This is a genomic window from Trichocoleus sp. FACHB-46, from assembly GCF_014695385.1.
Classification (GTDB): domain Bacteria; phylum Cyanobacteriota; class Cyanobacteriia; order FACHB-46; family FACHB-46; genus Trichocoleus.
In genome coordinates this window covers 115,344-173,014 of record NZ_JACJOD010000007.1, presented here as the reverse complement: position 1 = coordinate 173,014, position 57,671 = coordinate 115,344, and the positions used below count along the sequence as shown (strand labels likewise).

At 49.7% G+C, this 57,671-nt stretch carries 48 protein-coding genes (1 of these 48 only partly in view); 24 read left to right on the top strand and 24 right to left on the bottom strand.

Translation table 11 applies throughout. The features are described 5' to 3' along the window. From H6F72_RS04590 to purF, 4 genes are all read left to right on the top strand, one after another. Positions 1-800, top strand: the 3' portion of a protein-coding gene (locus H6F72_RS04590) for an alpha/beta fold hydrolase (protein ID WP_190432268.1). The gene continues 85 nt to the left of window position 1, outside the view; the window shows 800 of its 885 coding nt (coding positions 86-885); its start codon lies beyond the left edge, outside the window; its stop codon occupies positions 798-800. 99 nt (positions 801-899) lie between these two features. Continuing rightward, positions 900-1,553, top strand: coding sequence for a Uma2 family endonuclease (locus H6F72_RS04585; RefSeq protein ID WP_206755417.1), 654 nt, complete (start codon positions 900-902; stop codon positions 1,551-1,553). A 75-nt stretch (positions 1,554-1,628) separates the two neighbouring features. Continuing rightward, entirely contained in the window at positions 1,629-3,983 is a 2,355-nt protein-coding gene (purL, locus tag H6F72_RS04580) for a phosphoribosylformylglycinamidine synthase subunit PurL (protein WP_190432264.1), read from the top strand. Positions 3,984-4,168: 185 nt separating this feature from the next. Continuing rightward, positions 4,169-5,704, top strand: a complete 1,536-nt coding sequence (gene purF, locus H6F72_RS04575) for an amidophosphoribosyltransferase (RefSeq protein WP_190432262.1) — start codon at positions 4,169-4,171, stop codon at positions 5,702-5,704. Positions 5,705-5,826: 122 nt separating this feature from the next. Here purF and H6F72_RS04570 read toward each other — a convergent pair whose 3' ends face one another. From H6F72_RS04570 to cysS, 3 genes are all read right to left on the bottom strand, one after another. Next, positions 5,827-7,209, bottom strand: a complete 1,383-nt coding sequence (locus H6F72_RS04570; RefSeq protein WP_348252358.1) for a TldD/PmbA family protein — start codon at positions 7,207-7,209, stop codon at positions 5,827-5,829. Next, positions 7,206-8,645, bottom strand: a complete 1,440-nt coding sequence (locus tag H6F72_RS04565) for a TldD/PmbA family protein (protein ID WP_190432260.1) — start codon at positions 8,643-8,645, stop codon at positions 7,206-7,208. Before H6F72_RS04565 ends, H6F72_RS04570 begins: the two co-directional genes overlap by 4 nt. A gap of 149 nt (positions 8,646-8,794) precedes the next feature. Next, positions 8,795-10,270 (bottom strand): cysteine--tRNA ligase, encoded by a 1,476-nt coding sequence (gene cysS, locus H6F72_RS04560; RefSeq protein ID WP_190432258.1) that lies wholly within the window; start codon positions 10,268-10,270, stop codon positions 8,795-8,797. Between the two features lie 377 nt (positions 10,271-10,647). Here cysS and H6F72_RS04555 point away from each other — a divergent pair, with 377 nt between their 5' ends. From H6F72_RS04555 to H6F72_RS04545, 3 genes are all read left to right on the top strand, one after another. After that, a complete protein-coding gene (locus H6F72_RS04555) occupies positions 10,648-11,817 on the top strand; it encodes a GTP-binding protein (RefSeq protein WP_190432256.1) in 1,170 nt (389 codons plus the stop codon). Positions 11,818-11,933: 116 nt separating this feature from the next. Beyond that, on the top strand, positions 11,934-12,233 hold the full coding sequence (locus tag H6F72_RS04550) for a ferredoxin (protein WP_190432254.1): 300 nt from the start codon (positions 11,934-11,936) through the stop codon (positions 12,231-12,233). Positions 12,234-12,428: 195 nt separating this feature from the next. Then, complete coding sequence (locus H6F72_RS04545; RefSeq protein WP_190432253.1) at positions 12,429-13,034, top strand: hypothetical protein; 606 nt, start codon at positions 12,429-12,431, stop codon at positions 13,032-13,034. Here H6F72_RS04545 and H6F72_RS04540 read toward each other — a convergent pair. Both H6F72_RS04540 and H6F72_RS04535 read right to left on the bottom strand, forming a co-directional pair. After that, entirely contained in the window at positions 13,009-15,057 is a 2,049-nt protein-coding gene (locus H6F72_RS04540) for a serine/threonine-protein kinase (RefSeq protein WP_190432251.1), read from the bottom strand. The two genes, H6F72_RS04545 and H6F72_RS04540, sit on opposite strands and share 26 nt — an antisense overlap. A gap of 123 nt (positions 15,058-15,180) precedes the next feature. Beyond that, the gene (locus tag H6F72_RS04535; RefSeq protein ID WP_190432249.1) at positions 15,181-17,319 is read right to left on the bottom strand and encodes a serine/threonine-protein kinase; all 2,139 of its coding nucleotides are present in this window, start codon (positions 17,317-17,319) and stop codon (positions 15,181-15,183) included. Positions 17,320-17,692: 373 nt separating this feature from the next. Between H6F72_RS04535 and H6F72_RS04530 the strand changes: the two genes are divergently transcribed. The 4 genes from H6F72_RS04530 (at position 17,693) to H6F72_RS04515 (ending at position 20,629) form a co-directional block, all read left to right on the top strand. Further along, on the top strand, positions 17,693-18,214 hold the full coding sequence (locus H6F72_RS04530) for a Panacea domain-containing protein (protein ID WP_242016782.1): 522 nt from the start codon (positions 17,693-17,695) through the stop codon (positions 18,212-18,214). Beyond that, the gene (locus tag H6F72_RS04525; protein WP_190432245.1) at positions 18,186-18,563 is read left to right on the top strand and encodes a hypothetical protein; all 378 of its coding nucleotides are present in this window, start codon (positions 18,186-18,188) and stop codon (positions 18,561-18,563) included. The genes H6F72_RS04530 and H6F72_RS04525 overlap by 29 nt, the downstream gene beginning before the upstream one ends. A gap of 176 nt (positions 18,564-18,739) precedes the next feature. Then, a complete protein-coding gene (locus H6F72_RS04520) occupies positions 18,740-19,111 on the top strand; it encodes a VOC family protein (protein WP_190432244.1) in 372 nt (123 codons plus the stop codon). Between the two features lie 159 nt (positions 19,112-19,270). Then, a complete protein-coding gene (locus tag H6F72_RS04515) occupies positions 19,271-20,629 on the top strand; it encodes a recombinase family protein (RefSeq protein ID WP_190432242.1) in 1,359 nt (452 codons plus the stop codon). A 149-nt stretch (positions 20,630-20,778) separates the two neighbouring features. Here the strand turns inward: H6F72_RS04515 and H6F72_RS04510 are convergent, their stop codons facing one another. Beyond that, positions 20,779-22,152 carry a sensor histidine kinase gene (locus tag H6F72_RS04510; RefSeq protein ID WP_199298879.1) on the bottom strand — a complete coding sequence of 458 codons (1,374 nt, stop codon included), beginning with the start codon at positions 22,150-22,152 and terminating at the stop codon, positions 20,779-20,781. Between the two features lie 290 nt (positions 22,153-22,442). Here H6F72_RS04510 and H6F72_RS04505 point away from each other — a divergent pair, with 290 nt between their 5' ends. After that, positions 22,443-23,909 (top strand): 1-acyl-sn-glycerol-3-phosphate acyltransferase, encoded by a 1,467-nt coding sequence (locus H6F72_RS04505; RefSeq protein ID WP_190432238.1) that lies wholly within the window; start codon positions 22,443-22,445, stop codon positions 23,907-23,909. Positions 23,910-23,919: 10 nt separating this feature from the next. On the opposite strand, the gene H6F72_RS04500 is transcribed toward H6F72_RS04505, so the two are convergent. Next, complete coding sequence (locus tag H6F72_RS04500; RefSeq protein WP_190432236.1) at positions 23,920-26,166, bottom strand: hypothetical protein; 2,247 nt, start codon at positions 26,164-26,166, stop codon at positions 23,920-23,922. An 839-nt stretch (positions 26,167-27,005) separates the two neighbouring features. Continuing rightward, positions 27,006-27,404, bottom strand: a complete 399-nt coding sequence (locus tag H6F72_RS04495) for a hypothetical protein (RefSeq protein ID WP_190432234.1) — start codon at positions 27,402-27,404, stop codon at positions 27,006-27,008. Positions 27,405-27,740: 336 nt separating this feature from the next. On the opposite strand from H6F72_RS04495, the gene H6F72_RS04490 reads away from it, so the two are divergent. Continuing rightward, positions 27,741-29,669 (top strand): chloride channel protein, encoded by a 1,929-nt coding sequence (locus H6F72_RS04490; protein ID WP_190432233.1) that lies wholly within the window; start codon positions 27,741-27,743, stop codon positions 29,667-29,669. A 333-nt stretch (positions 29,670-30,002) separates the two neighbouring features. On the opposite strand, the gene H6F72_RS04485 is transcribed toward H6F72_RS04490, so the two are convergent. Further along, complete coding sequence (locus H6F72_RS04485) at positions 30,003-30,398, bottom strand: AbrB family transcriptional regulator (protein WP_190432230.1); 396 nt, start codon at positions 30,396-30,398, stop codon at positions 30,003-30,005. Between the two features lie 518 nt (positions 30,399-30,916). Here H6F72_RS04485 and H6F72_RS04480 point away from each other — a divergent pair. Continuing rightward, positions 30,917-31,360: an RrF2 family transcriptional regulator gene (locus tag H6F72_RS04480; protein WP_190432228.1), complete on the top strand. Its 444-nt coding sequence runs from the start codon at positions 30,917-30,919 to the stop codon at positions 31,358-31,360. Positions 31,361-31,507: 147 nt separating this feature from the next. Here the strand turns inward: H6F72_RS04480 and H6F72_RS04475 are convergent, their stop codons facing one another. Further along, a complete protein-coding gene (locus H6F72_RS04475; protein ID WP_190432227.1) occupies positions 31,508-32,074 on the bottom strand; it encodes a CU044_2847 family protein in 567 nt (188 codons plus the stop codon). Between the two features lie 99 nt (positions 32,075-32,173). Here H6F72_RS04475 and cbiB point away from each other — a divergent pair, with 99 nt between their 5' ends. The 4 genes from cbiB (at position 32,174) to sppA (ending at position 37,009) form a co-directional block, all read left to right on the top strand. Beyond that, positions 32,174-33,232, top strand: coding sequence for an adenosylcobinamide-phosphate synthase CbiB (cbiB, locus tag H6F72_RS04470; protein ID WP_190432226.1), 1,059 nt, complete (start codon positions 32,174-32,176; stop codon positions 33,230-33,232). Positions 33,233-33,289: 57 nt separating this feature from the next. Continuing rightward, positions 33,290-33,847: a bifunctional pyr operon transcriptional regulator/uracil phosphoribosyltransferase PyrR gene (pyrR, locus tag H6F72_RS04465; protein ID WP_190432225.1), complete on the top strand. Its 558-nt coding sequence runs from the start codon at positions 33,290-33,292 to the stop codon at positions 33,845-33,847. Positions 33,848-33,976: 129 nt separating this feature from the next. Next, on the top strand, positions 33,977-35,026 hold the full coding sequence (gene fni / locus H6F72_RS04460; protein ID WP_190432224.1) for a type 2 isopentenyl-diphosphate Delta-isomerase: 1,050 nt from the start codon (positions 33,977-33,979) through the stop codon (positions 35,024-35,026). Between the two features lie 168 nt (positions 35,027-35,194). Then, positions 35,195-37,009 (top strand): signal peptide peptidase SppA, encoded by a 1,815-nt coding sequence (gene sppA / locus H6F72_RS04455; protein WP_190432223.1) that lies wholly within the window; start codon positions 35,195-35,197, stop codon positions 37,007-37,009. A 15-nt stretch (positions 37,010-37,024) separates the two neighbouring features. On the opposite strand, the gene H6F72_RS04450 is transcribed toward sppA, so the two are convergent. Continuing rightward, a complete protein-coding gene (locus H6F72_RS04450) occupies positions 37,025-37,309 on the bottom strand; it encodes a lipopolysaccharide assembly protein LapA domain-containing protein (protein ID WP_190432222.1) in 285 nt (94 codons plus the stop codon). Between the two features lie 35 nt (positions 37,310-37,344). Here H6F72_RS04450 and H6F72_RS04445 point away from each other — a divergent pair, with 35 nt between their 5' ends. After that, positions 37,345-37,494 carry a hypothetical protein gene (locus H6F72_RS04445; protein ID WP_190432220.1) on the top strand — a complete coding sequence of 50 codons (150 nt, stop codon included), beginning with the start codon at positions 37,345-37,347 and terminating at the stop codon, positions 37,492-37,494. Here H6F72_RS04445 and H6F72_RS04440 read toward each other — a convergent pair. Beyond that, a complete protein-coding gene (locus tag H6F72_RS04440; protein WP_190432218.1) occupies positions 37,491-38,930 on the bottom strand; it encodes a phosphoglucomutase/phosphomannomutase family protein in 1,440 nt (479 codons plus the stop codon). The genes H6F72_RS04445 and H6F72_RS04440 overlap by 4 nt on opposite strands. A gap of 452 nt (positions 38,931-39,382) precedes the next feature. On the opposite strand from H6F72_RS04440, the gene H6F72_RS04435 reads away from it, so the two are divergent. After that, entirely contained in the window at positions 39,383-40,462 is a 1,080-nt protein-coding gene (locus H6F72_RS04435) for a hypothetical protein (protein WP_190432216.1), read from the top strand. Here H6F72_RS04435 and H6F72_RS04430 read toward each other — a convergent pair. Next, on the bottom strand, positions 40,459-41,172 hold the full coding sequence (locus H6F72_RS04430; RefSeq protein WP_199298877.1) for a hypothetical protein: 714 nt from the start codon (positions 41,170-41,172) through the stop codon (positions 40,459-40,461). The genes H6F72_RS04435 and H6F72_RS04430 overlap by 4 nt on opposite strands. Positions 41,173-41,179: 7 nt before the next feature. Continuing rightward, a complete protein-coding gene (locus tag H6F72_RS04425) occupies positions 41,180-41,497 on the bottom strand; it encodes a gas vesicle protein (protein WP_190432214.1) in 318 nt (105 codons plus the stop codon). Positions 41,498-41,656: 159 nt separating this feature from the next. Here H6F72_RS04425 and H6F72_RS04420 point away from each other — a divergent pair, with 159 nt between their 5' ends. Beyond that, positions 41,657-42,607: an alpha/beta fold hydrolase gene (locus tag H6F72_RS04420; protein WP_242016781.1), complete on the top strand. Its 951-nt coding sequence runs from the start codon at positions 41,657-41,659 to the stop codon at positions 42,605-42,607. Here H6F72_RS04420 and H6F72_RS04415 read toward each other — a convergent pair. The 3 genes from H6F72_RS04415 to H6F72_RS04400 form a co-directional block, all read right to left on the bottom strand. Further along, entirely contained in the window at positions 42,604-43,998 is a 1,395-nt protein-coding gene (locus tag H6F72_RS04415; RefSeq protein WP_190432212.1) for an LCP family protein, read from the bottom strand. The genes H6F72_RS04420 and H6F72_RS04415 overlap by 4 nt on opposite strands. 282 nt (positions 43,999-44,280) lie before the next feature. Beyond that, positions 44,281-44,640 carry a hypothetical protein gene (locus H6F72_RS04405; RefSeq protein WP_190432210.1) on the bottom strand — a complete coding sequence of 120 codons (360 nt, stop codon included), beginning with the start codon at positions 44,638-44,640 and terminating at the stop codon, positions 44,281-44,283. 2 nt (positions 44,641-44,642) lie between these two features. After that, the gene (locus tag H6F72_RS04400; RefSeq protein WP_190432208.1) at positions 44,643-45,137 is read right to left on the bottom strand and encodes a DUF427 domain-containing protein; all 495 of its coding nucleotides are present in this window, start codon (positions 45,135-45,137) and stop codon (positions 44,643-44,645) included. Positions 45,138-45,463: 326 nt separating this feature from the next. Here H6F72_RS04400 and H6F72_RS04395 point away from each other — a divergent pair, with 326 nt between their 5' ends. Then, entirely contained in the window at positions 45,464-48,910 is a 3,447-nt protein-coding gene (locus tag H6F72_RS04395) for a response regulator (protein WP_190432205.1), read from the top strand. On the opposite strand, the gene H6F72_RS04390 is transcribed toward H6F72_RS04395, so the two are convergent. Further along, positions 48,897-49,574 carry an SOS response-associated peptidase gene (locus H6F72_RS04390; RefSeq protein WP_190432204.1) on the bottom strand — a complete coding sequence of 226 codons (678 nt, stop codon included), beginning with the start codon at positions 49,572-49,574 and terminating at the stop codon, positions 48,897-48,899. The genes H6F72_RS04395 and H6F72_RS04390 overlap by 14 nt on opposite strands. A gap of 166 nt (positions 49,575-49,740) precedes the next feature. Here H6F72_RS04390 and H6F72_RS04385 point away from each other — a divergent pair, with 166 nt between their 5' ends. Then, the gene (locus H6F72_RS04385; protein ID WP_348252355.1) at positions 49,741-50,982 is read left to right on the top strand and encodes an AI-2E family transporter; all 1,242 of its coding nucleotides are present in this window, start codon (positions 49,741-49,743) and stop codon (positions 50,980-50,982) included. A gap of 19 nt (positions 50,983-51,001) precedes the next feature. Here H6F72_RS04385 and H6F72_RS04380 read toward each other — a convergent pair whose 3' ends face one another. From H6F72_RS04380 to H6F72_RS04370, 3 genes are all read right to left on the bottom strand, one after another. Beyond that, on the bottom strand, positions 51,002-52,291 hold the full coding sequence (locus H6F72_RS04380; RefSeq protein ID WP_190432200.1) for a serpin family protein: 1,290 nt from the start codon (positions 52,289-52,291) through the stop codon (positions 51,002-51,004). A gap of 168 nt (positions 52,292-52,459) precedes the next feature. Continuing rightward, on the bottom strand, positions 52,460-53,197 hold the full coding sequence (locus H6F72_RS04375) for a hypothetical protein (RefSeq protein ID WP_190432198.1): 738 nt from the start codon (positions 53,195-53,197) through the stop codon (positions 52,460-52,462). After that, a complete protein-coding gene (locus tag H6F72_RS04370) occupies positions 53,176-54,792 on the bottom strand; it encodes a S8 family serine peptidase (RefSeq protein WP_370527441.1) in 1,617 nt (538 codons plus the stop codon). Before H6F72_RS04370 ends, H6F72_RS04375 begins: the two co-directional genes overlap by 22 nt. 130 nt (positions 54,793-54,922) lie before the next feature. Here H6F72_RS04370 and rpe point away from each other — a divergent pair, with 130 nt between their 5' ends. Further along, on the top strand, positions 54,923-55,624 hold the full coding sequence (gene rpe / locus H6F72_RS04365) for a ribulose-phosphate 3-epimerase (RefSeq protein WP_190432196.1): 702 nt from the start codon (positions 54,923-54,925) through the stop codon (positions 55,622-55,624). A gap of 312 nt (positions 55,625-55,936) precedes the next feature. On the opposite strand, the gene H6F72_RS04360 is transcribed toward rpe, so the two are convergent. From H6F72_RS04360 to H6F72_RS04350, 3 genes are all read right to left on the bottom strand, one after another. After that, a complete protein-coding gene (locus H6F72_RS04360) occupies positions 55,937-56,455 on the bottom strand; it encodes a hypothetical protein (RefSeq protein ID WP_190432194.1) in 519 nt (172 codons plus the stop codon). Positions 56,456-56,579: 124 nt separating this feature from the next. Then, positions 56,580-57,017: a hypothetical protein gene (locus tag H6F72_RS04355; RefSeq protein WP_190432192.1), complete on the bottom strand. Its 438-nt coding sequence runs from the start codon at positions 57,015-57,017 to the stop codon at positions 56,580-56,582. 289 nt (positions 57,018-57,306) lie between these two features. Next, positions 57,307-57,489, bottom strand: coding sequence for a CsbD family protein (locus H6F72_RS04350; RefSeq protein ID WP_190432190.1), 183 nt, complete (start codon positions 57,487-57,489; stop codon positions 57,307-57,309). Between the last annotated feature and the right edge of the window lie 182 nt (positions 57,490-57,671).

Below are 57,671 nucleotides of genomic sequence, written 5' to 3'. Positions count from 1 at the left end.
CAATTTCCACACCGCTAACAGCCCAACCAATCTCGACAGTTTATGTACAACAGGGAGCTGGAGATATACCAATTCTGTTATTGCATGGGTTTGATAGCTCAGTGTTGGAGTTTCGGGCGATCGCACCCCTTCTAGCGCAGCAGCAGGAAACTTGGGCAGTTGATTTGTTAGGGTCAGGATTCACAGAGCGAGTAGCAAATATCCCTCTAAATCCCAGCACGATCAGAACTCATCTCTACAGTTTTTGGCAGACTTTAATTCAACAACCTGTGATTTTAGTTGGGGCTTCCTTAGGTGGGGCTACGGCAATCGACTTTGCCTTGGCCTATCCGCAATGTGTCCAAAAGCTGGTGCTAATCGATAGTGTGGGTTTCAGTGGTACCTTTCCCCTAGGGCAGTTCTTGTTTGCGCCTCTCGATATGTTTGCGGTCGAGTTCTGGCGACAGCGTAAACTTCTACCGCTGAGTTTCGGCACTACCTTTGGTTTTAGTGCCACAGATCTAGAAGCAATTCGTTGTGCGGGAGTGCATTTAGACATGCCGGGATGGGCCGAAGCGATCGCCAGTTTTACTAAAAGTGGTGGCTACAATCTTTCAGTTCAGCGAATTTCCCAAATTCAACAACCGACGCTGATTCTCTGGGGCGATCGCGATGACATGCTAGGAACGGCAGATGCTGAGAAATTTAGAAGGGCAATTACCAATAGCGAGCTGGTTTGGATTCGTGATTGTGGTCATGTGCCGCATCTCGAACAACCCACGATCACTGCTGAGCAGATTTTGAGATTTAGGCAGATTTAGTGAGTAGGAGCGATCGCCGTTAAATCTGGTGAACTTCTAGAAAGACTTTGAGAGGGAGTCCACTACTATTCAATGGAGAAGACAGATCGAGGTCTTGGCATGAGTAGCAGTTCGGTAACGTCTGAGCAACGGGTTGTACTAGACAAAATTAGCTGGCAAAAATTTGAGAATATATTAGCAGAGCTAGGTATAGAACGTGCCACTCGCTTCGCCTACTATCGGGGGCGGATGGAAATGATGAACCCGCATGAGGAACATGAGCGCTACCGCAAACTGATTGAATCGTTGCTGTTGGTTCTGGCCGATGAGACTTATCTAAAAGTTGTTGAGTTCAATTCAGCTTTGTTACAGCAACCCGAACTGCAATGCGCGATCGAGCCGAATGCTTGTTTCTACATTTCTCATGCGCCTGAGATGATGGGTAAATCTAATCTTGATTTGTCCCGTGATCCAGTTCCCGATTTAGTTTTGGATATTGCCTTTACCAGTAGCGCGATCGATAAGCTCCCAATTTATGCGGCTTTAGGCATTCCAGAAGTTTGGTGCTATACCAGCAACAACAGCACCCCTGCGCCAGAACATCAACTCTCAATTTATCAGTTACAAAATCAACAGTATTTCACTAGTGAAACCAGCGCTGTCTTTAATTTCTTGCCTGCGGCGAGAGTGCTGGAATTTATCGAGCAGAGTGATTCTCTGGGTTTAGTCCAGTCCTTGCAATTGCTACGAGCTTGGGTGCAAGAAAGAATTTAAGACAAACAATTTGGGAAAGGAAACGCGGAAAATATCGATAAAATTGAAACCTGTCCAGATTCGCGCAAGGCTTCTATGTCCGCCATTTCCTCGGCTCCGTTTTCTCCGGAAGAAATTGCTTCAGAAGGTATCAAACCAGAAGAATACGAAGAAATTTTCAATCGCTTGGGTCGGCATCCCAACAGAGCCGAGCTGGGCATGTTCGGGGTAATGTGGTCCGAGCACTGCTGCTACAAAAACTCTCGGCCTCTGCTCAAGCAATTTCCTACCGAGGGCGATCGCATCTTGGTTGGCCCTGGAGAAAACGCGGGAGTTGTGGATTTGGGCGACGGGCTTCAGTTGGCGTTTAAGATCGAATCCCACAACCACCCTTCAGCCGTGGAGCCGTTTCAAGGTGCGGCAACCGGAGTGGGTGGGATTCTGCGCGACATCTTTACAATGGGTGCTCGTCCGATCGCGATTCTCAACTCCTTGCGCTTCGGTTCCCTGGATGATGCCAAAACTCGGCGTTTGTTCAACGGCGTGGTATCAGGAATCTCTCACTACGGCAACTGTGTGGGTGTGCCCACCGTCGGCGGTGAAGTTTACTTTGACCCTGCCTACTCTGGCAACCCCTTGGTGAATGCGATGGCTTTGGGGCTAATGGAAACTCCAGAAATCGTTAAATCGGGGGCTAATGGCCTTGGCAACCCCGTGTTGTATGTCGGTTCCACTACGGGACGCGACGGGATGGGGGGAGCCAGCTTTGCTAGTGCCGAACTCAGTGATGAGTCAATGGACGATCGCCCAGCCGTACAAGTGGGTGATCCGTTCTTAGAAAAATCCTTGATTGAAGCTTGCCTAGAAGCCTTCAAAACAGGGGCAGTGGTTGCAGCTCAGGATATGGGTGCAGCGGGCATCACCTGCTCCACCTCCGAAATGGCAGCAAAAGGTGGCGTGGGCATTGAGCTAGATTTGGATCTCATTCCGGTGCGCGAGACTGGCATGGTGCCCTACGAATATCTACTCTCCGAGTCCCAAGAGCGGATGTTGTTCGTGGCGCACAAAGGCCGTGAGCAGGAATTGATTGATATTTTTGAGCGTTGGGGACTGCACGCAGTTGTGGCGGGTAGTGTGATCCAAGAGCCGATCGTGCGGATTCTCTTCCAAGGAGAAGTCGCCGCGGAGATTCCTGCCACTGCCCTAGCCGACAACACCCCGATCTATCACCGGGAACTGATGGCTGAGCCGCCAGAGTACGCCCGCAAAGCTTGGGAATGGAGGAGCGATCGCCTGCCGCCTTGCTCCGCTGCTGGCATTGAACTAGCAGGCAGCGCCAAAACCTGGAATGAAGTGCTATTCCAACTGCTGGAAACCCCAACCATCGCCTCGAAGCGTTGGGTCTATCGGCAGTACGACCATCAAGTGCAGAACAACACCGTTCTCATGCCCGGTGGTGCAGATGCAGCAGTGGTGCGCGTACGTCCCGTTAACAGTTCCCCTGCTCAAGCTAACACCGGAGTTGCCGCCACTGTAGACTGCAACCCCCGCTACGTCTACCTGCATCCTTACGAAGGAGCCAAAGCCGCCGTCGCCGAAGCCGCCCGCAACCTCAGTTGTGTGGGAGCCGAACCCTTGGCTGTCACCGATAACCTCAACTTCGGTAGTCCCGAAAAACCGATTGGCTACTGGCAACTCGCCGAAGCTTGCCGAGGTCTTGCCGAAGCTTGTACCGAGTTCAAAACCCCCGTGACTGGCGGCAACGTCTCGCTCTACAACGAAACCCTTGACTCCGAAGGCAAACCCCAACCGATTTATCCCACTCCGGTCGTCGGGATGGTCGGCTTAGTCCCAGACTTAAACCGAATTTGTGGTCAAGGTTGGCAAGCCACAGGCGATCACATCTATTTATTAGGACTCCGCTGGGATACTCAGGAAACCGCAGCCGTCACGTTAGGTGCATCCGAATACCTCGCTGCCGTTCATGACACCGTGGCAGGCAAACCGCCCGTCGTTAATTTCAATTTAGAACGTCAAGTGCAAGCTGCTTGCCGGGAAGGTATTCGTCAGGGTTGGGTGCGCTCCGCTCATGACTGTGCTGAAGGTGGCCTCGCGATCGCCCTTGCTGAAGCTTGCATTAGTGGCCAGAAAGGAGCCGAAATTGCTCTGGATATCTCCGACTCCCAACCTACCTCTCTGCGCTGGGATCACCTCCTATTCGGGGAAGGCGGAGCCAGAATCCTGGTTTCTGTAGCTCCAGACCAAGCTGCAAATTGGGAAACCTATCTGCAAGCACACTTGGGAGAACACTGGCAAAATCTCGGTCAGGTGGGTAATCCGAACGCTGGTTTACGGATTTCCACTGGCCCCTCGGTTCCGGTTATCGACGTTAGCATTGCAGATATGAGCGATCGCTGGCTCAATGCCATTGAGCGTCGCTTAGCAGTCTAAAACAGTAGCGCGGCAACTGTAGTTGTAGCACAAGATACAAATTCCTTGGGTTAAGGCCAAGGAGTTGTTCCGTTTAAGGTTTTTGGTGGGATTATTAAAGAAACGTTAAGTCTACTGCTGGCTGTTCAAAGTTTCGATCTCAATCCCGCCCCATCCGATTCAACCTACTAGGAGCTGACCGCAGCATGATTCCCACCCATTCTGATCTTGCGTTCCCTGAAGATTCCTTGCCTTTGACTAGTGATAGCCAGGGCGAAGGGAGCGGCGACGCTCGACCCGACAAGCCAGAGGAAGCCTGTGGTGTTTTTGGTGTTTATGCCCCCGAACAAGCTGTTGCGAAGCTAACCTACTTTGGTCTATATGCTTTACAGCATCGGGGCCAAGAATCGGCTGGGATTGCCACCTTTGAAGGTGACAAAGTCCATTTGCATAAAGACATGGGGCTGGTTTCCCAAGTGTTTAACGAGTCGATGCTGAGTACAATGCCTGGGCATTTAGCAGTCGGCCATACCCGCTACTCCACTACAGGTTCTAGCCGCGTCGTTAATGCTCAACCTGCTGTAGTGGAAACTCGCTTGGGTTCCTTAGCCCTGACTCACAACGGCAACTTGGTCAACACCGAAACTCTGCGCCAAGAGCTGTTGCAAAACAACTTTAACTTAGTTACCACCACCGACTCAGAACTAGCCGCTTTCGCGATCGCCGAAGCTATCAATAGCGGCAAAGATTGGTTAGAAGGCACCATTAGCGCTTTGCACCGTTGCCAAGGAGCCTTCAGCTTCGTTATTGGTACTCCCAGCGGCATCATTGGTGTGCGTGACCCCAACGGCATTCGCCCTTTAGTCATTGGAGTAATTCCCAGTCCTGACGAAACCACGCCAGAGCGCTACGTCCTCTCTTCCGAAACTTGCGGCCTCGACATCATTGGCGCTGAGTTCCTCCGAGATGTAGAACCTGGAGAACTGGTTTGGATTTCTGAAGCAGGTTTAGCTTCATTCCCTTGGGCACCACAGCCTCAACGGAAGCTGTGCATCTTTGAGATGATTTACTTCGCTCGTCCTGATAGCGTCATGAGTAAAGAAAGCTTATACAGCTATCGGATGCGGATTGGTCGCCAACTGGCCCAAGAATCCCCGATTGATGCAGATATTGTGATTGCTGTCCCCGACTCTGGCATTCCTGCCGCGATCGGATTCTCCCAAGCCTCTGGGATTCCGTACGCTGAGGGCCTGATCAAAAACCGCTACGTCGGTCGTACCTTCATTCAGCCGACCCAGAGCATGCGGGAAGCTGGGATTCGCATGAAACTGAACCCACTCAGAGACGTGCTAGAAGGCAAGCGAGTGATTATCGTAGACGACTCCATTGTCCGGGGTACTACCAGCCGCAAGATTGTCAAAGCTTTGCGAGATGCTGGGGCGACCGAAGTACACATGCGGATCTCCTCGCCACCCGTTACCCATCCTTGCTTCTATGGCATCGACACCGACAATCAAGACCAATTGATTGCAGCGACCAAATCCGTTGCAGAAATTGCTGAACAAATTGAGGTAGACTCCCTGGCTTATCTCAGCTGGGAAGGCATGCTCATCGCCACCCGCGAAGACCCCAACAGTTTCTGCTCTGCTTGCTTTACAGGTGACTACCCCATCGCCATCCCCGAACCCGTGAAGCGCTCCAAACTGCGCCTAGAAAAGGAAAAAGTCGGCACGACCCCTTAAAAGTCGTATCGTCACTGATTCCCCCTAACCTGACAAAGTTGGGGGGAATCTGCTTAAAAGCCCTCAAGTCTGGGGAATCAAAGCTCTTACAGGTATGCCAGAAAAGGAGCGGTGCAACGAAATTAAAGTGTGTAAGTAAATCCTTCCACCAACATCCCTGGCACCCAACAACCTCCTAACTGACGGCCTCCATAAGTGCCTACCTCAGGGACAAACTCCTGAAAATTAGTGCAGTCAATCAGATTCTCACCCCAAAAGCGATACAAACTCTCGTCAAAACGTAGATTCTCGATGGGGGCGACAATTTCGCCGTTTTCTACCCAGAAACAGGCATAGCGAGTCATCCCTGTAATTCGACCCGTCGGGCGATCGCTCCAATTTAAATAATGCAGATTCGACACATATAATCCTGTGTCCAGTGCCGCCAAAATTTGCTCTCGCGCCAAACCACCCGCGCTAATTTCTGGCGATCGCAAGCCCTCTGAACCACTAGCTCCATTTGCTGCCAAGCCATACTCTTTGGCGGTGCGATCGCTCACCAGCGTATTCACCAGTTCACCCGCCACAATCAGCGGCAACTCTATCGGAGCGGTTTCTCCCCACTCATTGAATCGAGGCACCAAACCGTGTTGAAAATTCTCTTTGAGCGTGAAGCGGGGAGACAAGCGCTTTTGACCCCGCCGCAGTTCCTTCAAAGCACTATTTCCTTGCTGCAAAGCGGCTTCACTAATGCCACCCCAAGACAGCATCCCAACCAATTCCGCGATCGCTGCTGGGGCGAAATAGGTGCGGTATTGTCCGCGTGAGAGTTGTTTGGGGGGAGTAGAAAGCAATTGCAGTTGTGCTTTAGACTCTTCAATTTGAGTTTTGTAAGCCTCTGTATCCCAAGTGCTCCCTGCCAACGTGCCTTTGACCGCTTCCCCGCCAGTGCCAAACAAAGAATAGTCCAGAGCAAAAGAATCTGTAGCAAACCAATGCTTCTGGCCGCTAGAGTCGGCATAACCCCGCACCAGCAAGCCTGCTGCATAAAGTCCCGCAAAATCCAACTCGGCCACAATGGGTAGCACAGTGGAGGTGACTGCTTCAGGCGCGAGCAGTTGCCCTAAGTGCACATCGTGGCTGGTGCTGGTGCCCGCTGGAATCACTAAGTAGGGGTCAATTGGGAGCTGAGAGACTTCTTGCCGCAGATCTGCTAAGGCAAGTTGAGCTTGCTGCAAGTCCACTTCCAAATCGCCCGTAAGCGGAAAACTGCGATAACTCGTGCGCTGGTCACGAATCAAGGTGAGCTTAAGTGAGCCATCAGCCACATTCCCGATTTGCCGTACTTTTGCTTGATTGAAGCGAATAAATTGGCTGCGTTCGCTGCTAAGTTTTACCGTTAAAAATTCACCCGATTCGGCTTGGCGCAACAGTGCCTCGACCACCTGTGCAAAGCTGGATTCTAAAGCAGTTAACTCTGCGGAACTCCGGGGAGAAATTACAGATGAACTGATGGATGAAGTCACGCACCACCTCCAAAGACCTCAATATTGGTAAAGGCACAAACAGGAGCGGCATGCCCCACCCAAATAGTCTGATTTGGCTCCCCTTTACCGCAGACTGGAGAACCATATAGCTTCCAGGTTGAGCGATCGCCGAGTTGAGACAAGCTGCGCCAAAATTGCGGTGTCGTTCCCCGGTAGTTGGGATTGCGAAGCGTCTTGGTGAGTTGGCCGTTCTCAATCAGCTTGGCGTATTCGCAACCAAATTGGAATTTATGCCGCTGGTCATCAATTGACCAAGAGCGGTTGGATTGCATATAAACGCCATGCTCAATGTTGCCGATCATCTCCTCAAAGCTGGCGTTGCCTGGTTCTAAATTCAGGTTAGCCATGCGATCGATCGCCGGACGATTCCAGGAAGTAGCCCTCGCACATGCCACTCCTGGGAGGCCGAGGCGAGCTTGGCTTTCTAAACTACCTAAACCCCGCTCCAGCACACCGTCGCGAATTACATACTCACGAGTTGCAGGTACGCCAGTATCGTCGAAACTATAGCTGGAAAACTCACCCGGAACGGTGGGGTCAAAGGTTATATTCATCAGCGGCGACCCGTAAACCAACTCCCCAAAATCTTTTGGTTTGACGAAGCTGCCTCCCGCATAATTCCGCTCATCGCCTAGGATGCGATCGAGCTCTAGCGGATGGCCCACGCTTTCGTGAATTTGTAGCAGCATTTGGTCTGGGTCCAGAACCAGCGTCGTGGCCGTGGTGGGGCATTCCTCGGCGCTCAGCAGCTCCACCGCTTGCTCCCCCACCTGCTTGACTTCAGCCCATAGCTCGGGAGTCAAAAACAGCTCCATGCCCCCTTGATGGCAATGCGCCAACCAACCATTGTGACTACGGCGCTGCACGACTGGGCCTGCTTGAGCAGTCGCCGCGTAGTCGGTCGCTAAAGTCAGGAATTTCTGATAAACCTCGGAGCCGTTACTGCTGACAAACCAAGTTTCGATTTCTCTGATATGAGCAGCGGCACTAGTCTGCACAATCTGATCAGATACCTTCAAGGTTTGGCAGAGCTTGACCAAGACCTCGTTAATTTCCCCAGCCGTCAAAGACTGCAAGGGTTTCAAAAACGGTGAGCTGTACTGCCCCACCACTTTAGGCCGCTCTGCCACAGTAGTCGGGTGAATTGACCATTGGCTGGCGGTAAGGGCTTGCTGGTAAGCGGTTTTAGCTGCGGCTTGCAGACTTTCCAACTTGAGCGAATTGGTGGCTCCATAGCCCAGTTGCCCATTCACCAGCACTTCCACCATGACGCCCTGCGTCAGAGATTTACCATTAGTTTCAGGTTTGCCATCTCGGACAGCGTAGGTTGAGGACGTGTCTTTTACGGCTCGCAGACCCAACCAATCAGCAGGAAGATCTAGAGCCGCGATCGCCTTTGAGAGTTCAGATATCATCGTTCGTTGTCAAATAGCGCGAGCTTTGAGCAAAATCACAAAAGCAATAGATGAAGAGAGGAACCCTCATGGCTTCCCCTCCATTATCGGCTTTAGCACTGGTTGTTAGGGTTTCACGAGTCTCATAAATCCCTAACCAGCAAAATTAACTAGCTGCGGTGCCAGGTTGTGACGCCACCGGGTTGATCAACTAGGGTGATCCCTTGAGCTTTTAACTCATCCCGAATGCGATCGCTCTCTGCAAAGTTTTTGGCCTTGCGAGCCTCCTGCCGTTGTTGAATCAGTGCCTCAATCTCTGCATCACTTAATCCACCTGTGACAGTGTCTGACTCTGGTGCCGCTTCTAATCCTAGAACTTGCGCCAAGCAAACCAGCGTTTGCCATTGAGCGCGTAGTGTTTGAGCATCCACCTCAGTTTTGCCTTGGTGAACCAAGAGGTTACCTTCGCGGATCAGAGCTTTTGCAAGTTCAAACAAAACGGCGACACCGCTAGGGGTGTTAAAGTCGTCATCCATTGCTGCCTGAAAGCGTTGCACAGGATCGCTCTGAATATCAATCCGCATGTTGGCGGAATTCCCAAAGTCGGAATCTTGGCGATCGGGCCAGTTCAGTTGCTCCGCATATTGATAGCCAAATAGCAGTCCTTCTTTCATCGTGTCCCAACTGTTATTAGCCGAGGCGATCGCTTCATCGGTAAAGTCGATGGGTTTGCGGTAGTGGGCCATCAACACAAACAGCCGTAACACCATTGGGTCGAGACCATGATCCAACATTTGTCGAATCGTGGTGAAGTTGCCCAAGGATTTGGACATCTTCTCGCCGCCCACGTTCACCATGCCATTGTGCAGCCAGTAATGCGCCAAGGAATGACCTGTGGCCGCTTCCGACTGGGCGATCTCGTTTTCGTGGTGCGGAAACACCAGATCTGACCCGCCCACATGGATGTCGATTGTGTCGCCTAAGTGCTCCCGAACCATTGCCGAGCACTCGATGTGCCAACCCGGACGACCTTGACCCCAAGGAGACTCCCAAAATTCCTCGCCTGGTTTCGCTGCCTTCCACAGGGCAAAGTCGAAAGAGTCTTGCTTTTTTTGTTCCTCTACGGATACCTCAACACGGCCACTCGCTCCCGCTTGCATGTCGTCTAGCTTGCGCCCCGACAGCTTCCCGTACTCAGAAAACTGCCGCACCTTGTAGTAAACATCGCCATCCGCAGCATAGGCAAAGCCTTTTTGCTCTAGCTCATGAATCAGACGTTTGATGCCATCGAGGGTATGTGTAGCACGGGGATACTCATCGGCTTCGAGGATATTCAGCCGCGCCATGTCCTCAAAATAGGTTTGGGTATAACGATCGGCGATTTCTCGGGGCGAAACACCTTGCTCCCGCGCCCGGTTGAGGATCTTGTCGTCAATATCAGTGAAGTTTTGCACGTAGCGCACGTCAAGGCCGCGCCACTGCAAATAGCGCCGCACCGTATCCCAAACAATGTAAGAGCGAGCATGACCCAAGTGGCAGTAGTCGTACACCGTTACGCCACAGCAATACATCCGCACCTTGCCAGGTTCAATCGGCTCAAAAGGTTCTTTGCGACGGGTGAGGCTGTTGTAGAGCGTTAGGGTCATTGTGAACTAGGAATATTTGAGGGACGTAGGGCTAAACATTTCGATTCTACTAGGGTAAGGCACAGCCTCCCTTTTCTTACCGTAGTAGATACAGGTGACAGATCTAGAGTTTCGGTAGGGCGCGTTACGCTGCGCTAACACGCCATTGCTCAATTTCTCGTTGCGATTCATATTGCCAGTGCGTGATGTGAACATCACACACCTTACGAAGTGCTGTTTTGAGAAAGGCGATCGCACAACCAGTCATTAACCAGAGCGATCGCCTACTATAGGAGATGGCCCAACATCGGCTTGAGACTTCGTTACACTCCTGCGGATTGTTGAGGTTGCTTCGACTCCAAAAAACTCTTTTCTAGCAATTACTGACTAGTCACACTATGCAATCAGCCACTGATCTCACTCAAACTCAGGCAATGGATGCCCCCAAGCATGGTCTGCCAGTCACGATCATTACTGGATTTCTCGGTAGTGGGAAGACGACCCTTCTGAACCACATCCTGACCAACCAGCAGGGCGTGAAAACTGCGGTTCTGGTGAATGAGTTTGGTGAAATCGGCATTGACAACGAGCTGATTGTGAAAACAGGCGATGACATGGTGGAACTCAGCAACGGTTGTATTTGCTGCACCATCAACAATGACTTGCTAGAAGCGGTTTACAAAATTCTAGAACGGCAAGAGCGCGTAGACTACCTCGTGGTTGAAACCACTGGGTTGGCCGATCCCCTGCCTGTAGCGTTGACGTTCTTGGGCACAGAACTGCGTGACCTGACTCGACTCGACTCGATTGTGACGGTGGTTGATGCGGAAAACTACAGCTTGGATTTGTTCAATAGCGAAGCGGCTTATAACCAAATTGCTTATGGCGACATCATTTTGCTCAACAAAGTGGACTTGGTGGATGAAGCCGATGCAGACTCTCTAGAGCTGAAGATTCGGGATGTGAAGAAAGACGCTCGAATTCTCCGAACCACGAAGGGAAATGTCGCCTTGCCATTGATTCTGAGTGTGGGTCTGTTCGAATCAGATAAATATTTCAACCCTACTGATTCTGAGCCGAATCCAGATCATCACCACGACCACCATCACGATCATGACGACCATCATGACCATGCTGAGCATGATCATCACGACCATCAAGGTCATGACGATCACTCAGCTTGCGATCATGATCATGGGCAGTGCACTCACGACCACCACGATCACGACCATCACTCCCACCACTTAGAGAATGATGGCTTTACCTCTCTGTCTTTCCAAAGCGATAAACCCTTCGCAATTAAGAAGTTCCAACACTTTTTAGACAACCAATTACCCGCTGGCATCTTCCGAGCTAAGGGCATTCTCTGGTTTGACGAAAGCCCCAAGCGTCACGTCTTCCACCTCAGCGGCAAGCGCTTTTCGCTGGAGGATGACACCTGGAACGGCCAACCCAAAAACCAGTTGGTGCTGATCGGTCAAGACTTAGATCACGATGCCCTGCGATCGCAACTAGAAAAGTGCCTCTGTATCCCTTCCACCAGTCGCGGTCGTGGCTTTGGTAAGTAATTAACCCCAGGTGGCGAAGGTGGCGATCGCTAACTATGTAGAATCCTCGTGCTTTTCCCTAGGCCAGAGAATTCTGGCTCTTTCTAGAATGGGAAAACAGCACGGGGATTTTTTAGTTGGAAGATCCGGCAGGTCAGCGTCAAGTTTTAGTTTGTCAATATCAGAACTGTCTAGCTAGAGGCTCAGCTCAAGTTTTGGCAGCGTTTCAGTCTCACCCTGTTCCGGATACCAGCATCAGTGCCAGTGGCTGCTTGGGCCAGTGCAATATGGGACCCAATGTGCGAGTGGTACCCGATGAAGTTTGGTATTGCCGAGTCCAACCCAGTGATGTCCCGGCTGTGGTGGAAGAGCATTTGCAGGCAGGACACGCCGTTGAACCTCTATTGCATCCTCGCTTTCATCCCAAAAGGTTTTAAGTTTTTAGCCCGTGATGCGCCACTTAATTGCAGTCTGTAGTGAAATCTATATTTTTCCTGGCAGAGTGCTAAGAAATCGCGAGAATTGACCCAAAATAGCTGAGGCCATCTTCAGCGATCGCATGGGCATTCTGAAGGTGATGTGAGTTTGTTACTGTTAGCCCAAATTTTTCCCTTGGAGTGCCAGGAGTTCCGGTGATCTACCCCCGCTTGCGTCGCTACTGCTTAGCTGCCTCTGTAGCGTTATCTACGGCTTTAATGGTTGGTGGCAGCGCTATCAAAGCTGCGGCTATCCCCGACGATATTTTTACCCCACACCTTGCTAAAATCAGCCAAGGGTTGCCGCCCAATTTGGTGATGCGCCTGCCATCGCAAATCAGGTTGAGCGGTCCAGGGGATCGAGATTTTATTGATGAACTGATCGTCAAAGTTTTTCCTTCCCAGTCGCCTCCTGGCATGACTGTAGGTTTGTTTACGTGCGATATCAGCCCTCAGCCTTGCTTAATCGGTAGCTTCTCGGTAGACAGTAAAGACTCAGAAAGCGCCCAGATCGAACTAAAAAAACATCAAGCTGCGGCGGCTCCGATCAAGCTAGCAGAGGGGGTACGCGGTTATTTTCTGCCAGGTCCCAGCCTTAAACCCGCCTCTCGATTTTCTTCTGTGATTTGGGAGCAAAACGGCTTAGTGTACACCGTGAGTTTCTTTTCAGGAGAGCGACAAAATATTCTAAATATGGCTCACTCTATGGCCAACAATCCACCGATTAACCGCGTTATCACCCGTCAAACGATGGCTCGTTAGGGGTAGTAGGAGTCTGAGATTGTAAGGTCAGATTGAGCTGATAACGAACAATGTCGGGTGAATTGGAAAGAATCACAATTTCGTAATAGCCAGGACGAGGTAGCGTGCCCGACCAACTCGTTTTGGGTGTGTCGTTGATCAGCGCTTGAGCCGCAGCAGAACGGCGCTCAGGAGAATAAATGGACAAGCGAGTGCCTTGGTTAGGAGACTGCAAGGCGACTCGGATCGTCTGCCCTTGGCTTAAATTGGCCACGTAAACTTTTCCTTCTCCAGGCTTGAGCGTTGCGGTCAAGGTTTGGCTAGGGTTTTTAGGGCCAAGCTGAAGTGGGGAGAAAGCAGTTCCAGCTTGAATGGCTTGAAAGGTTTCCGCCGCGATCGCATACCAAACCTGACCAAAGGTGTTGGGGTCTAGATAGCGCTCTTGTTGCTCTGGAAACAAGCGATAGAACTTGGCATCCACCAACTGAGCAAAGGTCGGGCGGCTAAGGTGCTGCCGCTCTAGTTCCATCACCCACTGGTCGTAGTCTTGCTGGCTGTAACGTCCCAAGCGGTTACGAGACTCTTCACTCAGAGGTTCTAGCTTATTCAGTAGCTTTTCTGCCGTGGCATTCCACTCACGGCGCAAAGCCCGATCGTCTGAATCGCCGCTGAGACGACGGTTGTCGAGTTCGGAGTGTTCTGAGTAAAAAACCGTATCGACTAAATCTACAAAGAGGTCGTAGCTGATGTTTAAGCGCCGACGGCGATCGCGTAAAGCTGCATGGATGCCATTTTCCGACTTGGGAGTTGTGCTGGCAGCGGCGGCAGCTTTGGCAGTACGAGGTTGAGCTGCTGCTTGTATCACCGCTGCGGAGCTGGATGAATCTTGCCGAGCCTGCTGCATTTGTCGTAGCGATCGCCAAGCAGTTCCAGCCAACAAACCCAGCACGAGCAAAGTGAGTCCAAGCGCGGCAACCGCTAAAGCCGAACCCATCCAGGTAATATCGCTTTCCGGTTCTACCCGCTCTGGCTCTAAGGCAGCTGCGGGTTGAGGTTTTGGCGCTGGCTCTAATTCTGCTTCCAGGTTTAATTGCGGTTCTAGCTCTGCTGCCAACTCCAGTTCTGGCTCTACCACAGGCGAATCTGCGACGACAGGAGGCGGGTTGTTATGTTGGGGAGCCAGTGCCAAGGCAGCAGTGGGAGGAATGTAAGCGGGTTGGGCCAATAGAGCTTGCAAAGCGCGAATCACTTTGCCCGCTGAACCATAACGATTTTGCGGCTTGGCACTCAGCATCCGATTGAGAATTTGGGCCAATCCTGGTGAAACCGTCGCCCAAGGTTCCCAATACCACAGTTGTCGTCGCGGATTATAGAGGGTCTGAGGCTCCTGCCCAGTCAGTAAAACAACTGCGGTGGCAGCTAAGGCATAGAGGTCACTGTTGCGGTAGACTTTGTCAGATTGCAACTGCTCTTTGGGGGCATAACCTAGCTTGCTCAGATGTTTCTTCGGACCCGGATAATAGAGTTCTAGATCAGTAGCAATCTCCTGAATTAAGCCAAAGTGAGTCAGCATCGGCACTCCATCTCGCTGCCGAATCAAGATACTGGCTGGCGAAAGATTGCCATGAATAATGCCCCGACTGTGAATATGCAGCAGCACAGGCAGCACATGCCAAAATAACTGCAACACTTCTGCCTCAGAGAAAACTTGGTGCTGAGTTAAGCGCTCCTTCAACCAATCCCCGCAGGTAACACCCTCAACATACTCCTGCACCACAAACAAGCGATCAGCGTAAGAAATAATGCCCCGAAACCGAGGAATCTGAGGATGCTGTAGCTCATACAGAATCGCCGCTTCTTGTTGAAAGACTCCTCGAATAACTTCTAGTGAGTAAGCACCAGGATGGCGGAGGCGGAACTCCTGTAAGAGATATAGCTCATTAAACCGAGTTTGGTCTTCGGCCAAATAGGTACCTTGCTCCAGCAAGTCGATTAGGTGATATCGACCTGGCAAAATTGTGCCTAGAGAAAGGGATGGCTGCATAGCTCAGAGGTAGACTCCAATCAAATCATAGAGAGTCTCTTGTCTCTACCCAACTAACTGCTGGGAGGATCTTAAGCTGATCGAGGCTTTATTTCTGCTTTTGTAGAATTATCTGGTGAAAACTTAAGGTGCTGGTGGAGTTGGCTCTGAGTCGGGTGATGGTGATGGTGACGGTGGCGGTGAGACAGGGCTAGGAGGTGTAGAGATGACGTTATCCGCTGCGAGGTTCAGTTGAAACGTCACAGGCGCAGTGGCTGCTGAAACCACCACAAATTCGTAGTAACCATCTTGAGCCAATTTTCCAGACCAAGTAGTTTCCGGTGAGTTTTCTAGTAGAGGTGGCTGAGAGCTAGTAGGCGGATAGATTGACAGCAGCGTTTTCTGGTCAGCTTGCAAACTCAGCCGAATTAGTTGGTTTTGGGAAAGTTGGGCAATGAAAGCCTTGCCTTCTCCTGGAGCTAGTGCGCCACTCACTTCTTGACTAAAGGAGCCTTGAGCAAACTGGACTTTTTCTAGGCTGGTTCCTGCTTGCACAGCTTTGAGTTCGTCAGCCGCGATCGCGTGCCATACCTGACCAATGGGTTGGTTGACAAAATCTTGGCCCTGTTGGTCGGGAAATAACTGGAAGAATTTGGCATCCGCGAGGGTGTAAAGCGCACGGGTGCTGAGGTTGAGCTTGTTGACGCTACCCCGCCAGCGATCGCGATCGTTACGGTCATATTTACCCATCTCGCTACGAGCTTCTGAGCTGATGGTTTCTAGCTGGTCGAGCAGTTGGTTGGCGGTTTGGTCCCACTGGGCGCGTAAGTCAGCATCTTCTGCCCCAGCACTAAGTTGGCGGTTTTGCAATTCGGAATGTTGAGCGTAAAACACTTGATTTACCAGGCGCACGAAGAACTGGTAATCTACGCCTAAGTTACGGCGGCGATCGCCCAACGCTTCCTTGCGGTTTTGTTCCTCCTGGGACAGTTCTGGAGCTGCCGGGGGTTCGACATTAGGAACCACAACAGGTTGCTCGTTTGGCGGGGCAGATGGGGTGCGATCGGCCAAATCACCCAGCCAATTGCTACTCAACCACCAACCTCCAGTAGCGGCTCCAGCCATCACCAACAACAGCAAGAGCACTTTACCAAACCCGAACGAGTTGCCACGGCTAGGGGGAGCGTAGGCAGGCGGCGGAGCCACGGTGTAGTTGCTGACGGCAGCTTCAGGCGGAGCAGGTGGGCGACCTACGGCCACGGTCGCAGCCGTGGTTTGGACGGGTGGCGGGTAAACCGGGGCAGGAGCGGGCGGAGCATAAACCGGAACATCGTAACGGTTGAGGTCGTGCAGTACCTCGCGCACAGATTGATAGCGATCGCTGGGACGCTGAGCCAACATGCGGTCTAGAATGGCGCTGAGCTTGGGGCTGAGGCTGACTTCCTGCCGCCAAATCCAACTCATGTTGTAGCTATCTAATAGATCGGGTGGTTCTTTGCCCGTCAGCAATACCAGGATTGTGACGGCCAAGGCATAAAGGTCGCTGTGGGGAGAGGCAACGCCCATCTGCAACTGTTCATCCGGGGCGTAACCAATTTTGCCTAAGCGGGTCGGAGAGCTAACGCCATTACCCACGGACTGAGCCAAAAACTGTGAGGCCACGGTAGCCGCAATTTGTTTGACACCGCCGAAATCGATTAAAACTGGCAGCCAGTCAGCACTCCGCAAAATCAGGTTGTCTGGAGAAATATCGCGGTGAATGACTCCTAAAGAGTGGATGTAGTCTAGAATCGGCAAGATTTGCAGTAGTAGCTGAGTCACTTCTGCTTCATTAAACCGCTGCCCTTGCAACTTACGGGTATCCAGCAAAGCTCGATAGGTTTGGCCCTCGACATAGTCTTGCACCAAAAATAAGCGGCTGCGATCGGGGAGGGCGGCGCGAAAGAGTTCGCGAAACCGGGGAATTTGCGGGTGTTGCAGCTTGTAGAGAATGCCTGCTTCTCGCTCAAACAATTCTTCGGCTTTTTGCAGGGCGTAGGTGCCTTGAACCTGAGGCGCAAACTCTTTCAGGACGCAAGGTTCGTTAAAGCGGTTTTGGTCTTCTGCCAAGTAAGTTCGCCCAAAGCCTCCATGCCCCAATTCCCGCACTACTCGATAGCGATCGCCAAGCAGTAGCCCAGCATAAACACCAACGCTGACAGGTGCTTGCAACTTTTCGCCACAGAGATGGCAAAATCGGCTGGAATCCGGGTTTTCGTGTCTTTGACTGCAATAGAGGGGCATGGTAAACCTACAGCACTCCCATTAAATTTCGCGATCGCTCATCGATTTACTAACTACGCGCTCGGTCAGGCTTGATCCAGATTACCCTTTCAAAGCTAAAAAGTTTGGTGTCCAGAAAAGTGCTTATATAGTACAATTGAACTATAAGCTCTAGCTGTTAATAGCTTGATTGGTACTGAGAAGAATTGCTGCGAATACAAGTAGGCTGATGTCCGCCTGTGTTAACGTAAATTAACGAAAGACATCCAAACAGTTTTTTCTTTGCTAGGATGAAGGGCTTTTTGAATCGCTGTTGAAATTAATTATGGTCAGCTGTCTTGATGTTGCCCGCTATTTCATAATTAGGGCTTACGAGGACGGTAGAGAAGCTGAAATGACCAATATGAAGGTTCAAAAGCTTCTGTACTACACTCAGAGCCTATATTTGGCACTACATGATGACCCGCTGTTTGATGAGGAAATTCAAGCATGGCGGTATGGCCCAGTTTGTCCGATTGCTTATGGGTTTTACAGCAATTTCGAAGCAAAGCAATTACCTGTTCCCGATAAGGATTCCCTGGAATATATTTCACCAGAAACAAGGAAACTGCTAGAAGAAATTTGGGAGTATTTTGGTGAGTACCACGCCTACTATTTGAGTGGTATGACTCACTTAGAGTTCCCCTGGAAAAAGGCTCGTAAGGGTTTACCGCCTGAAGCCAGCTCTATTGAGCCGATATCGCTAGAAGACATGAAGGTATTGGGCTATCAAAAACTTGATGAGATTGAGCGCAATCATCCCATATACAAACCGCTAGTTACAGAACTACTAGGACAAGCATTTGAACAACAGGTCTCATCAGAACGTGTAAACAAAGGAGAAGTGCGTGACTGGCTCAACTCCCTTTTCGATTGAGAAGTCCGAGAATTTTGCACGTTCTCTAAAAAAACTCAGCAAAGCTTACAACAAAGAATTTATAGAAATTGTTGTGAACATACTGGAAGGTCTGATAGATGATCCATACCCGCCTAGTTCTCGCGACGAACCTTTGCCTAGCAAAATAAAACTTCCTGAAGGGTGGACGTTCCACAAGCTTGAATTTCGTTGCTCCAAAGGTGCATCTGGTCAGATCAGGCTCATGTATTTAGTGAACGAGGAAGTTTCTGTTATCAAACCCCTATGGATTTACAGCCACGAGCAATTTGTCAAGCGCCCTCCTGACAAAGATATAAAGAATTCAATTCAAGAAGCTCTAGATTCTTGATAAGCGGATGCACTCAATGGGCGAGGCCGAAAGCGGAGGAGTGAGCATGAACTTTGCGTTAAACATGGTTAATATCTGCAAGTAGGCATTCGGCACAACCATAAATGTCAGCGCAATTATAAAGGCGATAATGAGAGCGATCGCTCCGCTTCCCCTAGGTTTTTTCCAAACTGGCTATGCAAATCACTAAATGTCTTCACACCGCTTTGCTAGTTGCTGATTTGGCGCGAGCTGAACATTTTTATGGCACAGTCTTGGATTTGCCGAAAGCCGAGCGACCTCTAAATTTTCTGGGGGCTTGGTATCAGGTAGAAGACTATCAAATTCACTTGATTGTGGCTGAGAGCGTGCCTGCTGATTTGGTGAACTCGGAGAAGTTAGGGCGCAATCGCCATCTGGCTTTTTCAGTTACAGATTTAGCCGCTGCCAAAGACCAACTTTTGGTGCATGGCTGCTCCATTCAGATGAGCGCTTCCGGTCGCCCCGCCCTCTTCACCCAAGACCCCGATGGCAACGTCATTGAGCTAGGCGAGACCCAACTCGCTTAGCAACATGAAGCAAATAGTTGCTGAGTGTAAATCCTATCGAGACCTAACCCCCAACCCCTTCCCTAATAGGGAAGGGAAGCCAAATTCAAGCCCCTCGCCTAAAAGGCGAGGGGTTTGGGGAGAGGTTTGGATTCATAATCTAAACTGCTTTCCTAACCCATGAAAATCATTGCCTATGTTTATAGCGACCCGTTGCTAGAACTTGTACCCGATCCAGAAATTTGGGGTTGGGAAGTTGATCGCATCTATCAAGACTTAGGCATGCGAGATGCCACCCTCAAGGAAATTGCCTTCCCCAAGGGCAAAGCGGCTCAGCAACAAAAGCGGCCTCAATTGCAACAACTGCTCGTTGATTGCCAACAAGACCCGGTTGACTATGTACTGGTGCGCCGTCTAGAAGAATTGGGAGATTCGGTTCAGGAAGTCAGCGATCGCCTCGCTCAACTAGAAGATTTAAGCGTGCAGTTGGTGGTTCTAGAAACCGCAGTCGGCACTGGCAACCAAACACCCCTGAAGCGCTCTGATTTGCTCAAAGTACTGGAGGAGGTGCAGCAAAGCCAACGGAGCCGTTTAATTCGGCAAGGACATGCTCGCAATCGCATCAAAGCTTTGCCGCCGCCGGGAAAAGCCCCTTTTGGTTATCGTCGGGGCAAGGATCGTTATGCCCTCGATCGCAGCCAAGCCCCGATTGTAAAAGATTTCTTTGAGCGGTTTTTGCTCTACGGCTCCTTGCATGGGGCAGTGCGGTATCTAGAGAAAAAACATGGCAAGAAAATTTCGGTTTCGACGGGGCAGCGCTGGCTCAATAATCCGGTGTATCGAGGAGACTTGGCTTACAAAAATGGGGAAGTGATCTCAAATACCCATGTGCCGATCATGTCGCGGGAAGAAGCCGCCCAAGTCGATCGCCTGCTGCGGCGCAATCGTCGTTTGCCACCCCGTACCGCTAGCGCTCCTCGTTCTCTGGCGGGTTTGGTGGTTTGTGCTGAGTGTCAATCTGGCCTGACTGTAACGCGGGTGACGGCTCGCCGTAGCGACCAGGAATATCTCTACCTCCGCCCGATCGCTTGTCCCCGAAAACCTAAATGTCGAGCCATTCCTTACGAGCAAATTCTAGAGCAAACCATTCAGACCATTTGCCAGGAGTTGCCGCGAGCGGTGGCCCAGGTGAATATGCCAAATCTCGGCGGGATTCAAGGCTCCATAGAGCAGGCGATCGCTAATAAACAAGCCATACTCAATCAACTGTCTGAGCTGATTGCACAGGAGATTCTAGATCCTGAAACCGCTGAACTGCGAGCCTATAAACTCCGCACCGAAATGTCGCAATTGCAAAACCAACTGGCTCAGCTTCCCCCATCCAATTTGCCCGCGATCGCCCAAGCCGTTTCGATTCCAGAATTTTGGCTCGATCTCTCCGAGTCAGAGCGACGGTTCTATTTCCGCGAATTCATTCGGCAAATTCAACTGATCCGCCAAGATCAAACCTGGCAACTTCAGTTGGTATTTATTTTTTAGAACGACTAACGACTGAAGTCACGGCTACAAGCGCAAAGACCGCCTTCGCGGCCTCATTCCTGAAGAAGTGATCTTAGCCTACGCAGATAGGTTTGCTCCAATAGCCGCAGGCTTTAGCCTGCGGGATTTTAATGGTGTGTACGAGAGGTCTAAACACCCAAAGCAATAGGTTCACCTGAGCCACAGTTCTGCAACTGACTGAGCGGTTCAGTTTGCTGAAGCGGTAATTCGATCGCGAATGTCGTGCTTTCTCCCGGAGTGGAGCAGCAATAAATGCGGCCTTGGTGCGCTTCGGTAATAATTTGATGCGAAATAGATAGCCCTAGCCCCGTTCCCACTCCTCTCGGCTTAGTGGTAAAAAATGGCTCAAACAAATGCTCTTGAACATCAACAGTAATCCCAGGACCGTTGTCCGAAATCCAGATGCCGACTCGATTCGCACCCACGGTGTCAGTCTTGATCACAATCTGCCTTAGTTCTAGCGAACTAGACAATGAAGATTGAGTAGAATCAGGGCTAAGCTCTCCTTCTAGCAATGCATCAATTGAGTTGCTCAGTAAGTTCATAAACACTTGGTTGAGCTGATTGATGTGGCATTCTACGAGAGGAATTTTGCCAAACTGCCGCACAATCTCAATTTTCTGTTTATAGCGGTTTTGCAGCAGCACCAAAGTGCTTTCAATCCCAGCTTCCAAGTCGGCTGGCTTCATTTCTGCCTCGTCGAGGCGGTAGAAGTTGCGTAGGTTCAGGACTATTTCTCGAATTCGCTCGGTGCCCAACCGCATTGAGTTCATAATCCGAGGCAGATCTTCCACAATGAAATCAAGTTCAATGTTAGGTGAAGCGGCTTCTACCTGGACGGTTTCTTGCGGATAGCGATCGCGGTAGGTTTCGAGCAATGCCAACAAATCTCCCACATGCTCCTCCATGTAAGGTAAGTTGCCGTGGATAAAATTGATCGGGTTGTTAATTTCGTGAGAAATCCCAGACACCATCTGGCCTAACATTGACATTTTCTCGGTTTGCGCCAAATGCAAATTCATTTTTTGCAATGCCGTTAAAGCTTCATTCAGGCGTTGGTTTTGGGTTTCTAGCTCCTGAGTACGTCGATCAATTTTTTTCTCTAGTTCGGCGTTGCGCTTCACCAATTGCTTTTGCGATGCCAGAACTTGGGTCGAGCCAATCAGGAGACTAGATCGCCGCCGCAAGCTCAGAAACGCGATCGCCGGAATCACGGCAATGGCATCAAAAAAAGTTTGTCCACTAAGCGCTGCATCCAGCCCCGTGATACTCGTTGCATGAGCCGCATGACTCCAACTGCCACTCCAAAAAATCCCAGCGGTAATGGCAGCAAAGGCATCAATGCCAGTGCAACGATTACGCCACAAGCCCAGACTAATTAAGCCAGCAATCATTAAGTAGCAAGCTGCAATCACCAAATTAGCGGCCCCATCCAGCCACACCAAATTTAGTCCTGTCAGGTTCAGCCACTCAAGATGTAGATTTGCTGAGAAAAACGCCATATATAAAAAACAGGCAGGTATCATTTCCGCATTGCATCAAACCGAGTGTTTACCATCACGTTTGTTATTGCAGCCTCGTAAATAGCTACAAAATTTTTGCCGCTTCATCTACCTAGGCTTGTATGTCACCTACGTTCTCCCAGGTAAATATTCACGATTTTTTCACCTAACTGTCGAATCTCTGGCCAGACGTAGCAGCTTATACGATAGCCAAGGCATGATAGAAACCTTGTAAAGTTGCTCAGCGCTCAGGTCAAGATATGAAGAATTAAAGCCAAGAGGGATCAAAATTGCCAAGTACGATCGATCGAGTTCAACCGCCACTGGAATTTATTCCACCCGCTTTTAATCCCCTAGTGCTTCGGGTTGCTCAAGGACTGCTGCCACTTTGGTTGCGATCGCGAACTGCGATTACTCGAATTCAGGCCAGCAATGTTGAGGAATTGGTAGACTGCTATCGCCAATTTCAAGCGGGTAAAATTCGCTTTCTCATGGCGTTTCGGCATCCCAGCACTGATGATCCATTCTGCATGGCACATTTGCACTCCTCAATTCTGCCGCGCGTGGCGAAACAGCAAGGAGTGGCGCTACAGCACCCGATTCACGCCCACTTTATTTACGATCGCGGCATTCCGCTGTGGGCGGGATCACAAATCGGCTGGCTGTATTCCCGCTTAGGGGGTACGCCGATTCATCGTGGCAAAGTCGATCGGACGGGTTTACGATCGGCCCGGAGCTTGTTTGTGGATGGCAAACTGCCACTCGCAGCGGCCCCAGAAGGTGCGACTAACGGCCATAACGAAGTGATTAGTCCTTTGGAACCCGGTGTGGCTCAGCTCGGCTTCTGGTGCGTGGAAGATTTGCTCAAGGCCGATCGCTCCGAACAGGTACTCATTGTGCCAATGGGCATCCAATATCGCTATGTGACACCTCCTTGGCAGCAGATTGAGCAGTTGATGAGCCAGTTAGAAGCCGATAGCGGTTTATCGGTGGCTGAGAGTTCTAAAGGAACTGAAACTCCCAGTATTAAAGGTCTTCAGGGCCGAGAAGCAGCACTCTACCACAGGCTCTATAGCTTAGGCGAGCATGTTTTGACGTTGATGGAAGAGTTTTATACTCGCTTCTACCATCACACCTTGCCTACACAGTCCGCTCCGCCTTCTGGAGCAGAAGACTTGCCGGAGCAGAACATTTTTCAATCAGATCAGCCTCCTGTTTCGCAAGCCGATCAAGCTTTTACCCATCGCCTCAGAGCCTTGCTGGATGTGGCCCTACAAGTAGCAGAACAGTATTTTGATTTGCAGGCTAAAGGGAGTTTGATCGATCGCTGTCGCCGACTAGAGCAAGCAGGCTGGGACCGCATTTACCGCGAAGACTTCAGAAATCCTGAGGGAGTCTCTCTCTTGGAACGCGGTTTGGCCGATCGCGTGGCGGAAGAAGCCAACCTGCGGATGTGGCACATGCGACTGGTGGAGAGTTTTGTCGCGGTGACAGGGCGCTACGTCCTAGAAAAACCAACGGCAGAGCGCTTTGCCGAGACAACGTTGCTGATGTGGGACATGATTTCTCGGATTAAAGGCAACAGCCCTTTTCAGCGGCCTCAGCTAGGTAAGCAAACGGTGCAGATGACGATAGGGCAACCGATTTCAGTCACAGACCGCTGGGGTGCCTATAGCGCCGACCGCCGAGGGGCGAAACAAGCGATCGCAGACCTCACTCAAGATCTGCAAATCGCTTTAGAGAGCATGATTCAATAAAACGCGACTCTTACTTCGCCTGAGTTTTCTCTGGGGGCTTGCCAGAATTCCGTACATTCACGACCTTGCCTAATAGGTCAAACCAAAAGGATGCCCCCATTGAAATGGCAATGCCACTAACGAGCCAGCCCAACATCGTTTTGAGAAATGGTAAAGGCCAGCCTCGATTCTGACGGCCCTGGGCAGTTAAATTAACTTGGTCCCACCCAATCGGTAATGGTAGATCCTGTAAAGCGGCATTGACTTGGTTTTCAACAGCATTGATATCGTTAGCTCGGGTCGCAACTTGAGTTGCACTAGTCGCGATCGCATTACGTAATAATGTGTCTCTAGATAAGCGGTTAACGATGTGAAATGTGTCTGCATTCACAGCAAATGCAATCAATGAGCCAAGGATAATTGCTACCCCTTTGGCATTTCGCTTATAAACCCCTGTCGCCCGTTCCATTGAGCGATCGAACCAGGTTTCAATTTCAAATTGAAACTGCTTGACTTCATTCTCTACAGTGGTTGATTTTTCCTGTGCTCGTCTCGCTAGTACAGAAAGGCTAGCTTTGATGGGTTGAGGCAAGCGGGCGATCGCATTCACCACACTGGTATAAGCATCAATATTTTTGTCTTTAACGATGCCTGAAACTTGTCGATAAATCTCTGTATTGTGCTTAATTTCCCAGTCAAGCTCCTCTGAGGTGGCGGTGAGCCAAGCAATGATGGCCATCCGGTTATCCACACTGCTAAAAGAATCTTTTTGGCGTTTTAATCCATTGATTTGCCTAAGGAAGCTATCTTGCCGTTTTACCGGGATCGAGGCTGTGGCGATGTATTGGCTCGCATTGTCAATATAGGCGTCTCGTGCTCCTAACATTTGGTCAAGAGTATACAAAAGCTGAATTTCTCCACGCTCAAAACTACTGATAATGTCATCCAAAAGGTGACGTAAGTTATCTAGCTTGATGTGAAGTTGCGTTCCTCTAGTAATATCCCGAAAGCCTTCCAGAAGCGCATCGATCTCGCCTAAAAGCTCATGTTTAAAACTGCTCAAAGGAAGATTCTTTAAGGCATTAAGCTCAGTTAGAAAATCAACATCTGATAAGTAACTTTCAGCATTGCTGATATAACCATCCCGCACTGACAGCATTTGATGAATTAAGGCAATACGGCTCTCAGTTGTGCTTTTGTCATGGCTGGCAATCTCAGTTAAGCTTTGCTGAACAGTTTCGAGTTCCGTGAGGAGTGAAGTGTCTTGAGTAATGACAGCAAACTTTTCCAGTACAGTTCTAATGTCTTGCACCAGTTCATGCGCTAGCTTTTCTGGAAGTAGGCCATTAATTTTTTGTTCAATGATCCTTAAGAGCCTGCGATAAGTTGGGCTGTCTTTGTCGTTCACCGCCTCGACGATTTCTACTAAGCTGGGCCGAATTAAACTTTGCAAAATAGGCCTAATCGCGATCGCCCCACTGGTCGGATCATCCTCAAAGATCTCTCGTCTTAGGGCTTGTAGCCGCCCAATAAATGCTTGAGCTTGAGGATCATCAGAACCTACCTCTTTGCATCGCTCAATGTAGCGATCGAGCCGATAAGCAATCCACTTGATGCTACCTTCTAGAGTTGATTTATTCGTTCTAAAGTCTTCCAGGATTGTATTAAATTGCTGCGTCAATAAATCAAATTCGGTTTGTAGCTGAGCTTGTAGCGCCTCCGCTGAAGAAGCATCTTCTTCTAAAGCTGTGGTCGTGTCAGTAGGAACAGTGACTGACGGCGCATAGATAGCACCTTGAGCTTCGGCGATCGCTGTTTGCAGATTGGTTTGAATAAATTCTTCTAATTTTAATTCACTTAACTTTTGCACTAATACCGGAATTCCAGAAGTCTCCAAAAGCGTAGTCGTGAAAGTTTCAGCATTAATGTAGGAAGGACCACTCCGTTTGGAGCCTCCAAAGATACTTCTGCCACGACCTATAGCGGAGCTAATTACCCAAGTGATACTCCTGAAAAAGTTTTCTGCCCAACCTTTAGCTTCCTGGTTAATGTTTTTAATGAGTGGATTGGAATATAAGCGATCGGCAAAGTCTCTCACATCTTTTTCTTCTGTTCCCTCACCACCTGTGAGCAAAACTTCAATGGATTTCTTGAGATGAACTGCTCGCCATTGCAAAAGTGTGGCAATTAATTCTTGAATTTCTGAAGCTAAGAGGCTCAGAATTAAATAAATAAATATTAACCCAATGGCGATATCTAAAACTAAAGGTAGATTCATCTGCTGTTTAACTCCATTGCGGCACACCTGCTTTTAGCACCATAAGCGCATACCACTATACGATGTCCTGCTTTTAGTGCCTAAACAGCTTAAAGATCTTTAAAGCAAAAAAAGAGCGATCGCCTTTTTTAATTTCAGAGGCGATCGCTCTTTTTTTGAATTTGTCTCTTTTATCTAACTTAAAAAAAGAATTGAATCGGTTTAGTTAAACAGCAATTTCTTGAAAAATCTGTTATCCCTTAAACTCTTGCTAAAGGGGAGCTATAACCACCTAGTAGACGCTCAAGCTGCTGCCGATTCTGCTGTTTTGTCTCCATCAAAGAAGTCAAGTCAGGCATTTCTTGCCAACAATGAGTGCAGAACCAATAAACCTCATTGTGACGAGCATGACGTAGGAGACGATCGGAGCAGCAAGGGCACTTATGCATATAGTTAGCAACCAATTTGAATTTTTTAATTCTGTAAAGAAAACGGGTAAGTAGGCTTTGCAGCTCTCTTATTAAACTTAAGTTACGCCTAGGAGGAAAACAATGGTTTAGTTACCCAATGACTAGGGAGATCCCCCCCTAAAGCTTGTTAAGTTTGATGTGAAAAAATAGTGGTTAAATATTAAAGTTCCATGACTAAATGCTTCGGTACATCCGTCGCAAGATGGAGTTAAAGCGAGTCTCATGGGGTATCGTACGGCTTTGGAAACTGCTACAAAAATTCAACTCATCCCGACGCTGAAGCGATCGAAAAAATTGCAGAGCTCGTAAAGCTTATATAACTTTGTTGAGTTGACCCGTCATCGGTGCCAAACAGGTTTTATGGCTGAGTTCGGTGAAATAACACCAGATCTAAGGATCTGTCTCGTCAATGCCTAAAGTTTCAGTAATATGGTTCACTACCCCTGGAACTGATGCTTGAGGAACCGCCCAATCTCCCACAGCTGTCAATGTCAAACCTAAAAGCACCACGCTGCTAGCGATCGCAAAAAGAGATGGATATTTGGAAAAACCAAAATCACGTAGGATTCTAGCGAACGGATGACTTTGACGCCGTAAAGTGCGGCTATCTGCTAGCTGCTTTAGCGTAAAAGGATCACGGACAAAATGACCACTGCGGCTGACTACAAACCGCTCTCGACAGTGAGAACAAGTTAACAGCCCATTCAAGAGTCGATGCGGCCCAATTCTGCCATCGCGATGGCATAGGGGACAAATGACAGCGTCATGATCAAAAGTGTGAGCATTCATTAGAACTTTCCACTTGCCCAGGAACTACTCAGTACGCTTGCCTGCTAAGGCAGAGAATCTTATTCTGACGGTTCTCTTACAGCTAGTTTTCCGCAAAATGGCATTGCTAACATCGTCCAGTTAGCTGAATTTCCAAGGCTAGTGTGGCAATGCGATATCACTCTAACCTAACTAAGCTGTAACAGCCTATAGTATCTATCCATTCGTTCCAGGATTTGATGAATTCTTGGCTTTGGCATGAGTTTAATGCTTGTCGTCAGGCTTCAAGATCAATCACAATGAAAGACTAGAAATACATAAAAGTTAAGCTTTATCTAATTTTTCTATTGACTCTCAATGTCTCTGATTCCAGCCCCGGATGGGTTGGCTGAGCAACCGACGCCAGCCCCCTCTACTTCTCATTTTGCCCATATTCTCAATCGCTTACAACCCACACCTGAAACGGTCGTGCTTATCTTGGCGATCCTGATTGGTGGCGGTACTGGCATGGGAGTCGTGACCTTTCACTATTTAATCGAATTAATCCATAGCTTGATGCTAGAGGATTTGATGGGAGCGATCGCCCCTTGGGGAGCTTGGACCCTAGCCTGTGTGCCCATGCTTGGGGGTGTCATCGTTGGCTTTATGCGCTGGCGCTGGCAAGACTTTGGCCCTGGTATTTCCTCTCTCATTGCCGCAACGCAGGGTAAGCGCGAAATCTCTCCCATTCGTCCTGTGACCAAGATGGTAGCTGCGTCAGTTTCCTTGGGCACCGGAGCTTCCTTAGGCCCAGAAGGACCGAGTGTAGAAATTGGCGCTAATTTTGGCCTCTTGCTTGGCCAAATCCTGCAAGTATCTCAAGAACGGCAGCGTCTCTTATTAGGAGCAGGGGCAGCGGCAGGTCTAGCAGCAGGATTCAATGCGCCGATCGCGGGAGTATTTTTTGCGCTTGAAGTGGTTTTAGGCACTACGTTTGCCACCTCAGCGGTGAGTGTCGTGCTCTTAGCCGCGGTGGTGGCAGCATTAATTGCTCAGATCGGTTTAGGCGCACAACCTGCCTTTGCCTTGCCCGCTTACGAAGTTCGCAGCCCATTAGAACTACCGCTTTATATCGGTCTTGGGTTATGTGCCAGCTTAGTATCGGTGGCTTACACCCAAACCATCAAGCTCGCGCAAACTTTTTTCCGGGGTGAAATTTCAGGATTTGCTTGGGTGAGCCGCATTCCCCGCCCAGTTCATCCCGTCATTGGTGGAGCTTGTGTGGGTTTAGTCGCCCTCGCTCTGCCCCAGACTCTGGGGATTGGCTACGAAACCATTGAGGCTTTGCTCCGGAATGTAGAATTTTCGTTGCCTTTATTGCTCCTGCTCCTGGTTTTCAAACTCGCCTTGACTGCTCTGAGTTTGGGCAGTGGTTTAGTGGGTGGAATTTTTGCCCCAGCTATGTTTTTAGGAGCGGTGCTAGGCGCAAGTTATGGCAAGATTCTGGCGGCGATTCTGCCTGCTGCTGCGATCGCAATTGCCGCACCCCCTGCCTATGCAATGGTGGGCATGGCTGCTGTCTTGGCGGGAAGTGTGCGAGCACCATTGACAGCGATTCTACTGTTGTTTGAACTCACACGCGACTATCGCATTGTGTTGCCCTTGATGGCTGCCGTTGGCTTGAGTGTCTGGGTGATCGAGTCGCTGAAGCCTATTTCAAAGCCAGGTTTGAATTTGAAGCAGATGGGAGTCAACGTTGAGCCGGATCAGGGGCAAGAAGCCTTAAAGCACCTGACCGTAGAAGAGGCCATGCAACCTTCTCCGCTCATTCTGCCGTACGCTTTACCTGTGTTAGAAGCTAGCGAGATTTTGCTGCGTGGGCATCTACATAGCGCTTTGCTAGTGGATGAGACAGGGCAACTCAGGGGAATTGTGACGCTGCAAGATATTAATCGCGTGCTAGCAGCCCCAGAGAGGACAGCAAATTCGGTAGCAGAAGCGCTATCACCGCAACCATCAGCCACATTAGCAAGTCAGCCTGTGGGGGAAATTTGTACCAGTGAGCTGCTGTATGCTTACAAGGATGAGTTGGTGACGGAAGCGATCGATCGCATGGGAGCGAGAGGATTGCGCCAGCTTCCCGTAGTCGATCGAGAGCCTCCTCATCTAGTGGTAGGCCTGTTGGAGCAAGAGCGAATTCCTTTAGCATGCAACTTAGCTGCTACTCGCAAAGCCCTACAGCGACACCTTACAGCTCCCTTAAACTCTGAGGAAATTTCTCTACCCACACTAAAGCAGCCCGCTTAGTGACAAAGCGAGCTGCGTCAGAAATTAGTTTTGTTCACGACTGCAAATTCAGTTTTTACTTCTTGCTTTTAGTCGTCCAAACACTGGTGAACATCATCAACATACCGCCAATGAGGATAGCGATCGCTAATGTGGCAGCCGATAAATTCATCCAATCGATACTTTCCATAAAAAGAATCTACACAGAAATTACAATTACAAATTTAATGTAAAAGTCCAGCAAGAGTGCCTTGGATTGATTACTCTTGCAGGAACTCTAGTTGACGATTCGATGGATTCTGGCTTCATTAGCAAAAATTGCCGCTCAAATCTGAGAGTTTGGCAATAAGAAACTTAAGAAGCAGCTTCCTGGTCTTGCAGATCAATTTGCCGCAGATGAATATGCTTACGGCCTAAAGAAATTTCAAATTCGTCTCCAGGTTGGAGATCCATTTGCTTGGTGTAAGCAGAGCCGATGAGTAAATTGCCATTGGATTGAACACTGATGCGGTAGCTTGCACTGCGTCCACCCCGACCATTACCATTTTGCTTGCCATCTAACTCAATGCCTTCAGCATCAATCAGAGCATTGAGAAACTTCATCATGTTGACTCGTTCTACACCACTTTTAGTCTGAGTGTAGTAGCCACATGCCTTCGCTTTTTCTTCCTTACTAAGAGTGTCTAACTCTTTGACTTTTTTGAGGAGAGCTTCACCTGTCAGAGGTTCAATTTTTTTCTTTTTAGTCATCAACTTGAGTCTAAAAAAATTAACAAGGGGTCTAGATTACTTCTTGCTGATCGACGCTGAGATATGGAAATCTGAGCTGAGTATCAGCTTGTAAAACTATACTACACTGATAAAGCAGGCTTGTTCACAATATCTATTGATTTTAAGAAGTAATTTTTTGATTTAGTACTTATGAAGTATAGGTAATGTCTAGATAAGTCAGATAAGCATTAGAACTGCTGATTAAGATCCAAAGAAAATATCATTATTACAGTCACCTCAAGCTGGTGGAAGCAGAATTATTCAACCCTTGTGAAGAGGCTGATGGAGCAATTTACAACTAAAATCCTTGGTCTTATTCGGAGGTAGTCTAGGATGTTTGAGACAGAAGAGGAAAGCTAATAAAGCAGAGCTTGCTGAGGAGAAAATGAGGACAAATTACTGCATTTTACTGCTAAGGGTGACTTTGTAATTTATGGTGCGACATCCACTTTAGATGAGAATGGTTGCGTCTGTTACGGCAACTTTTTTGGGGAGCAATGAAGCTAACAACTCGGGGTCATTACAGTGTGAAAGCCTTATTAGATTTAAGCTTGCAACCGGGTTATGGTCCTACCTCCGTCAATACGATCGCCCGTCGCCAAGATTTGCCTGCCCCTTATCTAGAAAAGCTATTGATTGAGATGCGTCGAGCGGGGTTAGTGAACTCGCTCCGAGGGTCTCAAGGCGGATATCAACTAGCGCGATCGCCGGCTCAAATCTCTCTGGGTCAAATCTTAGAAGCCGTCGGTGAAACAATTGAGCCTTTGTCACGCTACGCTCCAGACGCAGAGCAAGCCGAGGATTGGGTGACCTTTACCCTCTGGAATCGCTTACACCAAAAGTTGAAAGAGGCGCTATACAGTATATCCCTAGAAGACCTTTACTATGATGCCCGAAGCTGGCAAGCGGCTCAAGGAGAATCGACAAGTTTTGTAGTTTAATTTTGGTTCTAAAAAAGGAGGAGCCAACAACCTTTTCGATTAGGTGTTGACTCCGACATCAGCTCCATTGGTAGGCTGGGTAAAATTTAATACTGACTGTGCTTAGAGATGCACTGATCCGACAGCGCTGCATCAGTAAAATATGGACTAAACTGGCTGCCTAAATTGGTTGTGATGGTTATGAATTTGGCGGCTAACTTCTCCATAAGCTGTTCCGTTTGCTGACTCATGGATTGGCTCATTGACTTGCCTATTGGCTGAACAGTTGACCTGTCCCTGCGCAAGTTCATCAGTTGGGTTTTCCTCGGACCCCTCTACTTGATTGTTGTAAGAGCACTTAACTGTAATTTTCATGCTGCTTTGGGCTTTGCCATTGGCGATGTAGGGCACGCCTGCGTCTGCACTAAAATTGATACCAAACTCTAGGGTAACTTCATCAATGTTGCCAGCGCCAAAATTTTTGAAGGCGTTCAGCGTATAGGCGGTGTAGCTGCGGAGGGTATTCTGCACCATCTGCATTGAGCTATGGGAACTCATAGACTTAGCCGCAGCACCAGGCCATCCCTTTCCTCCTCCCCGTTTTTGTTCAACTTCTTCGTTGCCTTCGTAGGATGAAGTGTCAGAAATTGGAGTATTCTCAACGTTTTGCTGCGCTTCGATGTAGATGATTGTGCCGTCGTCAGACTGGATAGGAACAAGTTGATGGGAGGACATAGCAATTAAACTTCCTGCGAGAGTAGATGCATCTGTTGATTGTGCCTAAAAAAGCTAGGTACACTCCGATGGGCCATACCCCTTTTTAACCTTATTGGCATGACTTTAGGAGTATCTTTTTTTAGTTATTTCTTCGCAGCTTTAGAATCATTCACCCCACCATCCACGATCGCCCTTTGGGTATTAGCGATCGCGGCTTTGATTGATTACGTCATCGGAGATCCTTGGGGCTGGCCTCATCCGGTGCGGGTCATGGGCTGGGCGATCGCTCGCTACCAACAATTCGTGTTTCGCTACCTCAAGTCAGCTACGGGGCAGCGGTTAGCAGGGGTGTTTTTGGGCCTTGGTCTGGTTGTTGGTAGTGGCTGGGTTGGTTGGGCGATCGCTGTAGCTGCCACTTGGATTCATGCAGGGCTAGGAATTGCCGTGCAAAGCATTCTATTGGCATCCTGTTTTGCGGGGCGGAGCTTGAGGTCTGCTGCTGAGGACGTGATGCAGCCTCTATCCAGCGGAGATTTGGCACAGGCCCGCACTCGTTTGAGCTTTTATGTAGGACGAGATACGGAGAATTTATCAGAGCAGGAAGTGTTACGAGCGGTACTGGAAACCGTCACGGAGAATGCCACGGATGGGGTGATGGCTCCCTTGTTTTACGCCTTGCTGGGTGCTGCTTTGCCTGGAGTGGGAGTAGTGCCCTTAGCGATCGCTTATAAAGCTGCCAGCACCTTAGACTCAATGGTGGGCTACAAAGAAGCGCCCTACACGCACTTGGGTTGGTTTAGTGCCCGGATGGAAGATCTCTTAACTTGGTTGCCCTGCCGTCTGGTCGTGCTGACGTTGGCTTTGCTCTCCGGAAAGCCAGGATATGTGTGGCGAATTTGTCGCAGGGACGCGATCGCCGATGCTAGCCCTAACTCTGGCTGGAGTGAGTGTGCCTATGCGGCAATTTTGGGTGTGCAAGTGGGAGGTACCAATTGGTATCGGAGCGTTGCCAAACATAAACCCTTGCTAGGAGAACCAATTCACGCCATTACGCCAGAACGGATTTACCAAGCGTTGCAACTGACCCGCATTAGCTTTTTGCTTTGGTTAGGATTGGGACTTTTTGGTTTAACTCTGTGGTCTGAAATGGTTTTCTCTACAGGCCAGTTGCCCTAAACTTTGCCTAAGCCGCTTAGGGTGTTTCTGGCGAATACAGCTCCTAGTAGAAACTTTATGGCCTCCGAAATCATAGAAATTCTTTCAGCCGAGGAATTACGTCGGACTTTGACCCGACTAGCCTCTCAAATTGTCGAAAAAGCGAATGATTTGTCTCAGTTGGTTTTACTAGGGGTTCGCACTAGAGGCGTGCCCTTGGCTTATGCATTAGCGCGACAAATCGAGGTTTTAGAGCAGGTGCAGGTGCCAGTGGGCGCTTTGGATATCACGTTTTATCGAGATGATTTAGATGAAATTGGGGTGCGTACCCCCGATAAAACCGATATTCCCTTTGATCTGTCTGGGAAAACAGTAGTCTTAGTAGATGATGTGATCTATAAGGGACGGACGATTCGAGCGGCCTTAAATGCAGTGAATGATTATGGTAGACCGCCAGAAATTTGGCTCGCCGTTTTAGTCGATCGCGGCCATCGAGAACTGCCGATTCACCCAGATTTCACAGGGAAAAAACTGCCCACCTCGAAAGAAGAGAAAGTGAAGGTCTACTTGCAAGACTTGGATGGCCGAGATGGAGTAGAGCTGATTCCTCGTAAGCCCGATGGCTGGGGTGGTTAATTGCCTGGATGACTTGATTACTGAACTCGATTGCTGAACCTGATCGCTGAATAGAGGGAAGTGTCTGGAGTGCTGCCATCCAAGGTATTCTGATCAAGACTTCCCTTTTGCTTGACTCATTGGTCTTTTGTGAACGCGCCCCTCACTTCCCCCACCGAAACCCAATCCCGCAAAGCTGATCACATCCGCATCTGTTTAGATGAAAGCGTGCAATGTCATCAGGCGACAAATGGACTAGAGCGCTATCGCTTTACCCATTGCTGCTTGCCAGAGATTGACCGCAGCGAGATTAATCTAACCACTCAATTTCTGGGTAAACCGCTGGCAGCTCCCTTGCTGATTTCCTCCATGACAGGCGGCACAGAGCTAGCCAAAACCATTAATTACCGCCTCGCCACTGTCGCGCAGCACTACAAAATCGCGATGGGAGTTGGTTCCCAACGGGTTGCCGTCGAGAACCCAGAAGTCGCGCCGACCTTCAATGTGCGATCGCTTGCCCCCGATATTTTGCTATTCGCGAACCTGGGCGCGGTGCAACTGAACTACAGCTATGGCCTAGATCAATGTTTGCGGGTGATTGATTGGCTAGAAGCCGATGCTCTGATTCTGCACTTGAATCCGTTGCAAGAGTGTGTGCAGACCAAAGGCGACACTAACTTCCGAGGCTTACTCGCTAAAATTGCCACGCTTTGCCAGAAATTGTCCGTCCCGGTGATTGCCAAAGAAGTCGGCAATGGCATCTCGGCAACAATGGCGCAAAAGCTGATCGAGGCTGGAGTGCAAGCGATTGATGTAGCGGGTGCAGGAGGAACTTCCTGGGCCAAGGTGGAGAGTGAACGGGCTACAGATGCCAAACAACGACGCTTAGGGGCGACGTTTGCCGAGTGGGGTTTGCCCACTGCAGAATGCATCACCACCATCCGGGCGATCGCTCCCACCATTCCTCTGATCGCCTCCGGCGGTTTGCGCGATGGCTTAGAAGTGGCTAAAGCGATCGCCTTAGGTGCAGACTTGGCAGGTTTGGCCCAGCCCTTCTTGCAGGCAGCTTGTGAGTCGGAAACCGCTTTGGCGGAACTAGCAGAGGTGCTGATTGCCGAGATCGAAACGGTACTCTTCTGTACAGGCAACTCGACTATTGAAGCGCTCAGGCGATCGCAAGCTCTGGAATTGAAGGTCTAACTCACCTTTCAACCTGAGTTTGGGCATGCTGAAAGGAAAGCGGCTTCGTGATAGAGCAATTAGCATAGAGGAATGTTTTAGGCACCTAGCTAAAGCTTGACCAGTTAGTTTCTCCTTGAAGCCTGATGCTTGCCGAGGCGCTATTCACTTTTGCCAGGGATTCTCTCAATGCGTGACTTTCTCAAATACACCTTTGCTAGTTTGGCAGGGCTGATCCTCTTTTGCAGTCTAGGAGTGGGGGGGCTAATATTTTTGCTCATTGCTGCTGCGTCAGTTGACTCAGGCCCCCAGGTGAGAAACAAGTCCGTTCTAACGTTTGATTTATCCCTGAACATTACCGATTCCAAGCCTGCCACTAGTACGAGTCAGGCGATTAGTGAAGCGTTATCGAACGACAATAATGACTCCGTCTCTCTCCAGACAGTGCTGCAAGCGATTGAGGAAGCGACTCAGGACGACCGGATTATCGCGCTTTACCTGTATGGCAACATGAGCGCGGGTAGTAGCAGTTCTGGCTTAGCGACCTTGAAGGAAGTGCGGGAAGCGCTAGAGCGGTTTCGGGCCAAGGGCAAAAAGATTATTGCCTACGACATGGAGTGGGGAGAGAGAGAGTATTACCTCGGCTCAGTTGCCAACACTGTTGTACTCAATCCAATTGGTTCAATGGAACTGAACGGGTTTAGCTCCCAGCCAACTTTCTACACCGGAGCTTTGCAAAAGTATGGGGTCGGTGTTCAGGTCACTAGAGTTGGCAAGTACAAATCAGCCGTAGAACCATTCCTCCTCACTAAGCAAAGCTCTGCCAGCCGTGAACAAACGGCCAAACTCCTAGGAGACCTTTGGAGCGAATTCTCCACTACTGTCAGCAAAGACCGGAAACTCAAGCCTCAGCAAATTCAAGCGATCGCCGATAACCAAGGCGTTTTGTTAGCCGAAGAAGCTTTGCAACGGCGCTTAGTTGATAAAGTGGCTTACTTCGATGAAGTTGTGGCCGAGTTGAAGCAAATGACGGACAGCGACGAAGACGAGCGCTCCTTCCGGCAAATTAGCTTGCCGACCTATGCCAGAGCGGTTGAATCCGACACGGAAAAATCTTCCAGCAATCAAGTCGCAGTGGTATATGCCGAAGGCGACATTGTAGAAGGGATTGGCGGCCCTAGCTCAGTCGGAGGCGATCGCCTAGCTAGACAACTGCGAGAACTGCGGCTCGACGATGATGTCAAAGCAGTTGTATTACGAGTGAATAGCCCAGGTGGTAGCGTCACCGCTTCCGAAGTGATTCAGCGAGAAGTAGTGCTGATCAAGAAAGTCAAACCGATTGTGGTGTCAATGGGAGATGTGGCCGCGTCCGGTGGTTACTGGATCTCCACCTATGCCGATCGGATCTTTGCGGAACCGAATACGATCACTGGCTCCATTGGCGTATTTGGCCTCTTGCCCAACGTGCAAAAACTAGCCAACGCCCAAGGCATTACTTGGGATGTGGTGAAGACCGCCCGCTTTGCTGATAGCGAAGGCATTACACGCCCCAGAACGCCCCAAGAATTAGCTGTACATCAGCGCGTCGTAGATCGCATCTATGACCGCTTCCTGACCAAAGTTGCTGAATCTCGCAAACTGCCCAAACAGAAAGTAGCAACCTTAGCCCAAGGACGAGTGTGGTCAGGCACATCCGCCAAACAACTCGGCTTAGTCGACGCGATCGGGGGACTCAATGCTGCCGTCGAAGATGCCGCCAAGCGCGCCAAGTTGGGCGATGACTGGAAACTAGAAGAATATCCTAAGACCCGCAGCCTGGAAGACCAAATTCTCAAGCGACTCATCGGTGATCCAGCGGCTCAAGCTGCTGAAACAGCTACCGAAAAAGTCGATCCATTCACAGCTGAGTTGCTCAAAGTGCAACAAGATTGGTCCACCCTGAAAGCCTTCAACGATCCTCTTGGTGTCTATGCCCGCCTACCCCTCAACCTACGGATTGATTAGATCGGAGCCTGAGTTTTACCAATCTTCAGACCAGTTATCATTCCTCTGAGCCCTTCCACCCGGATTGACTGAGGAACCAGAGTAACCCCGACTAGAGCTGCTGAAACCCCATAGAAACTGGAGCAGCGCCATCCCAACCATACCCAGCCCCACACTAAACGCCAGCACAATCCCAAACGGAATTTCCACCGACTTAAACAGCAGAAACTCAAAAGAGACAGGCGTAAAATTCTGCACTGAAACAATGGCGATCGCCACAACCCAGGCAGCCAAAAGTAGCGAGGCGAGTAGATTAACCATTGGTAGGGGGTGAGGAGAAAGAGGAGGGATGAAGGATGAAACGAGAAGAGGGAGTCAGGAGTCAGAAATTAGGAGACAGAAGTTCCCCAACTAAAGATACCGAAGTTACCTTTGGAGGGGGTCTGGGGGACGCAACCGTCCCTCAGCGGGGGTTTGGGGGCAAGCGCCCCCAAGGCTTTTCTTAAACACCCACAGGTTGAATCTGATGAATCACCCGATCCATATGCTGAGCAATTTGGGTTTCCTTCTCAGGAGAATTTGTCTCCATATAAACCCGCATCAACGGCTCAGTTCCAGAGGGACGTAGCAACACCCAGCTACCGTCTTCTAGGTAAAGCTTAATGCCATCCTTGCGACCCACTTCCTTCACCTTAATCCCTGCCACTTCCGACGGTGGATTCTTAGTGAAAGATTCCAAAACCGCTTCCTTGTGAGGGTTTTCCAAGTGCAAGTCGAGACGCTTGTTGTAGAGCGGCCCACCTGCCTCGGCGATCACTTCTGTTACCAACTGGCTCAAAGGCTTACCTGCATAAGCGATCGCCTCAGCCACCAACATATCTGCCAAAACCCCATCTTTCTCAGGGATATGGTCGATGATGCTGAGACCGCCCGACTCCTCACCACCGATCAGAACCGTGGTTTCCCGCATCTTCTGGCCGACATACTTGAAGCCCACTGCCGTTTCGTGAATTTCTAAGCCATACTTAGCGGCAAAATTATCTAGCAGATGGGTTGTGGCCACAGTCCGCACGATCGCGCCATTTTTGCCTTTATTCTTGACCAAATGGCGGGCCAGCAACAACAGCACCGTGTTAGGAGTTAAGACATTGCCTTGCTCATCCACAATGCCAAAGCGATCGCTATCTCCATCCGTGGCTAAACCCAGATCCGCGTGATCGCGCTTCACGGCTGCAACCAATTCTTCTAGCTGCTCCCCTTTTGGCTCAGGCATACCTCCACCAAACAGCACATCTCTGTAGGTGTGGAACGCTTCTATTTCACAGCCACAGTGCATCAGTACTTCATCCAAATAACCCCGTGAAGTAGAGTAGAGCGCGTCATACTTCACCTTGAGCTTAGCGCTGCGAATCCGCTCGACATCTAAAAGCGTATAGATGAACTTTAAATATTCTGGCTTGGGGTCAAAGGTGGAAATGCGATCGCCATTGCCAGTCGATGCAGGCGCGTCACTCGCTCCTTCAATATTGGCGACAATCGTATCTGTAATTTCAGTCGTTGCAGGACCCGCATAGTCAGGAATATATTTAATCCCGCAGTAAGGAGCAGGATTGTGGCTCGCCGTGAACATCAGCGCTCCGGCTGAGTTGAGGTGACGAGCATTATAGGCAATGACAGGCGTTGGGCAGTCCCGATCCACGATTTTGACAGTCCAACCTAACTCTGCCAACACTTCAGCAGCCGTTTGAGCAAACTCATCTGCTAAGAAGCGAGTGTCATAGCCAATTAAAACCGGTCGATCCTGGGAGTAAGCGGTTTTGAGATAGCTGGCGATCGCGCGTGTTACCCGCCGTACATTAGCAAAGGTAAAGTCGTCAGCAATGATCCCTCGCCATCCATCCGTACCAAACTTAATCGCTTTCGAATTGCTGCCTGCACTCATAGTTGCCACTTTGCTTAATTCACCCTCAATAGTACAAGAACCTTTCGGTCCCAGGTGTAGCAATCTGCGCTAGCATTACGCCTTGCCGTTAGCCTAACTGGCTCTGGCTTACGAGATTTTATGTAACTAGAGTGAGACATTATTGACATAATTTATACCTTAAGGAAGGTAGACTTTTCTCATAAATCATGTAGCCAGCGGCTAATTTCTGACTTCAGACTGAATTGAGTGTCCACTGGATCTTCACGAGATTGAAGATTCTCAACAGTCTGTTTTACTTTTCAGCAAAAATACAGGATACTTGATGTCTAATAGAGCATTTCTCAGAAAACTGTAAATATCTGCGTATTTTCTTCCTTGCTTATTGGTGCTGAATGACTCAGCCGCCGCTTGAGATGATCAAGTTTTGATTTCTAAATTCAAAAACCCTGTTGATAATTGTGGATTTGGTAATGACTCATTCCCTGGCATCTACTGCGGCTAAAGAGCAACCGTCTATGGCATTGCCGTCTCAGCTGCAAAGGATTGCAGCACCAAGCCCAAGTTCCAGGGGGGCAGTACCAGAATCTATTCATTCCTTAGCAGCCATTTGGGCCAGAAAATACGTCGTTGCCGTCACTTCTAAGGAAACGACAGAGCAACTAAAAACGAGTGATAACCTGGCGGCGGTCAATTCTAAAGAGGGACGAACCCTCACTGCCAGCAAGCTACTCAAGCAGTTAACCTTAGCCAGCGCTCAGGCTTGGTCCACCACAGAAACGTTGCTCTCCGAAGAAATGGAGCGCCACGATATTGACCCCAGCTTGATCGACCCCTGGCAAATTGCAGCCGATGCTCACAACTTATTCAAGAAGTCATTAGATGCTTACGCTGAGCGCATCACTCCTCGGCGGTTGTCAGTGGTGGTGGGGAATGACTTTGGCCGAGTGCGGCGCAAATACACAGCTCAAGACCCACGCGCGATCGGCTTTGTCAGCATGCAGTTTCACTACACTGGCAAAATGTTGCTAGAAAAGCTACCGCCGACCGAGCGATCGCTGCTAGAGCCTTACTTCAAGGTTATGGATGACCACATGTATATGCCTTTGCGGGATGCTTACAGAGCCGCGGCAGAGCATGACCTTGGCTCTCCCGTCTTAGAAGCAGTACAAGCTCTATTGCCTGTGAGCACCAAAATTGCTCATGCGGTTTGCAGCCAAGTTGGGCGATCGAATCCGGGTTATGAGAGCTATAGTGGCTTACTCAACTCATCATCCGTTCGAGTTTCTAGCATCCGTGATGTAGAAATGTTCCAGGTGTACCTCTGCCTTTGCATTTTGGAAGACAGCATTCGCTCGGTGCAACAAGAACTCTTCCCGCTTTGTGTCATGCTTTATCCCCGCCTCAACGTCAGTTGGAAGTTGGTGCAAGACATGCTACAAACGCTAGGCTGGGAAATGCACGATCGCCTCACCCCAGATCATCTAGCGCTATTTTTACCCTACCTCCGCACCTTGACTGAGATGTTTTCCGCTGAAGTCTTTCAGAATTAAGGTTTCAAACAATTCTGAGCTGGGCAAAGGATTTCTACCGTCTTGATCGCGGCATCTGGTGCAAACGCTTGAGTCTCGTTGTATTCCTGCGCGGGTGAAGGGTAGATGCCTGCAAATTGAGCTTTATCTTGGGTCTGAGGGCGGAAATGAATCCTGTCAGCGGGTTGCTGAGCGAACTTCACGTACTCTCGCGATTCGTTGGCCGTATGGTAAGACAGCGTTGCCTGACCATAAATAGTTTCGGCCTGCTGGAGTGCCATGCCAGGGCCAACACCCTCAGCCGTTTGGAACTGAGGATTATCTGTTAGCAAAATTTCAAACTTATCTGTATCCCCTAGTTGGGTGACAGCAGGATACAGGATGTAAAACAGGGTTTCTTTTCCTTGCTGCACCGCGATCGCATCAAAGTCAACAATGTAGGGTGACTCAACCTTGAAGGATGTTTCTGGCCCTAACGCCTGCTTCACCTCTCCTAACGTCATGCCAAATTGAGCCGCTCCAATACCTTTCGCGGAAATCGTTTGGGCTGAGATAGGCGGCTGAGTTAGTGCAGGGCGATCGCTGGGGCTGACTATAGCTGTAGCACTGGGACTACCAGCAACACTTGCCGGGGGACTAGATGATGTTTGTTGAGGTACTGAATTGCAACCTAGCAGGGGCAACAAAATACCAAGCCAGAGAACGTAAAGCTTTGCCGGAAAATGTTTCACAGGGCAATTAATATTCCAAGAACAGCATGTCGAAGATTTCTGTTTGATCAGCTTTGGCTTGAGGAGGGATCGGTCGTGCCTCAGGAACTATATCTGACCGCATTTGCTGCAAGGTTGTTTCCAACACCACAATTTGTTGATCGAGTTGTGTCAGCCGCTGATTGATTTGCTGGCTGCGCTGCTCAATTTTTTGTCGTTCCTGTTCCAGCCGTCTGCGCTCTACTACTAGCTTATAGACATCCAGATAGACCGTCGCTTCAGTTTGCGGACGGGGCATTGTGCTGATTTTGGGGGTGATATTGGAACGGATGGGTCTTGGCGGCATCTTCAAATTCCCTGCTTTTTACTGCTAGTGTTCCCAAACTTGGCGTTTTGCTTGTAACTCCAGCCTATGTTCTAGCCATTACCGCGCATTCCTGCGAGCTTGTTGCCACAATAAGGATTGAAGCTTATGCAGTTTTGCCAGTAGTTTTCTAGAAATTCCATGATGCCCCCCGTTTCTAATGCCTCAGCCGTGACTTACTCCCATCTCACTGCCTTGACCTGGAACTGGCAGGGATTTCCAATTTCTTACCATACCCAAGGCGATCGCGGGCCTGCCGTCGTTCTGGTGCATGGCTTTGGGGCATCCTGGGGACACTGGCGTAAGAATATTCCCGCTCTAGCCACTACCTGTCGCGTTTACGCCCTAGATCTGATTGGCTTTGGGGGTTCCGCTAAAGCCAAACCTGGCCCGTTGCAACCTGGGGAACAAGTCGAGTACACGATGGAAACTTGGGGCCAACAGGTTGCGGATTTTTGCCAGGAAGTCGTGGGTGGACCAGCTTTTTTGGTGGGGAATTCGATTGGTTGCATTGTGGCGATGCAAGCAGCGGTGGATCGACCAGAGATTGCTTTAGGAGTCGCTTTACTCAACTGTTCCTTACGCCTACTGCACGATCGCAAGCGCTTGGGATTGCCCTGGCATCGGCGAGTTGGTGCCCCTGTGCTACAGCGTTTACTGGGCGTGAGTTGGATTGGGCAGTTCTTTTTTAGCCGTCTAGCACAACGCAAGGTGGTGCGGAAAATTTTGTTGCAAGCGTATCGAGATCCAGCCGCAGTTTCGGATGAACTAGTGGATTTATTGATGGCTCCTACCGTGGATGCGGGAGCAGCAGCAGTCTTCTTGGCCTTTACTCGCTACTCTCAAGGACCATTGCCAGAAGATTTGCTTCCCGTCCTACCTTGTCCTGCCATTATTCTCTGGGGTACCGAAGATCCTTGGGAGCCGATCGCTTTGGGTCAGGAGTTTGCCAAGTTTCCCCAAGTCCAGCAATTTATTGCACTGGAGGGCTTAGGGCACTGTCCGCAAGATGAAGCTCCAGAGCGGGTAAATCCAATTTTGCAGGAGTGGATTATGACTCAGGCGGCTCACTCTGAGGAAGCTGTTTCTTAGCGGCTTTGTTGGCGGAGCCAATCCTTACCGACTTGGATCGTGACATCCGATTGCAAAGCTCCTGTGCTTTCGATGCGGACTTCGCCGACTCCTAAAACTTGACGTAAGGCTTCGGCGCTTTCGGCATCTCCTTGTTGGGCCACAATCCGCGTCACATTCAGCGGTTCGGTCCAAGGATCATTGACGGAAACATTCTCATATCCTGCCTGATTTAGCGCACTCATCACGCCTTCTGTAGCCGCAGACTCACGGGTGCTGTCTTGGATCGCGACTCGCAAATAGGCGGGGTTGGTGGGCAAAGCACTACCCACACCAAGATTGAAGTGCTGGGCCATGAGGGATTGAATGCGATCCTGATCAGGAACCCAATAACTTGCTTGGAATTCTCCTGGAGCGCTAAAGTCGCCAGGCACCATCAGCATCTTCACGTTAGAGCGATTGGTCTGAGTGGCAAATCCGACCAAAGCCATTAACTCTTCTACGCTCAGATTTGTGTCGAGGTGCGACTGAATCACAGACAGAATCTTGGGAACCCGAGCCAAGGTAACGGGATTGAGCGCTTGCTCCATTAAGGCTCGCATCAGCATTTGCTGGCGTTGAATGCGGCCAATATCTCCATTCTCGTCGTAGCGAAACCGCAAAAACTGTAGAGCTTGGTTGCCGTTTAAGCGACGTTTACCAGCCTTGAGATTAATGTAGAGGTGTTGGCTGTCATCCTGATACTTCATGTCTTTGGGGATGTAGACCGTGACACCACCCAAAGCATCGATTAGTTTTTCAATTCCCTGCACATTGATCCGAACATAGCGATCGATACCCACGCCATCGAGTAACTCGCTGGTAGCTTTGGCGCTGAGGGCAGGACCACCATAGTAGTTCGCTTCATTAATCTTGGTGACTCCGTATCCTTCCACGTAGGCACGGGTGTCGCGAGGAATGGATAGTACCGCTAACTTTTTGCTGTCTGGATCGAACCGGACCAGCAACATGGTGTCAGTCAAACCATCAAGTGAGTTGATTGTGGCTTGATAACCTAAGTTACGCGCATAAGCAGGCGGATTTTGGACGTCGGTGGAGAGAACCTTAGCGCCCAATATCAGAATGCTGACGGGACGGGTGAGTTGAGGTAAGCGGAAGTTAGGATTGCTGGAAATGCTCTCGCCTTGCCCAAAGACTGCTGCTTCTTCAGCGCTGAGTTTACTCTGCATCAGCGGGGTGGTTGCCAAAGATACTGCCAACAAAGCTCCAGCCGTCGCTGATAACATAGCGACCCCAGTGAGGCTAAACAATAGCCAAACCAAACGTGAGTTACTTGATTTCGTCGGTTTCTTGGGCACGGGCTGATGACGTTTCGGCAGCGATCGCTGGTAAGGGATCTTTTGGGTCGACACTGGCTTCCTCAACACACACTAAAGCAAAAATAGCTGATGCTACTGGAGTGACTTGGAAACCTCTGCACCCAAATTGCTCAAACATAGGGCAGCCAATCTCAGGCTGGCAAGCCAATAGTTTTCCAGCCTCTATCCAGTTCACAGCAGCATGTTAACAGTATTCCCTCGATTCTGTGCCAAAACTGGACATTTGATGCCCCTCTCTTAGGTTTAGCTAAGGAACGAGCCCTTTGGCTTCAAACGCAAGAGAGAATTATCGCTCATCTAAAAGCAGCTTCCTACTTACGGTAGGCGATCGCTGAGATGACTGACTCCAGGTAAACGCAATGGTTTACGCTGCCACAGCCGCACCATTAACCAGATGTTGACCAAAAAATAGCCAGAGGTGAGCAAACTGCTCATCAATAGCAAGGGTAGGGTGAGAGATTCCGAAGTTTGGGCTCCAGTGCCTAATAAGATATACCCAAACAGCCATCCTAGGGCGAGGGTTACAACCAAGCGACTTAGGGCTTTTCTCTGACGGCCTCCTTCATTGCGATAGAGCGTCCAGATGGCGGGAAAAAAGCCGACGACTGGGATCAAGTAGAAGAATATCTGTAGCCGTTTTAAGTCCTGGCTTTCTAAAGGGTCAACATCTTTCATGCTTACCAACCCCAAGTCCCCGATGCGCCTTTAAACGGGCCAACAATATCTGAGGTGATCCAACCGCCGTAAAAGTTTCCTGGTTGGGGCTGGACCTGTTCTCCATCGACGTAGCAGGCTTCCATCAAGTGGGGATAAAACGCCACATAGTCCTTGATCGGCTCAAAAGCAGGAGTCGGCTCGGGGTAAAACCAAGCCGCATTTGGAGCCTGGCGATCGCCGACGGCAACGGTGTAGTAACCTGCCCGTCCTTTCCACTCACACCAAGATGCTTGAGCAGAAGCAATTAAAGAGTCTGGATTAATATCCGCAGGAGGAAGGTAATAAACGGGAGGATGACTGGTTTCTAAAACTCGTTTTGCTTGATGGGTGTCTGCGATCACGACGCCATTAAAGACTATTTGAATATGCTTAGGAGAATCTTCTAAGCGGGGCGGACGGGGGTAGTCCCAGACTGATTCTTGTCCTGGCCCTGGAATAGTACGCTCACGGTTCACTTACAATCATCTCCTCAGAAAGACAACCTCAGCCAGCAAAATTTGTATCATGAATGATTCCGATTTTTCAGCCGTGCTGGAGCAGGCAAGCGCTCAGAGAGGGCGATCGCTCTCCTATTGGCAGGAGGCTAATTTTGTTGGTAGGGATAACCATAGGCTAACAACTGCTGAGAAATTTCACTGCCAACTCAGTTCCCCGCTCCAGATCGGGAATACTGCATGTGTCATCCTGGCATCTAAGCTGCAAAGCTGAATCCATGAGTGCCAGTCTCAGAATCAATGGCAAACTCTATCAGTTCTACTTCTACTCTCAGAGGTTTTAGCAGATGCTGAGTGAACTGCTTTTCGGCGCTAACCTTTTGTTGGCAGGCTACTACCTCAGTACTGTCTTTCACGCGGCTCGCAGAGCGGCCCAACAGCCGTTGATACCAGAAGTAGCTTGGTTGGCTCCGCTCTCGAAAGCACTGTCTCTGACTCCGTTGAGCTACCCCACTTTGGTACTAGAAGCGCCAGCTATGGGGCAAATGATTGAGCAAATGATTCAGCCAACCATGGGGCAAACGGCTGAGCGCGATCAGGCTGGAAAACCACTCAAGATGACTGGTTCCGGCTCTAATTTGACACAAAAACAAACGGAGCAAAAACAAGCGGCAGCAGCGATCGCTAAACGAGAGCAATATTTAGCGGCTTTAGTCGAAGTGCAGCAACAACTCTTGGTCTGCAAGGAAGATTGGCAGGGTTACACTTCAGTCCTCCAGCTCCTAGGCCAGGTTTCTGGAGCTAGCCGAGTTTATATTTTTGAAAACCACTTTGAAAACTCCCATCTGCACAGTTCTCAGTTGCTGATGAGCCAACGGGCCGAGTGGTGTACCGCAGGCGTTCAACCCGAAATTGACAATCCCGAGCTACAAAATCTTTCCTATGCCGACTTTTTTCCCCGCTGGGCCGAGAGGTTGTCGCAAGGCGAGATTGTGGCGGGCATCGTGGTTGATTTCCCCGAATCAGAACGAGTGATTTTGGAGCCGCAAGGCATTCTATCGATTTTAGTGTTGCCCTTTATTGTCAATAGCCGATTTTGTGGCTTTATTGGTTTTGATAACTGTGTAGAAGCCCGCGCTTGGGAAACCTCGGAAATTGATTTGTTGCGGGCTGCGGCTGCCGCGATCGCCTTAGCGCAAGAACGCCATCAAGCCGAGGCAGTGTTGCAACAACAGTTTCAGCGCACGCTCTTACTCAAGAAAATTACCGAAGAAATTCGTCAAAGCCTGGATGCCTCCCAAATTTTTCAGACTGCGGTGCAACAGATTGGTCAAGCTTTTGGCGTGAATCGTTGTGTGATTCGGACCTATCTTACGACCCCTACCCCTCGGATTTGCTTGGTGGCTCAATATGCTGAATCCGGTTTTAGCTTGATCAATCAGGCAGAAGTGGCCGATATTTCTGCGGTTAATAATGATTTGGTCGCAGCAGTTTTGTCGCAAGATCGAGCGATCGCCTACACCAATGTCTATGCTGACCCGCTATTAGAGCCTTATCACTTTATTTTTAATCTTTTAGAACTTAAATCTTTATTGACGATTCGTACCTCCTATCAAGGAGAAGCGAATGGCGTAATCAGCCTCTACCAGTGTGATGACTTTCGCGCCTGGACTCCTAATGAAGTGGAGCTTCTAGAGTCAGTGGCCGCCCAAGTGGGAATTGCTCTGAGTCAGGCGCATTTGTTAGAGCAAGAAAAGCACCAGCGCCAAAAGTTAACTGAACAGAATGAAGCCCTAGCACAGGCAAAGCAGGCGGCTGAAACAGCTAACCAAATTAAGAGCGAATTTTTGGCCACAGTCAGTCATGAAATTCGTACACCTATGAATGCGGTGATCGGTCTGGCAGGCCTCTTGCTCGATACAGGGCTGACTATTCAACAGCGAGATTTTACTGAAACCATTCGTAGTAGTGGAGAAACGCTCTTAACCATCATCAATGACATCTTAGATTTCTCTAAGATTGAATCTGGCAAGTTGGAGCTAGAGCAACAGCCCTTTAATCTCTGTACTTGTATTGAGGGAGTGCTGGACTTACTAGCACCCAAGGCGGCAGAAAAAGGGTTGCAAGTGGCTTATATCCTGGAGACACAAGTTCCTACTTCAATCGTGAGTGACGTCACTAGGCTCCGACAAATCTTAGTTAATCTGCTCGGCAATGCGATTAAGTTTACGGCAGCCGGAGAGGTGGTGGTTACCGTCGCAGCTCGCAAGTTAGGGGCAACCCACGCTTCTGCCAGTTCTGGGGCAGCGAAATATTCGATTCGTGTGGCGGTGAAAGATACCGGAATTGGCATTCCTAGCGATCGCCTTTACCGTCTGTTTCATCCCTTTAGTCAAATTGACGCTTCCACTAGCCGTCAGTATGGCGGTACTGGGTTAGGGTTGGCCATTAGTCAGCGCTTAAGCGAATTGATGGGAGGCCGCATTTGGGTGGAGAGTGAAGTCGGGGTAGGCTCTACTTTCTATTTCTCCATTGTGGTTGAGGCGACACCTGATGCTGTAGAGAGCGAGCTATCAATGCGATCGCCCCAGTTTGCTGGAAAACGACTGCTGATCGTGGAAGGCAATGTGACAATTCGCCAAATCTTGGTTCAACAAGCTCAGATGTGGGGCGTCACGGCTGAAGCCGTCGGTTCTAGCCAGGCAGCCTTGGAGCAAATTACGCAAACTCCCGCCTTCGATTTGGTGATGCTGGACCCGCAGGTTCCAGGCTTTGATGGCTTGAGCTTGGCGACAGCGATTCGCCAACAGCCGCAAGGTCAAACCGTCCCCCTCGCCCTGCTGAGCTCTGTAGGCAATTCCAAAGCCCAGACCGAGCTAAGCTCGATTAAGATTGCTGCAATCCTGAGTAAACCGATTAAGCAATCGCACTTCTACGAACTCCTGATGCAAGTTTGGGGACCAGATGCAGGCTCTGCTTCATCTGCTAGCCTGCGGGCTTCGGAAGTCAAAGCTGAGATTCCTTGGCTGGCGGCGCAACATCCTTTACGAATCCTGCTAGCTGAAGACAATGTAGTCAACCAAAAAGTAGCCTTGCATTTGCTGCAACGGATGGGCTACCGCGCTGATGTGGCAGGTAATGGCTTGGAAGTATTAGTTGCTCTGCGCCGCCAGCGTTATGACCTGATTCTGATGGACATGCAGATGCCCGAAATGGATGGCTTGACGGCAACAAAACAGATTTGTCAGGCTTGGTCGGTGACTGAGCGGCCTCGCATTGTTGCCATGACTGCCAACGCCATGCAAGGAGACCGAGAAGTTTGTCTGCAAGCAGGGATGGATGACTATATCAGCAAGCCGATTCGAGTCGAAGAATTAATGCGGGTGCTGCGAGAGGGTCAGGCTATAACAGCCCAAAAAGCTAGTACTTTTGCCTTTGGGGCGCTAGAGACTGTAATTGATTTGGAAATATTGCAGTCTTTGCAACAGGGCGAAGACCTAGCTGCCAGTAGCTTCTACCAGGCAATTGACAGTTATCTAGAGGAAGCCGCTGATTTGATGCAGGCGATCGCCCTAGCGGTGACGAATCACGATCCAGCCGCTTTACATCAAGCCGCCCAAACCTGGAAATCTTTGAGTGTGATGGTCGGGGCTTTGCCACTAGCTGAGCTTTGCCAAGAACTGGAAGCGATCGCGTGTCAGGCAACGCTGGAAGAAGCCGTGGTTTTGCTGCCCCGCTTAGACCTGGAATACAGAAAGGTGAGAACGGTGCTCCAGCAAGTTAAAGACTGTTGATACATTCAGCATGGTCATAGGCAGGACTGTTGACTTTGGTGCTAACCGGGTAAGCAGTCATAGCCTCGGCTGCATAAGGCTGGAGCCAGGGTTGCAACTGCTCAGGCTCGCGCACAGTGGGATCAAGCCACAAGTCATGGCTTTCCGGAGGCAAAATCACTGGCATGCGATCGTGAATTGAGCTGAGTAACGCATTGGCTTGAGTAGTGAGAATGGTGCAGGAATCAAGGCGATCGCCCTCTGGGGTTTGCCAATGCTCCCACAGCCCTGCGAAGGCAAACGGTTGCTGATCTTGCAGCCGGAAGTAGAAGGGTTGCTTTTTCTTCTCTAAGCGCTGCCACTCATAAAAACCATCTGCCACAATCAGGCAACGTCTTTGCCGAAATGCTGATCTAAAAGCAGGCTTCTCCGCCACTGTTTCCGAGCGAGCATTAATCAACCGAGATCCCATACTCATATCTTTAGCCCAACTGGGAATCAGTCCCCAGCGCAACTGTCGCAACTGTCGCTCGGGCGGTTCTGCGGGTTCTGCGGTCGCGAGAATTGCCATGATCGGCTGCGTCGGCGCAATATTGTACCGGGGTGCGAGATCAGGTACTGCCGCTAAGTGAAATGTGGCAGCAATGGTTGCTGCGGATTGGCTCTGAGTAAATCGTCCACACATGCCTAAATCCTTCGCCTCTCAAACCTGGGATAGCTTTTTTTCTGAGCAGATTCTCTTACATTGAATGTAGAGCTAGGCCGAACCAGGCTTGCTCTGTCTAGCGAAGAATATTCATCCTTGGTAATACTCTTACTAGAGTTTATTTACTAGATTGGGCTTGACCTCCGTGGCTGATGATCGGTTGCAACTAAAAACTCAATCTGAACCCCCTGTCCAGCGGCCTACGCAAGCTCGGCGGCTGTTGAATTGGTGGCAATCTCTCAAGCCGTTTCCGCGCTTTTTGGCGATCGCGCTGGCAGCACCCCTCCTCGTGCTGAATGCTTGGGCACTGGCGTTGATGTTCGAGTACTTCCACTCCCTGATTGTGATTTTGATTGGCGCGTCTTTGATCGCCTTTCTGCTCAACTACCCAGTCAGTTGGTTGGAGCGGCATGGCGCACAACGGCAGCAAGCAGCAATTTTGGTGTTTCTGTTAGCTTTGTCGGTGTTGTTGGCCTTGGGCGTGACGCTGGTGCCTTTGGTGTTCAGCCAAGCTCAACAATTAGTCAGTCGCTTGCCCGACTGGATTGACTCTGGGCGGCGGCAATTGCTGATGTTGAATGAGCGGGCGGAAGCGTTGAATTTGCCCGTTAATTTTGATGCCTTGGTAGTGCAAATCAACGATCGCTTGAAGGGACAATTACAAGGAATTGCAGGGCAAGCACTCAACTTGGCGGTAATTACAGTTACAAGTTTGCTAGATGGTCTATTGACCATTGTGCTGTCGTTTTACTTGCTGCAACACAGCGATCGCCTCTGGTTCAGCGTAGTCGAGTGGCTACCCGCTCCCGTGCGTCAGCCTTTCACCCAGACGTTGCGACTGAGTTTTCAGAACTTTTTCATTGGGCAGTTGATTCTTGCCACCTGCATGGCCTCCGCCTTGATTCCCACATTTTTGTGGTTGAAGGTGCCTTTTGGCTTGTTGTTTGGCTTGACCATTGGTTTGATGGCCTTGGTGCCCTTTGGCGGTACCGTCGGCATTGCCCTCGTGACGCTACTGGTAACTTTGCAAAACGTGTGGCTAGGGCTGCGAGTCTTGATTGCCTCGGTCATCGTCCAGCAGATTCTGGAAAACTTGATTGCCCCCCGAATCTTGGGCAGTATGACAGGCCTAAACCCAGTCTGGGTCCTAATCTCTATTTTGGCAGGGGCACGGGTCGGTGGATTGCTCGGTGTAATTGTGGCGGTGCCCACAGCAGTCGTGATCAAGACTGCTTTAATGGCCTTGCGATCGCCCAACCTCGGCCAAGCCGCAAGTCACAATTTTGTGACGGAAGGGCCCAGTCTCGCTGCTCCACGTACGATTGTGGAAACCGCACCCATGCACCCGCCAGAAGACCCCACGCTCAAAGAGGTACCAGAAGCTTAGCGCTCCACCCAATTCGAGCCTAGGTCTGAGGATTTACCATCGAACCCATGAACAGCAAGCTACCTGTTTGATTGTCTCGGATTGCGTAAAAGAAGGGGCGATCGGCCACTAGCTTGAACGGCGTTGGTGGAAATTGAGTTGAGGTGACGATCATCTCTACCGAAGTTGCTGCTGTTGCTTCAGTGCCGACTTCGTTGACTTCCACAAAGGTTTTGTGTCGCACCTGATCGATCGCCAAATCTGCCTGACTCATTCCCGAGAAATCTGCCTTGCTGCCATTGAAAGCAATGCCCATGCCCAACGTTTTCAACGCGTTGTTGAGATTGAGGTCGTACTCTAGCTTGAACTTGGGAATTTGAACGGAACCGGGACGATTTCGGAACTCCTTCATCCATTGCTCCCAATTAGCGGCGGTTAAATCGCGGTAGAAGGACGGCAGATTAGATTTAGATTTAGGCAAAAACAGATACAAGCTCAAGCGCCCTTCTCCATAAGGCAGGCTTACCGCTTGAAACTTATTAGTTTCGTAATAATCGTATTCCCCGGTTTGGGTCATCAGGGGGTGCTGCTTGCGGGTACCATTCGCCAGCGTAAAAGGACGCTCTACCGTAGCTGCTGCGTCGAAGGCTTCGCTCCACTTGCCTTTGAAATAGACCGCATTGAGTAGCAACAGCACCAAATTCGGTTGCACTTGGTCCACAATCTGGCTGATTTTACCTCGGGTCTTCTGCTGCACCCAACGGTTGATCTGGCTAGCTGCCTGAGGCTGGGTGAAATCCAGTTCCGTGATTTGGGCTTTGTAGAACTGTTGGTTGCGCTGCAAAAATTCTCGTTGGAATCCCGTGCCTTTTTGGGTCCACAACGAGTTGGCGATCGCTACTTCTACCGCTGGGTCTGCTTTTTGCAATCCTGAGATCAGGGCTGCATTGCTGCGGTTCACGTCCGCTAAGCTTAACCCTTGCAGTTCCAGCGCTTTCGCCATTGCTTGCTGCGTCTCTCCCTCGGCTCCGTTGTAGGTCATCGCTAAGGCGATCGCAACACTGGAGGGTGAGATAAATACATTCTTGCCAGCATCAGCTTTCAGAGCTTGGGCAAATAGCTTGAAGCCAAAGGTGGTGTTGGCAGTCACAAGTTTACGATCAAGGGCCTCTGACTGCGAAGTGGTTGCCTGAGCCTGAGGCCGCACAGAAGCATTAGGCCGTGCCTGGGCAGCGCTAAGCGTCACCAGTTGCCAGCTACCGACCAAGCTAAGCAGTAACAGGGTGCCAGCGGTAATCGTGCCAACTCGTTGCAATGACCGTAAATTCATGAGGCTGCTCTGCGGCTCAGGGATGAAAAACTTTCCTCCCCTAGATTAGTCTGGTCGGGATAAAAGCACCGGGTAGTTACCTTTTCCGCAACATCTCATTACGGTTGGTCACTGAGTTTGGCAACTGTGTAATCCAGAAGCTGCTAGGCATGCTGATTCTATGTGGCTTTATTTGTAGCTCCAGCTCAATATCCACAGACCGCTGCTCACCAGCATCACAGTACAGAGCGCGATCGCCGTTGCCACCCCAGGAACAAAAATAAAGCCGATCGCCGCCCCAATCATGGCTCCAACAATAGTACCTAGGACTGCTCCTAGCGCTCCTGACCACAAAGCCCCCGACATGGAACCCAAAGTTGGCTGAAAGAAAAAGCTCAGCTGAGACGCCAAGAGCGTATTGAGCAAACCACCTATCACCCCAAGACTCGCTCCATAGCCCGCATAACCTGAACCTGCGGCGATCGCAGCCATTAGGACTTCTGGGGTAATACTGGTAACTAGGAGGCTAATCAGACTTCCGAGGCTACCGACGATGCCCCCTAAGCAAGTGCCATAAACGCTCCAAAAAATCACATTTGGGATTTGGGGCCGAGCACTAAATAAGGAATTGCTTAAAGCCCCACCCATGATCACCACGATCACCGCGCCAATCGACTCAAAATGAGGCAGATTCGCTTGTAGCGGCACGATAGCCTCAGGCAGCAGCCAGCAAACTCCCCAGAACAGCGCTGCACTAGTCACACTGCCAATTGAAGTCAGGATCGTAGCCGCGATCGCGGCATTCACAGGCCCCCAGATGGCACCCCCTACCGCGCCTAATAATCCGCCCCCAACTGCCCAAACAATGGCCCAAACAAGTATCCAAACCACAGGCACAATCTGGTTTAACGAGCCGGAACAGTCCACCAAGCCAGCCCATAGGGTTGAGTTGCTTGATTCATCTGCTGGCGATACAGAACCCGGATTTTATACCGCCCCGTCGTAGGAATCGCGTAAAAAATATGCTCAACGCTATCAACTTCACTAACCGAGGCCCAGATGCTATCCGCTGGGTCATTATCCTCAGCTCGCATCAAATACAGATCTAGATTATTCAGGCCGCGATCGCTAAAGCTCTCGTTGATATCATACTCACCATTGCGATTTTGGTCTTGTAACTCCACTCGCCGAGCCCAAGCCAAGGTGACAGAGACAAAGCTGCCTTGTTGTAGAGGCTGCTCCAGCACATAGTCCTGAAACGAACTCTTCGCTTGCGTCGCTACAGTTCTGTAATCCCAACCAATCGGAGGAACTGGCGTTGTTGGGTTCCATTGGCCTGGTTGAAATTGTTGGTAGGCGCGAAACGTGTTGAGTTGTCCCGTGCCCATATGCAGGTTGAGGGGAATCGTGCGATCGCGGTAGGCATCTGAAGCGAACCAGTCTTGCTGATTGCGATCCAAAATGGTGCGGCTCATGCCTAAAGTCCAACCGTCGCCTCGGTCTCGGACTTTATCTGCTGAGTTGAGCAAAACTGCTTTCATCACTTCGTGGCGGCGAGCATCCAACCCCCACTGATTGCTTTTTCGGCGCATCGCAGCATCGCCAAATTCTTGTAACAAAGCCACGCTAGCTGTGACGTGGGGTGCCGCAAAACTGGTACCAGTAACTCTGGTGGTTTTGCCATCTGGGTTCAGCGCCACGATGTTACTGCCAGGAGCCACCAAGCTAATAGCGCGACGCGGACCCACGTTGCTCTCCAGACCAAGCGATCGCTGGGATGGGGAAATAACCTCATCACCTAAGTTAGCTGCATCTACCTGCGCAAAAGGCCCATTACTGGTTAAACGGCGAGTAAAAGCGACATTTACGCCATTAAAGTTGTCCGTGGGAATGGAAATGCCTCCTCTCCCCTGATTACCAGCGACAACATACAAAACGTCATGGGCGCGAGTGGACCAATCTAGACATTGGGTGAGTAGGGCATTGCCATCAAGACGGGCTCTGGGGCGCGGGTCTTGTTGTAGCGATTCCCCAAAGCTGAAGTTAATGGCCCGGATGTCTCCCCCATTTTGCTGCGCCACATGCTGGGCTGATAAACATTCTTCTGGTTGGCCGTTACGCTGCAATAAGCCAACCGCAGACGCATAAAGCCGCGCTTTAGGTGCTACGCCCCGCATGGTTGGATCAGCGCTAACCATGATGCTGGCCACATTTTGAGCGTGACCATCAACGTGGGTGTTGCCTTTAGCAGGGCCATCTCGAAAGAAGACCCGCAACAGCGCGATCGCCCAGCTTTGATTAACGGCCTTATCGACACCAAACTTACCCGGACGACCGATTTCTACCTGACCAATCGCAACTTTGTTGCCCGTAAGGTTGTAGGGGGGAGCTTGCAACCGATAGGCATCAATGCCCGCTTCACCCAGCGAGCTTCCAGCAACCTGGAAGGAGGCAGGCAGAACAGTAACACTGAGTCCTCCCCATAACCCTGCTAAGCTGTTCAACATCCACGGCTGAGTCACAGCCTCTCCTCCACGAAATCTTTACAAGCCAAGGGGGATTTGAGGATCAAATGACAACCTTCTAATTAAATATTTTTTAAACATTTTGTTAAACTGGATACGACAGAGGACACGGGAGAAATCGTTCGCCATGACGCAGCCGCAATCCGAGAAACAGATAGTTATCGCTCCATCCATCCTATCAGCCGACTTTAGCCGTTTGGGAGACGAAATTCGTGCAGTAGATGCAGCAGGAGCAGACTGGATTCACGTAGATGTGATGGATGGCCGCTTTGTTCCTAACATCACAATTGGTCCGCTGATTGTAGAAGCGATTCGCCCCGTAACTCAGAAGCCTTTAGATGTCCACCTGATGATTGTGGAACCAGAGAAGTACGTAGAAGGTTTTGCTAAGGCTGGAGCCGATATTATCTCTGTACATTGCGAGCACAATGCTTCTCCCCACCTGCATCGCACCCTCTGTCAAATTAGAGAACTCGGTAAGAAAGCTGGCGTAGTCCTCAATCCCTCTACCCCACTAGAATTGATTGACTACGTTCTAGAAGTTTGTGACCTCATTTTGATCATGAGTGTCAACCCTGGCTTTGGTGGTCAAAGCTTTATTCCTGCGGTCCTGCCTAAGATTCGCAAACTGCGTCAAATCTGTGATGAGCGAGGTCTCGATCCTTGGATTGAAGTGGATGGTGGCCTCAAGGCTAACAATACTTGGCAAGTTTTAGAAGCAGGTGCTAACGCGGTCGTGGCTGGTTCTGCAGTCTTCAATGCACCCGATTATGCAACTGCGATCGAAGGTATCCGCAACAGCAAGCGTCCTGAGCTAGCTACAGTCTAATCATAATCTCGCAGTTACTTAAAACTTTTCCTTGGATAATGCAATGGCAAGTTACTAGTTCCTGGTAGCTTGCTTTTTTATTGGTCTTTGATAAAAAACGGTAGACGTTAAAAATGGCAAAGCTCTAGAGGATTTTGGCCTTTGGACTGAGCTGGCTCCATTAAATAATTGAAAACCCAAAGGCAGCTAATTAAAGGTACCTTTGGGTTGAAAAGTTTTTACAGTTTGAACTGTCTAAATCATGAGCACCATTAAAGTGAAGATTTTCAATCAACCTTGACTCGAATAGTGCTGATTCACTAAAGGTCAGGATTACTTGTTGCGGTTAGAGAGCCATCTAGCAGCCACCAACCCAAACGCAGCACCTACCATAGGATTGCTAAAGAATTTAACAATGCCTGGTTGCTCAGCTAAAACATCGCGGAACAGATCAGGATGATTGTGATAAGCAAAGCTTGCTAGCTTGGTCACATCATCTGCATTCATGCGGCTGGGGTGATGAGTAGAGAGACTCAGCTGCCGCTCCAAATCGCGATCGCTCAACCCACGTTCTTTGAAGTGCTTGAAAAACTCACGAGCTACATCATCCCGCTCATTAGGCTTGATTTGGGCGATCGCTTTCTGTAGCTCAGGCTCCATTTGAGCAGAAGGGATCTTCTCTGGATGGAAGGAACGACCAAACAAATGACGGCGCTCATCTTTAGAAGAACGCTGAGCAAAATCGTCAAAACTTTGATAGTTCTCTAGAGACGAGTTATCGTCGAGTTGCTCGGTGCTGCCATGAGCCAAATCATTCATAATTTGACGCTTGTAATCTTCGCTGCTAGTCACAGTATTAATCTCCTACTAATCATCAGAGTTTTGGCAACATCTGAAGTTATAAAAAAAGCTATTTGAAATTGAAAGCTGCTCGGTAGAATAGCGATCGCTGGTCTACGCCTTGTTGGTCTACACCTTACTGATACTCAACTTGCTTAGAGCCAGAATCGTAGCGAGCAGTCAAAATCAACTGTTTGTCAGGGGCATACATCAAGACCGTCAGATCACGGTTAGGCGCACTCTGCCGGAAGCCTTGTACCAAAGACTTGGCTAAGGGCCGCACTTCGTTAGGCTTAACTTGCTTGGAAATTACTACTCCCAGCTTGTTGTTATCCCGAACATAAGCATCCTGCACTAAACCATGAGCTGTCTGCACAACCCAGTTAGCAAAGTTGCCACCTGCAGCTGTGTTACCTCGTTCCAGTTGGCTATAACCTGAACGATTCTCAATTTGAGTCGGCTGGTTCACCGCTTGAGTGGCTGAGGATGGCCCACCACAAGCGGTTGTAATGGTAAGTACCAAAACCAAAGCTAAAGCCGTGAAAAACTTACGACTATGTTGAAGTAAATTCACGAAAGGTATCCTCGCAAAATTAATTAATCATTTGAATTGCTATAACTTCCCACTTTTAAAAGTAGGGTTTGGAAGTTGTTTAGCAAATGGTGAGTCTACTACAGATGGCAACTAGATTTGAGTTAGTTAAAAACAGTATTTTTTGAAAACAGGTGAGACCTTCGGAGCTAATAGCGGTTTTGTAATTACTCGTAACTAACTCAAATGCAGAAAACTCAAGAAATATAAGTACCCAGGTAATCTGGGTAGCTCGCAAGCTACCCAGCGCTCACATTAGAACTAGCTATGACTAGTCAATTGCTTTCTTGATGTTATCTTTGATGTCTTCTTTAGCGTGCTGAGCTTGAGACTCAACTTGCTTGGCTTGTCCTTCTGCTTGGTCTTTAGGATCGCCCGTTATATTTCCCCAAGCTTCTTGAGCTTTGCCTTCAATATTTTTGCCAGCTGCTTTAGCTCTATCTTCTGCACTCATTTTATGTACTCCGTAATTTTCAAAACTCTAAATTCAAATATCAAGTTGAAAAGCGAAGATCTATTCCACTTGACAATTCCTAATGTAGCGACAACTACGATCTGAGCCATCTGTCAGAAGTTGCATTAGCCTTACTCTGGATTGCGCCTTTTGATTTAGCCTTTAAGAACTACGGTTTGTGA

Coding starts and splice junctions, on each gene's coding strand:
- H6F72_RS04480 (WP_190432228.1), top strand. CDS start 30,917: ATGAAGCTAACAACTCGGGGTCATTACAGTGTGAAAGCCTTATTAGAT.
- H6F72_RS04485 (WP_190432230.1), bottom strand. CDS start 30,398: ATGACTAAAAAGAAAAAAATTGAACCTCTGACAGGTGAAGCTCTCCTC.
- H6F72_RS04555 (WP_190432256.1), top strand. CDS start 10,648: ATGCAATCAGCCACTGATCTCACTCAAACTCAGGCAATGGATGCCCCC.
- H6F72_RS04515 (WP_190432242.1), top strand. CDS start 19,271: ATGAAAATCATTGCCTATGTTTATAGCGACCCGTTGCTAGAACTTGTA.
- purF (WP_190432262.1), top strand. CDS start 4,169: ATGATTCCCACCCATTCTGATCTTGCGTTCCCTGAAGATTCCTTGCCT.
- H6F72_RS04490 (WP_190432233.1), top strand. CDS start 27,741: ATGTCTCTGATTCCAGCCCCGGATGGGTTGGCTGAGCAACCGACGCCA.
- H6F72_RS04445 (WP_190432220.1), top strand. CDS start 37,345: ATGAAACGAGAAGAGGGAGTCAGGAGTCAGAAATTAGGAGACAGAAGT.
- H6F72_RS04520 (WP_190432244.1), top strand. CDS start 18,740: ATGCAAATCACTAAATGTCTTCACACCGCTTTGCTAGTTGCTGATTTG.
- H6F72_RS04530 (WP_242016782.1), top strand. CDS start 17,693: ATGACCAATATGAAGGTTCAAAAGCTTCTGTACTACACTCAGAGCCTA.
- H6F72_RS04350 (WP_190432190.1), bottom strand. CDS start 57,489: ATGAGTGCAGAAGATAGAGCTAAAGCAGCTGGCAAAAATATTGAAGGC.
- rpe (WP_190432196.1), top strand. CDS start 54,923: ATGACGCAGCCGCAATCCGAGAAACAGATAGTTATCGCTCCATCCATC.
- H6F72_RS04450 (WP_190432222.1), bottom strand. CDS start 37,309: ATGGTTAATCTACTCGCCTCGCTACTTTTGGCTGCCTGGGTTGTGGCG.
- cysS (WP_190432258.1), bottom strand. CDS start 10,270: ATGACCCTAACGCTCTACAACAGCCTCACCCGTCGCAAAGAACCTTTT.
- H6F72_RS04585 (WP_206755417.1), top strand. CDS start 900: ATGAGTAGCAGTTCGGTAACGTCTGAGCAACGGGTTGTACTAGACAAA.
- H6F72_RS04425 (WP_190432214.1), bottom strand. CDS start 41,497: ATGCCGCCAAGACCCATCCGTTCCAATATCACCCCCAAAATCAGCACA.
- H6F72_RS04510 (WP_199298879.1), bottom strand. CDS start 22,152: ATGGCGTTTTTCTCAGCAAATCTACATCTTGAGTGGCTGAACCTGACA.
- H6F72_RS04440 (WP_190432218.1), bottom strand. CDS start 38,930: ATGAGTGCAGGCAGCAATTCGAAAGCGATTAAGTTTGGTACGGATGGA.
- sppA (WP_190432223.1), top strand. CDS start 35,195: ATGCGTGACTTTCTCAAATACACCTTTGCTAGTTTGGCAGGGCTGATC.
- H6F72_RS04495 (WP_190432234.1), bottom strand. CDS start 27,404: ATGAATGCTCACACTTTTGATCATGACGCTGTCATTTGTCCCCTATGC.
- H6F72_RS04475 (WP_190432227.1), bottom strand. CDS start 32,074: ATGTCCTCCCATCAACTTGTTCCTATCCAGTCTGACGACGGCACAATC.
- H6F72_RS04500 (WP_190432236.1), bottom strand. CDS start 26,166: ATGAATCTACCTTTAGTTTTAGATATCGCCATTGGGTTAATATTTATT.
- H6F72_RS04395 (WP_190432205.1), top strand. CDS start 45,464: ATGCTGAGTGAACTGCTTTTCGGCGCTAACCTTTTGTTGGCAGGCTAC.
- H6F72_RS04405 (WP_190432210.1), bottom strand. CDS start 44,640: ATGAAAGATGTTGACCCTTTAGAAAGCCAGGACTTAAAACGGCTACAG.
- purL (WP_190432264.1), top strand. CDS start 1,629: ATGTCCGCCATTTCCTCGGCTCCGTTTTCTCCGGAAGAAATTGCTTCA.
- H6F72_RS04535 (WP_190432249.1), bottom strand. CDS start 17,319: ATGCCCCTCTATTGCAGTCAAAGACACGAAAACCCGGATTCCAGCCGA.
- H6F72_RS04420 (WP_242016781.1), top strand. CDS start 41,657: ATGATGCCCCCCGTTTCTAATGCCTCAGCCGTGACTTACTCCCATCTC.
- H6F72_RS04390 (WP_190432204.1), bottom strand. CDS start 49,574: ATGTGTGGACGATTTACTCAGAGCCAATCCGCAGCAACCATTGCTGCC.
- H6F72_RS04540 (WP_190432251.1), bottom strand. CDS start 15,057: ATGCAGCCATCCCTTTCTCTAGGCACAATTTTGCCAGGTCGATATCAC.
- pyrR (WP_190432225.1), top strand. CDS start 33,290: ATGGCCTCCGAAATCATAGAAATTCTTTCAGCCGAGGAATTACGTCGG.
- H6F72_RS04565 (WP_190432260.1), bottom strand. CDS start 8,645: ATGATATCTGAACTCTCAAAGGCGATCGCGGCTCTAGATCTTCCTGCT.
- H6F72_RS04435 (WP_190432216.1), top strand. CDS start 39,383: ATGACTCATTCCCTGGCATCTACTGCGGCTAAAGAGCAACCGTCTATG.
- cbiB (WP_190432226.1), top strand. CDS start 32,174: ATGACTTTAGGAGTATCTTTTTTTAGTTATTTCTTCGCAGCTTTAGAA.
- H6F72_RS04380 (WP_190432200.1), bottom strand. CDS start 52,291: ATGAATTTACGGTCATTGCAACGAGTTGGCACGATTACCGCTGGCACC.